This window comes from Bordetella pseudohinzii (genome assembly GCF_000657795.2).
Classification (GTDB): Bacteria; Pseudomonadota; Gammaproteobacteria; order Burkholderiales; family Burkholderiaceae_B; genus Bordetella; species Bordetella pseudohinzii.
In genome coordinates this window covers 57,672-112,873 of the sequence record NZ_JHEP02000013.1, presented here as the reverse complement: position 1 = coordinate 112,873, position 55,202 = coordinate 57,672, and the positions used below count along the sequence as shown (strand labels likewise).

General features: G+C 68.2%; 56 protein-coding genes, 1 tRNA gene and 1 other RNA gene (2 of these 58 cut by a window edge). 42 read left to right on the top strand and 16 right to left on the bottom strand.

All coding sequences use genetic code 11. From position 1 onward, the window contains the following. The 3 genes in view from mog to L540_RS16525 are tightly spaced (at most 53 nt apart) and all read left to right on the top strand, a layout consistent with a single transcriptional unit that may run on beyond the window. Positions 1–289, top strand: partial view of a molybdopterin adenylyltransferase gene (mog, locus tag L540_RS16535; RefSeq protein ID WP_372432923.1) — the end only. The gene continues 344 nt to the left of window position 1, outside the view; only the last 289 of its 633 coding nucleotides appear in the window; its start codon lies off the left edge, out of view; its stop codon occupies positions 287–289. A 53-nt stretch (positions 290–342) separates the two neighbouring features. After that, complete coding sequence (locus L540_RS16530; RefSeq protein WP_043210828.1) at positions 343–681, top strand: hypothetical protein; 339 nt, start codon at positions 343–345, stop codon at positions 679–681. Then, entirely contained in the window at positions 672–1,532 is an 861-nt protein-coding gene (locus tag L540_RS16525; RefSeq protein ID WP_372432924.1) for a peptidoglycan DD-metalloendopeptidase family protein, read from the top strand. The genes L540_RS16530 and L540_RS16525 overlap by 10 nt, the downstream gene beginning before the upstream one ends. Positions 1,533–1,578: 46 nt before the next feature. On the opposite strand, the gene L540_RS16520 is transcribed toward L540_RS16525, so the two are convergent. Together L540_RS16520 and infA are read right to left on the bottom strand one after the other, a co-directional pair. Next, the gene (locus L540_RS16520; protein ID WP_043210833.1) at positions 1,579–1,863 is read right to left on the bottom strand and encodes a hypothetical protein; all 285 of its coding nucleotides are present in this window, start codon (positions 1,861–1,863) and stop codon (positions 1,579–1,581) included. Positions 1,864–1,952: 89 nt separating this feature from the next. Next, complete coding sequence (infA, locus tag L540_RS16515; RefSeq protein WP_043210835.1) at positions 1,953–2,216, bottom strand: translation initiation factor IF-1; 264 nt, start codon at positions 2,214–2,216, stop codon at positions 1,953–1,955. Between the two features lie 499 nt (positions 2,217–2,715). On the opposite strand from infA, the gene phnC reads away from it, so the two are divergent. From phnC to phnE, 3 genes are read left to right on the top strand one after another with little or no spacing between them, the layout of a single operon-like run. Beyond that, positions 2,716–3,534, top strand: a complete 819-nt coding sequence (gene phnC / locus L540_RS16510) for a phosphonate ABC transporter ATP-binding protein (RefSeq protein WP_043210837.1) — start codon at positions 2,716–2,718, stop codon at positions 3,532–3,534. Positions 3,535–3,585: 51 nt separating this feature from the next. Beyond that, positions 3,586–4,563 carry a phosphonate ABC transporter substrate-binding protein gene (gene phnD / locus L540_RS16505; RefSeq protein ID WP_043210839.1) on the top strand — a complete coding sequence of 326 codons (978 nt, stop codon included), beginning with the start codon at positions 3,586–3,588 and terminating at the stop codon, positions 4,561–4,563. A 12-nt stretch (positions 4,564–4,575) separates the two neighbouring features. Then, a complete protein-coding gene (gene phnE, locus L540_RS16500; protein WP_043210841.1) occupies positions 4,576–5,370 on the top strand; it encodes a phosphonate ABC transporter, permease protein PhnE in 795 nt (264 codons plus the stop codon). A gap of 81 nt (positions 5,371–5,451) precedes the next feature. On the opposite strand, the gene phnN is transcribed toward phnE, so the two are convergent. The 4 genes from phnN to phnF form a co-directional block, all read right to left on the bottom strand. Then, positions 5,452–6,000, bottom strand: coding sequence for a phosphonate metabolism protein/1,5-bisphosphokinase (PRPP-forming) PhnN (gene phnN, locus L540_RS16495; RefSeq protein ID WP_043210844.1), 549 nt, complete (start codon positions 5,998–6,000; stop codon positions 5,452–5,454). Then, entirely contained in the window at positions 5,997–6,716 is a 720-nt protein-coding gene (locus L540_RS16490) for a DUF1045 domain-containing protein (protein ID WP_043210846.1), read from the bottom strand. The genes phnN and L540_RS16490 overlap by 4 nt, the downstream gene beginning before the upstream one ends. 5 nt (positions 6,717–6,721) lie before the next feature. Next, positions 6,722–7,903: an alpha-D-ribose 1-methylphosphonate 5-triphosphate diphosphatase gene (locus L540_RS16485; RefSeq protein WP_043211168.1), complete on the bottom strand. Its 1,182-nt coding sequence runs from the start codon at positions 7,901–7,903 to the stop codon at positions 6,722–6,724. A 67-nt stretch (positions 7,904–7,970) separates the two neighbouring features. Next, on the bottom strand, positions 7,971–8,708 hold the full coding sequence (gene phnF / locus L540_RS16480; protein ID WP_043210848.1) for a phosphonate metabolism transcriptional regulator PhnF: 738 nt from the start codon (positions 8,706–8,708) through the stop codon (positions 7,971–7,973). A 162-nt stretch (positions 8,709–8,870) separates the two neighbouring features. Here phnF and phnG point away from each other — a divergent pair, with 162 nt between their 5' ends. Genes phnG through L540_RS16430 form a run of 10 tightly spaced genes read left to right on the top strand, consistent with a single transcriptional unit; the run spans position 8,871 to position 16,610 of the window. After that, positions 8,871–9,335, top strand: coding sequence for a phosphonate C-P lyase system protein PhnG (phnG, locus tag L540_RS16475; RefSeq protein WP_043210851.1), 465 nt, complete (start codon positions 8,871–8,873; stop codon positions 9,333–9,335). A gap of 1 nt (position 9,336) precedes the next feature. Continuing rightward, on the top strand, positions 9,337–9,939 hold the full coding sequence (gene phnH / locus L540_RS16470; protein ID WP_043210853.1) for a phosphonate C-P lyase system protein PhnH: 603 nt from the start codon (positions 9,337–9,339) through the stop codon (positions 9,937–9,939). A 1-nt stretch (position 9,940) separates the two neighbouring features. Next, the gene (locus L540_RS16465; RefSeq protein WP_043210856.1) at positions 9,941–11,056 is read left to right on the top strand and encodes a carbon-phosphorus lyase complex subunit; all 1,116 of its coding nucleotides are present in this window, start codon (positions 9,941–9,943) and stop codon (positions 11,054–11,056) included. Continuing rightward, positions 11,053–11,928: an alpha-D-ribose 1-methylphosphonate 5-phosphate C-P-lyase PhnJ gene (locus tag L540_RS16460; RefSeq protein WP_048026535.1), complete on the top strand. Its 876-nt coding sequence runs from the start codon at positions 11,053–11,055 to the stop codon at positions 11,926–11,928. The genes L540_RS16465 and L540_RS16460 overlap by 4 nt, the downstream gene beginning before the upstream one ends. Further along, positions 11,925–12,701: a phosphonate C-P lyase system protein PhnK gene (gene phnK / locus L540_RS16455; RefSeq protein WP_043210858.1), complete on the top strand. Its 777-nt coding sequence runs from the start codon at positions 11,925–11,927 to the stop codon at positions 12,699–12,701. Before L540_RS16460 ends, phnK begins: the two co-directional genes overlap by 4 nt. A 2-nt stretch (positions 12,702–12,703) precedes the next feature. Next, positions 12,704–13,414, top strand: a complete 711-nt coding sequence (phnL, locus tag L540_RS16450; RefSeq protein WP_043210861.1) for a phosphonate C-P lyase system protein PhnL — start codon at positions 12,704–12,706, stop codon at positions 13,412–13,414. Between the two features lie 17 nt (positions 13,415–13,431). Further along, a complete protein-coding gene (locus L540_RS16445; protein ID WP_043210864.1) occupies positions 13,432–14,598 on the top strand; it encodes an alpha-D-ribose 1-methylphosphonate 5-triphosphate diphosphatase in 1,167 nt (388 codons plus the stop codon). Between the two features lie 42 nt (positions 14,599–14,640). Beyond that, positions 14,641–15,048, top strand: coding sequence for a hypothetical protein (locus L540_RS16440; RefSeq protein WP_043210866.1), 408 nt, complete (start codon positions 14,641–14,643; stop codon positions 15,046–15,048). Further along, a complete protein-coding gene (locus L540_RS22010; protein ID WP_231584845.1) occupies positions 15,048–15,677 on the top strand; it encodes a hypothetical protein in 630 nt (209 codons plus the stop codon). Before L540_RS16440 ends, L540_RS22010 begins: the two co-directional genes overlap by 1 nt. A gap of 45 nt (positions 15,678–15,722) precedes the next feature. After that, the gene (locus L540_RS16430; protein WP_043210869.1) at positions 15,723–16,610 is read left to right on the top strand and encodes a DMT family transporter; all 888 of its coding nucleotides are present in this window, start codon (positions 15,723–15,725) and stop codon (positions 16,608–16,610) included. A gap of 50 nt (positions 16,611–16,660) precedes the next feature. On the opposite strand, the gene L540_RS16425 is transcribed toward L540_RS16430, so the two are convergent. Beyond that, on the bottom strand, positions 16,661–18,169 hold the full coding sequence (locus tag L540_RS16425; protein WP_043210871.1) for a tripartite tricarboxylate transporter permease: 1,509 nt from the start codon (positions 18,167–18,169) through the stop codon (positions 16,661–16,663). Then, positions 18,166–18,594, bottom strand: a complete 429-nt coding sequence (locus tag L540_RS16420) for a tripartite tricarboxylate transporter TctB family protein (RefSeq protein WP_082149669.1) — start codon at positions 18,592–18,594, stop codon at positions 18,166–18,168. Before L540_RS16420 ends, L540_RS16425 begins: the two co-directional genes overlap by 4 nt. A 523-nt stretch (positions 18,595–19,117) precedes the next feature. Between L540_RS16420 and L540_RS16415 the strand changes: the two genes are divergently transcribed. Next, positions 19,118–19,570, top strand: a complete 453-nt coding sequence (locus tag L540_RS16415; RefSeq protein WP_048026533.1) for a GNAT family acetyltransferase — start codon at positions 19,118–19,120, stop codon at positions 19,568–19,570. Here the strand turns inward: L540_RS16415 and L540_RS16410 are convergent, their stop codons facing one another. Beyond that, entirely contained in the window at positions 19,571–20,839 is a 1,269-nt protein-coding gene (locus tag L540_RS16410) for a dicarboxylate/amino acid:cation symporter (protein WP_043210872.1), read from the bottom strand. Positions 20,840–21,112: 273 nt separating this feature from the next. Here L540_RS16410 and fba point away from each other — a divergent pair, with 273 nt between their 5' ends. The 10 genes from fba to L540_RS16360 all read left to right on the top strand — a co-directional run bounded on the left by fba (position 21,113) and on the right by L540_RS16360 (position 30,510). Beyond that, positions 21,113–22,177 carry a class II fructose-bisphosphate aldolase gene (fba, locus tag L540_RS16405; protein WP_043210874.1) on the top strand — a complete coding sequence of 355 codons (1,065 nt, stop codon included), beginning with the start codon at positions 21,113–21,115 and terminating at the stop codon, positions 22,175–22,177. A gap of 192 nt (positions 22,178–22,369) precedes the next feature. After that, the gene (locus tag L540_RS16400; protein ID WP_043210876.1) at positions 22,370–23,251 is read left to right on the top strand and encodes a phosphoribosylaminoimidazolesuccinocarboxamide synthase; all 882 of its coding nucleotides are present in this window, start codon (positions 22,370–22,372) and stop codon (positions 23,249–23,251) included. A 126-nt stretch (positions 23,252–23,377) separates the two neighbouring features. Next, a complete protein-coding gene (locus L540_RS21905) occupies positions 23,378–23,536 on the top strand; it encodes a hypothetical protein (protein ID WP_043210878.1) in 159 nt (52 codons plus the stop codon). 10 nt (positions 23,537–23,546) lie between these two features. Further along, entirely contained in the window at positions 23,547–24,065 is a 519-nt protein-coding gene (locus L540_RS16390) for a hypothetical protein (RefSeq protein WP_048026529.1), read from the top strand. 113 nt (positions 24,066–24,178) lie between these two features. After that, the gene (purE, locus tag L540_RS16385; protein WP_043210880.1) at positions 24,179–24,700 is read left to right on the top strand and encodes a 5-(carboxyamino)imidazole ribonucleotide mutase; all 522 of its coding nucleotides are present in this window, start codon (positions 24,179–24,181) and stop codon (positions 24,698–24,700) included. An 87-nt stretch (positions 24,701–24,787) separates the two neighbouring features. After that, a complete protein-coding gene (locus L540_RS16380) occupies positions 24,788–25,966 on the top strand; it encodes a 5-(carboxyamino)imidazole ribonucleotide synthase (protein WP_043211180.1) in 1,179 nt (392 codons plus the stop codon). Further along, on the top strand, positions 25,950–26,987 hold the full coding sequence (locus tag L540_RS16375; RefSeq protein ID WP_109842558.1) for an L-threonylcarbamoyladenylate synthase: 1,038 nt from the start codon (positions 25,950–25,952) through the stop codon (positions 26,985–26,987). The genes L540_RS16380 and L540_RS16375 overlap by 17 nt, the downstream gene beginning before the upstream one ends. A gap of 128 nt (positions 26,988–27,115) precedes the next feature. Further along, positions 27,116–28,138, top strand: a complete 1,023-nt coding sequence (locus L540_RS16370; protein WP_043210882.1) for an amino acid ABC transporter substrate-binding protein — start codon at positions 27,116–27,118, stop codon at positions 28,136–28,138. 281 nt (positions 28,139–28,419) lie between these two features. Next, the gene (locus L540_RS16365; protein WP_043210884.1) at positions 28,420–29,979 is read left to right on the top strand and encodes an acetolactate synthase large subunit; all 1,560 of its coding nucleotides are present in this window, start codon (positions 28,420–28,422) and stop codon (positions 29,977–29,979) included. An 87-nt stretch (positions 29,980–30,066) separates the two neighbouring features. After that, positions 30,067–30,510 carry a MaoC family dehydratase gene (locus L540_RS16360; RefSeq protein ID WP_043210885.1) on the top strand — a complete coding sequence of 148 codons (444 nt, stop codon included), beginning with the start codon at positions 30,067–30,069 and terminating at the stop codon, positions 30,508–30,510. An 18-nt stretch (positions 30,511–30,528) separates the two neighbouring features. Here L540_RS16360 and L540_RS16355 read toward each other — a convergent pair whose 3' ends face one another. The 4 genes from L540_RS16355 to L540_RS16340 form a co-directional block, all read right to left on the bottom strand. Beyond that, complete coding sequence (locus tag L540_RS16355; protein WP_048026527.1) at positions 30,529–31,305, bottom strand: class II aldolase/adducin family protein; 777 nt, start codon at positions 31,303–31,305, stop codon at positions 30,529–30,531. Beyond that, positions 31,302–32,297 (bottom strand): Bug family tripartite tricarboxylate transporter substrate binding protein, encoded by a 996-nt coding sequence (locus L540_RS16350; RefSeq protein ID WP_043210887.1) that lies wholly within the window; start codon positions 32,295–32,297, stop codon positions 31,302–31,304. The genes L540_RS16355 and L540_RS16350 overlap by 4 nt, the downstream gene beginning before the upstream one ends. Positions 32,298–32,474: 177 nt before the next feature. After that, entirely contained in the window at positions 32,475–33,668 is a 1,194-nt protein-coding gene (locus L540_RS16345; RefSeq protein WP_043210889.1) for an acyl-CoA dehydrogenase, read from the bottom strand. Positions 33,669–33,722: 54 nt separating this feature from the next. Beyond that, positions 33,723–35,432, bottom strand: a complete 1,710-nt coding sequence (locus L540_RS16340; RefSeq protein WP_109842559.1) for a thiamine pyrophosphate-binding protein — start codon at positions 35,430–35,432, stop codon at positions 33,723–33,725. 218 nt (positions 35,433–35,650) lie between these two features. On the opposite strand from L540_RS16340, the gene L540_RS16335 reads away from it, so the two are divergent. The 5 genes from L540_RS16335 (at position 35,651) to L540_RS16315 (ending at position 39,137) form a co-directional block, all read left to right on the top strand. Continuing rightward, positions 35,651–36,562: a LysR substrate-binding domain-containing protein gene (locus L540_RS16335; protein ID WP_043210893.1), complete on the top strand. Its 912-nt coding sequence runs from the start codon at positions 35,651–35,653 to the stop codon at positions 36,560–36,562. Positions 36,563–36,593: 31 nt separating this feature from the next. Then, the gene (gene xerD / locus L540_RS16330; RefSeq protein ID WP_043210896.1) at positions 36,594–37,520 is read left to right on the top strand and encodes a site-specific tyrosine recombinase XerD; all 927 of its coding nucleotides are present in this window, start codon (positions 36,594–36,596) and stop codon (positions 37,518–37,520) included. Between the two features lie 13 nt (positions 37,521–37,533). Next, complete coding sequence (gene ybaK / locus L540_RS16325; protein ID WP_043210898.1) at positions 37,534–38,022, top strand: Cys-tRNA(Pro) deacylase; 489 nt, start codon at positions 37,534–37,536, stop codon at positions 38,020–38,022. A 93-nt stretch (positions 38,023–38,115) separates the two neighbouring features. Further along, positions 38,116–38,694, top strand: a complete 579-nt coding sequence (locus L540_RS16320) for a DJ-1/PfpI family protein (RefSeq protein WP_043210899.1) — start codon at positions 38,116–38,118, stop codon at positions 38,692–38,694. Between the two features lie 71 nt (positions 38,695–38,765). Next, positions 38,766–39,137, top strand: a complete 372-nt coding sequence (locus L540_RS16315; RefSeq protein WP_043210901.1) for a ribbon-helix-helix domain-containing protein — start codon at positions 38,766–38,768, stop codon at positions 39,135–39,137. 60 nt (positions 39,138–39,197) lie between these two features. On the opposite strand, the gene pbpG is transcribed toward L540_RS16315, so the two are convergent. Both pbpG and L540_RS16305 read right to left on the bottom strand, forming a co-directional pair. Continuing rightward, entirely contained in the window at positions 39,198–40,304 is a 1,107-nt protein-coding gene (gene pbpG, locus L540_RS16310; protein ID WP_043210904.1) for a D-alanyl-D-alanine endopeptidase, read from the bottom strand. Positions 40,305–40,603: 299 nt separating this feature from the next. Continuing rightward, a tRNA-Arg gene (locus L540_RS16305) sits at positions 40,604–40,678 on the bottom strand. Between the two features lie 237 nt (positions 40,679–40,915). On the opposite strand from L540_RS16305, the gene L540_RS16300 reads away from it, so the two are divergent. The 4 genes from L540_RS16300 to L540_RS16290 are packed head-to-tail and all read left to right on the top strand — an operon-like array spanning position 40,916 to position 48,342. Then, positions 40,916–42,106, top strand: a complete 1,191-nt coding sequence (locus tag L540_RS16300) for an MFS transporter (protein WP_068945292.1) — start codon at positions 40,916–40,918, stop codon at positions 42,104–42,106. Next, positions 42,103–42,237: a hypothetical protein gene (locus L540_RS22090; RefSeq protein WP_257784698.1), complete on the top strand. Its 135-nt coding sequence runs from the start codon at positions 42,103–42,105 to the stop codon at positions 42,235–42,237. Before L540_RS16300 ends, L540_RS22090 begins: the two co-directional genes overlap by 4 nt. Positions 42,238–42,291: 54 nt before the next feature. Then, the gene (locus tag L540_RS16295; RefSeq protein WP_043210907.1) at positions 42,292–44,949 is read left to right on the top strand and encodes a PD-(D/E)XK nuclease family protein; all 2,658 of its coding nucleotides are present in this window, start codon (positions 42,292–42,294) and stop codon (positions 44,947–44,949) included. Positions 44,950–44,952: 3 nt separating this feature from the next. Beyond that, positions 44,953–48,342 (top strand): UvrD-helicase domain-containing protein, encoded by a 3,390-nt coding sequence (locus tag L540_RS16290; protein WP_043210909.1) that lies wholly within the window; start codon positions 44,953–44,955, stop codon positions 48,340–48,342. Positions 48,343–48,349: 7 nt separating this feature from the next. Here L540_RS16290 and L540_RS16285 read toward each other — a convergent pair whose 3' ends face one another. Next, positions 48,350–49,741 (bottom strand): D-glucuronyl C5-epimerase family protein, encoded by a 1,392-nt coding sequence (locus tag L540_RS16285; protein WP_165590428.1) that lies wholly within the window; start codon positions 49,739–49,741, stop codon positions 48,350–48,352. Positions 49,742–50,045: 304 nt separating this feature from the next. On the opposite strand from L540_RS16285, the gene ffs reads away from it, so the two are divergent. The 6 genes from ffs to L540_RS16260 all read left to right on the top strand — a co-directional run. Continuing rightward, an RNA gene (gene ffs / locus L540_RS21605) (signal recognition particle sRNA small type) lies at positions 50,046–50,143 on the top strand. Between the two features lie 142 nt (positions 50,144–50,285). Then, complete coding sequence (dnaX, locus tag L540_RS16280; RefSeq protein ID WP_043210913.1) at positions 50,286–52,256, top strand: DNA polymerase III subunit gamma/tau; 1,971 nt, start codon at positions 50,286–50,288, stop codon at positions 52,254–52,256. A gap of 37 nt (positions 52,257–52,293) precedes the next feature. Next, positions 52,294–52,620, top strand: a complete 327-nt coding sequence (locus L540_RS16275; RefSeq protein WP_029577483.1) for a YbaB/EbfC family nucleoid-associated protein — start codon at positions 52,294–52,296, stop codon at positions 52,618–52,620. A gap of 14 nt (positions 52,621–52,634) precedes the next feature. Then, complete coding sequence (gene recR / locus L540_RS16270) at positions 52,635–53,243, top strand: recombination mediator RecR (RefSeq protein WP_043210914.1); 609 nt, start codon at positions 52,635–52,637, stop codon at positions 53,241–53,243. A 94-nt stretch (positions 53,244–53,337) separates the two neighbouring features. Continuing rightward, positions 53,338–54,588 (top strand): CaiB/BaiF CoA transferase family protein, encoded by a 1,251-nt coding sequence (locus L540_RS16265; RefSeq protein ID WP_043210916.1) that lies wholly within the window; start codon positions 53,338–53,340, stop codon positions 54,586–54,588. 90 nt (positions 54,589–54,678) lie between these two features. Further along, positions 54,679–55,202 carry the 5' portion of an ABC transporter substrate-binding protein gene (locus tag L540_RS16260; RefSeq protein WP_043210919.1) on the top strand. Its footprint extends 517 nt past the window's final position, so 524 of the gene's 1,041 nt are visible here — the first part of the coding sequence; the start codon lies at positions 54,679–54,681; the stop codon falls past the right edge of the window.

Below are 55,202 nucleotides of genomic sequence, written 5' to 3'. Positions count from 1 at the left end.
CCAGATCAGCCTGCAGTTCGTGCCCACCGCCATCCTGTCGCGCCAGGTGGGCGTGCTGCGCGAGACGGCCAGCCATGCGGCCCTGATCCTGAACCTGCCGGGCCAGCCCAAGGCCATACGCGAGACGCTGGAAGGCCTGAAGGACGAGAACGGCGCGGTGCGCGTGCCCGGCATTTTCGCCGCCGTGCCGTATTGCATCGACCTCATCGGCGGGCCCTATATCGAGACGCGCGGCGAGATCGTCAAGGCCTTTAGGCCCAAGTCCGCGCAGCGCCCCGCTCAGGCCTGATCCTGGCCCCTGCGGTATAGTTGGGCGCAGTTTTTTGCTGTCTGGAATCTGTCATGAAAATCCGTCTTGCCCTCATCCTCGCGCTTGCCGCGCCCCTGGCCGCCTGCGTGACCGCCAAGGACATCCGTTCCCTGGATCCCTTGTTCTATGGCTCCACGCAACGCAGCGCCCAGGACTACGTCCAGTGCGTGAGCGCGGCCTGGAAGGGGCAGGGCGTGGCTTTCAAGCAGCAGCCGTTGCGTGACGGCCTGGAGCTGGTCGTCGAAGGCGCCGTGGGCGTGGAAAGCGTGCTCAGCGCCAGCACCTACCGCGGCAAGACCGATGTGCGGCTGGCCTCGCGCCTGCCGCAGCGCGCCCAGCCCCTGGCCGAGTCGGCCAATCTCTGCCTGTGAGGCGGCGGGTTTTCCTGGCCGCCGGCATGGCGGCGGCGCTGTCGGCCTGGCCGCAGGCGGCCGCGCTGGCGCAGGCGCGCGGCTACATCGCCCGCCGCCTGCACCAGCCCGTGCCCGGCGGCGTCGCCGTGATCGGCCTGGGCGCCGCGCCGCAAGCGCCTGGCGCCCGCTTCCAGGGCCGTCCGGTGCTGGTGGTGCGCGATAGCGACAATGCCTGGGTAGCCGTGGTCGGCATCGGCCTGAAAGTGCCTCCCGGCCCGCAGACGCTGTCGGTCAGCCAGGATGGGCGCGCGCGCGAGATGGCCTTCACCGTGCGGGGCAAGGAATATGCCGCCCAGCACATCACGCTGAAGAACCCGCGCCAGGTCAATCCCAATCCCGAGGACATGAAGCGCATCCAGCGCGAACTGGCCGCGCAGAACGCCGCCTACGCCGCCTTCCGCGCCGAGGTCACGCCCAGCAATGTGATCCTGGACCGCCCCGTGCAGGGCGGCCGGCTGTCCAGCCCCTTCGGGCTGCGGCGTTTCTTCAACGGCGAAGAGCGCAATCCGCATTCCGGCCTGGACTTCGCCGTGCCGGCCGGCACCCCGGTCAGGGCGCCGGCCGCCGGCAAAGTGGTGCTGGTCGGCGATTACTTCTTCAATGGCAAGACCCTCTTCATCGACCATGGACAGGGCCTGGTCAGCATGTTCGCCCACCTCTCGGCCATCGACGTCAAACTGGGCGACGACGTGGCCCGCGGCGCCATCGTCGCCAAGGTCGGCGCCACCGGCCGCGCCACCGGCCCCCATCTGCACTGGAACGTCAGCTTGAATGATGTGCGGGTGGATCCGGGGATCTTTATCAAATAGGTCAGTCGGTGTCGCACACACGTGCCGCGTTGCCGGCACGCCTAGGTCACGCCTTGCTGGTGTCTGACACACAAAGAGAATAACTACGCTGCGCATACTCCAGTTCCCGCGTGATGCGTTTTTGGAGGTCGCGTTGTTGTTCCAGGCAGATGTCGAATTTGGTTTTGGCCTGGGCGTAGTTCAGCCCGGTGTTACGCAGGCTGTTGATGAAGTTTTCGCGCGATTGCAGCAGCAGGGCCAGGCCGCGTTCGCCATGTTCGTGCGCGCGCCGGGCCCGGGCCAGGCGGTCGGCGGCCTGGCGTAGCGCGGGATCGGGACTTGGGGTGCTCATGCCGCGATTTTCCCATGCCGGCGGCCGCGGCGATCGCGCCAGGACAGGCCGTGAATCGGCCTAGTTCCCGTCCTAGCGCCCAGGGATCGTCAGCGGCGCACCATCGGACGCGAGGGGGCCGAGGAGGGGCGCTCGTCTTTGTGACGGAAGTTGATACGGCCCTTGGTCAGGTCGTAGGGGGACATTTCCAGGGTGACGCGGTCGCCGGCCAGGATGCGGATGCGGTGCTTGCGCATGCGGCCCGAGGCGTAGGCGCCCACTTCGACACCGTTGTCCAGGGTGACGCGATAACGGCTGTCGGGCAGCACTTCGTCGACGACGCCTTGCAGCTCGATGAGTTCTTCTTTCGCCATGTATAGACTCCTTTTTCAGTGCGCGCATGCCTGGGCATGCGCCAAACGCCCAGCGCAAGAGAGCAGTGCGGCGCGAAGGCGCCGCGACTGGCACGGGTACGGGCCGGCCCCGAGGGGCTGGATCAGGCGGGTACTCACGCCGCGAGGGCAATGTGCGCGGTCAAGCGCGGCTTGGTCGCGGCAAGCGGGCTTGCCGGAAGAAGCTGCGGGTAGCGGTAAGCCGCAGCCCGCGGGGCCTGGGGAGGGAGATCGCGAAGGCGGTCTATTGGTGAGCCCGGCCAGACCCTGTGGATAAGACTGTCCCGATTGTAGCGCGGATACCACGCTATGCCTAGCACAAACCCTTAAATCGCTGCGTCATATCGCCCCAAATATGACGGTTTGATGTCAAAAGGCCTCAATGGCCCTTTTTTCGCGGCATCTGCGCGCGCAGGACGTCATCAGGCGGTCATTGAGGCCGCCCAGAATCCCCGGCATGGATCACCAAGGGGATAGAACCATGACCCAGTACGCCATCGAGGTGGACCGCCTCTCCAAATCCTTCAAGTCCGGCACGCGCGCCCTGGACGCCGTGAGCCTGCGCGTGGCGCCGGGCGAAATGGTCGCCCTGCTGGGCGCTTCCGGTTCGGGCAAGTCGACCTTGCTGCGCCATGTCGCTGGTTTCGTGGCGGCCGACAGCGGCCGGGTGGCGGTCTATGGCGAGCCCATCCAGGCCGATGGCCGCATCAGCCGCCGCGTGCGCGGCGCCCGGGCCGGCATCGGCTTTGTCTTCCAACAGTTCAACCTGGTGGGCCGATTGCCCGTCATCGTCAATGTGCTGACCGGCATGTTGCCGCGCCTGCCCCTGTGGCGCAGCCTGCTGCGCCTTTTCCGCCGCGATGAGATCGGCATCGGCCTGCAGGCCCTGGCGCGTGTCGGCATCCATGAACATGCTTTCCAGCGCGCCTCCACGCTGTCCGGCGGCCAGCAGCAGCGCGCGGCCATCGCCCGCACGCTGGTGCAGAACGCCCGCGTCATCCTGGCCGACGAGCCCATCGCGTCGCTGGATCCCGAGTCTTCGCGCCGCGTCATGGACACCCTGGCCGGCATCAACCGCGAGCAAGGCGTGGCCGTGGTCGTGTCCTTGCACCAGGTCGATGTCGCCATGCGGTATTGCCCGCGCGTGGTGGCCCTGCGCCAGGGCCAGGTCGTGTACGACGGCCCGGCCCAGGCGCTGACGCCGGCCATGTTGCAGGCCCTTTACGGCACCGAGCTTGCCGATCTGCTGCCGCCCCGCGACGAGCCGCAGCGGGCGGCCGAACTGGCGCTCGCGGCCTGAAGCGCCGCCTTCCGTTTTTTCCTACCTGCTCATCTCTGGAGCGACACCATCATGCTGCGCAGAACCTTCTGCATCCTGTTGGCCTCGGCCGCCGTGGCCGGCGCCGCCCAGGCCCAAGACGTCAAGACGCTGAATTTCGGCATCATCTCGACCGAGTCGTCGAGCAATCTGAAGTCCGCCTGGCAACCCCTGATCGAGGATTTGTCCAAGGCCGTGGGCGTGCCGGTCAAGCCCTTCTTCGCCTCCGACTATGCCGGCATCATCGAAGGCATGCGCTTTAACAAGGTGCAGCTGGCCTGGTATGGCAACAAATCCGCCATGGAGGCCGTGGACCGCGCCCAGGGCGAGGTGTTCGCCTCGGTCATCGACAAAGACGGCAACCCGGGCTATTGGTCGGTGCTGCTGGTCAACAAGGCCAGCCCCTACAACAGCGTCGAAGACATCATCAAGAACGGCAAGAACCTGAGCTTCGGCACGGGAGACCCCAATTCGACCTCGGGCAACCTGGTGCCGGGCTACTACCTGTGGGCCGCCAACAAGGTCGATCCCAAGACGCTGTTCAAGAATGTGCGCGTGGCCAACCACGAAACCAATCTGCTGTCGGTCATCAACAAACAGGTCGATGTCGCCGTGGCCAATACCGAGGCCCTGGAGCGCTATCGCATCGCCACTGGCAAGGACGCCGCCGAAAGCGTGCGCGTGCTCTGGAAGTCGCCGCTGATTCCCGCCGATCCCATCGTGTGGCGCTCGGATCTGCCGGCCGACATGAAGACCAGGCTGCGCGACTTCTTCGTCAATTACGGCAAGGGCAAGGACGCCGCCCGCGAACAGGAAGTGCTCAAGGATCTGACCTATAAGGGCTTCCGCGCCTCGGACAACCAACAACTCATCCCCATCCGCCAGCTGGAGTACGCCAAGGAGAAGGCGCGCGTGCAGGCCGATGCCAATATGAGCGAGGCCGACCGCGGCAAGCGCGTGGCCGAACTGGACGGCAAGCTGGCGGCCCTGCAGAAGCAGGCCGCGCAGTAAGCGGGACGCCCCATGAGCACCGCCGTCACGCCTGCCATCCCCCATCCGGGGCCGCGCGCCTGCCTGCCCGCCATGCTGGCCTGGGCCGTCGCGCTGGCCATCCTGACTCTGTCCTGGAAGGGCGCCGACATGCGCCCGCTCGACCTCTTGCGCGACGCCGGCAATATGGCCAGCTTCGCCGCCGACTTCTTCCCGCCGGATTTCCGCGACTGGCGCCAGTATCTCGATGAGATGGTGGTGACGGTGCAGATCGCCGTCTGGGGGACTTTCCTGGCGGTCCTGGCGGCGGTGCCCCTGGGACTGCTGTGTTCGGCCAATATCGCGCCGGTCTGGGTCTACCAGCCGCTGCGCCGGCTCATGGATGCTTGCCGGGCGATCAACGAGATGGTGTTCGCCATGCTCTTCATCGTGGCGGTGGGCCTGGGGCCTTTCGCGGGAGTGCTGGCGCTGTGGGTCCACACCACGGGCGTGCTGGCCAAGCTGTTCTCCGAGGCGGTCGAGGCCATCGATCCGCGCCCGGTCGAGGGTGTGCGGGCCACGGGCGCCAATGCCGTCGAAGAGGTGGTCTACGGGGTCATCCCGCAAGTCCTGCCGCTGTGGATTTCCTTGTCGCTCTACCGTTTTGAGTCCAATGTGCGTTCGGCCTCGGTGGTCGGCATCGTGGGCGCCGGGGGCATCGGCACGCTGCTGTGGGAGATCATCCGCAGTTTCCGCTATGCCGAGACCTGCGCCATCATGATCATCATCATCGCCTTCGTGGCCGCGATCGACCTGGTGTCGGCGCGCATCCGCGCCATGCTGGTCTGATGTGACGCAAGCACTGCCGCGCCCTTGCGGCGCGGCCTTTGACGTGGCGCGGCCCTGGCGGGGCGCGCCACTTTTTTATGTTCAGGCGCTGGCGATCACGCGCGCCAGGGCCAGGGCGGCCAGGGCGGGGGCGGCATTGTTGGCGATGTCGACATGGCGGCAGCGCGCCGGCAGCGCGAAGGGCGCCTGGGCACGGGCCAGCCGGGCCTGGATCTCGGTCTCGCTCTCCCGGCCGCGCATGCGCAGCCGCCGGGCCAGCAGTTCGGCCTGCACCGTGATGCTCACGGCGGTCAGGCCGGGATAGCGGGCATGGGCCTCTCGCAGGTAGGCGCGCGAGCCATTGACGACGACCTTCTCGCCCATGGCCAGCCAATCGTCGATCTCGATGCCGATGCCGTAGGCCAGCCCATGGCTCTTCCAGTGCAGGGCGAACTCGCCGCGCGCGGCGCGATGGTCGAAGGCGTCGGCCGGCAGATAGCAGGAGGCTTCGTCGCGCGCCTGGCGCGTGATGCAGCGTTGCGCGATGCGCACGCGGGCCTGCGGCGGCAGCAAGCCGGGCAGCAGCCGCAGCAGGGTGTCCTTGCCGCTGCCCGATGGGCCCATGAGATAGATCAGGCCGCGGCCCTTCATGTCGAGGACAGCCAGGCCGCGCCCGCGCCATCGGCGCAGGCGCCGTCAAAGCCATAATGGCGCGCCACGAGGAAGTCCGCGCCCGGCTCGGGCTGCACATAGACGCTCAGGGCATGGACCGGCATGGCTTGCGAAGACCAGGCCCGGCTCTGCCGGGCCAGCTCGGCCCGCGCCTGATCCAGTTCCCGCGCGTCCAGCGAGCCGGTCAGCGTGATGTGGAAGGTAAAGGTGTCCAGTGCATAGGGATAGCCCCAGCGGGTCAGCATGGCTTTTTGCGCGCCGGACAGCGGCGCGGCCAGGCGACGAGCCAGTTCGGCCTCGTTCAGGGGCGCGCGCAGGCCGTCGGCGCCGCGCAGCGCGCTTGCGGCCAGGGCGTCGATGGATTGCCGGGCGGCCCGCGCCCAGGGCGGCACGCACCACGCCAGAAAGCCGCGCAGGCGCGTAAGCGCCAGCGGCAGCTCGAAGGGGCGGTGGCGGCGCGCGATCCGGCGCGCCATGTCGTCCAGGGTCTCGGGACGGGCGTGGGCGGCGAGGCGGAAAGGCGCTTTGAGCGTGGCGTGCAGGCCATAGTGGCGCGGCGCGCGCACCCAGGCGGCCGGGGCAGGGCTGGGCAAGTCCTGTCCCAGGTCCGGGCAGCGGCCCAGCCATTGCCGTCCCAACTCCCGCCAGGGGCCGGCGGGCGCCAGATAGAGGGCATAACGATAGGCGGCCGGCATGGCGCTCAGGCCGCCAGAAGCGAGGGCTGGGCTTGCAGGGCGTGGGTGGCGTAGCGCAGTTGGCCGTCGACCACGGCGGCCCGCAAGCGGGGCAGGCCCGGGATGCTGTCGTCCACGACGATGAGGTCGGCGCGCAGGCCGGGCCGCAGCTGACCCCGGTCGGCGAGGCCGGCCGCTCGGGCGGGATTGCGGGACACCAGGTCCCAGGCGCGGGCCAGGCCGTGGTCTTGCGCCAGCCGCAGCGCGGCGGCCAGCGGCGCCGGATAGTAGTAATCCGAGGTCAGCACATCGCACAGGCCCTGGCGCACCATCTCCGCGGCGTTGGGCGCGCCGGTATGGCTGCCGCCGCGCACGACATTGGGCGCGCCGAAAACCACCGAATTGCCGAGGTCGCGCGCCAGGCGGGCGGCGGCTTCGTCCAGCGGAAACTCGGCGACCGCGCAGCCCAGCTGATGGTAATAGCGGCGCGTGGCGCAGTCCGGATCATCGTGCGAGGCGACGGCCAGCCCGGCCTGCCGCGCGCTATGCACCAGCTGGCGCATGGCGCCGGCCACTTCGCCGCTGCGCGACATGGCGGCGCGAATACGGCCGCGGAAAGCATCGATGTCGCACTCGGCGCGGTCGGCATACTGCATCAGCTTGCGTTCGTCGCCCAGCCGCCTGGCCATGCCGGGCAGGTGATCGTTCAAGGCCAGGAACTGCACCTTGCCGTCCTGTATCCAGCGCTGGGCCAGTTCCAGGCCGTCAATATGATGCGTCTCGAAGCGCAGGTGCACGCAATGCCGCGAGCCCAGCTGTCCGCGCACGCGCGCCAGCGCATCGAACATGCGCTCGGCATAGGCGGCGCCCCGCAGGCCGCCCTCCCATGACAGCGTTACGCCGTGGAACTCCGTCGTGATGCCCTGGGCGAGCAGTTGGCGGTCGACGTCGTAGAGCGCGTTCTCGTAGGGAAAGGAGACGCGCGGACGCGGCATGATGGCGCGCTCGAAGGCGTCGCCATGCAGATCGACGATGCCGGGCAGGACCAGCAGGCCGCCGGCGTCCAGCCAGGCGCCGCCGCCTTCGTCGGACGACAGCAGGCCCTCGGCGTCAAACGACAGGGCGGTCTCGGCCAGCCCGGAAGGGGTGAGCACGCGGCGGCCGCGTATGCCGGCCAGCGGCGGGTGGGGGGCGGTGTGTGGGTCCATGCCCGCCAAGCTACGCCGCCATCATGACAAGCAGATGTCTAGACGAATCGCGGCGGCCTGGAGGCGGTCAGGCGGTTTCGTCGATCAGGATCTGCACCCAGTCGCCGGCAAAGCGGGTGAGGCCGTACTGCAAGGGCAGGCCCTCGGCGTCGGCGTTCAGGGCTTCGACCTGCAGAATGGGCCGGGTCTTGGGCTGGCCCAGCTGGCGCGCCGTCTCGGCCGTGGGCAGGACGGCCGTGACGCGCGACCACTGGCGCGTGTAGTCCTGTATGCCGAAATGCGCATAGACCTTGGAGATCGAGCGCTGGGCCTGCAAGGCTTCAGCAAAGCCGGGAAAGCGTCTGGCGTCCAGATAGTGCTCGGAGACGCTGACGGGCCGGTATTCGCGGCGGCCCAGTTCGGCGCGGCCGATCAGGGCCACCCGCAGCAGCGGCGCATTGCGCGCCAGGCCGAGGTGGCGGGCGATGTCGGGGGCGCGCAGCGTCTGGCTGTCGAGCATGTCGACATGGCCGTCCAGCCCCTGGCTGCGCAGGTTTTCGGAAAAGCGCGTGCGCCGGCCGATGGCGTAATCGATGGCGTGCTCCTGCACGAACGTGCCCCGGCCTTGCTCGATGCGCACCAGCCCCAGCTGTTCCAGTTCGGACATGGCGCGGCGGATGGTGTGGCGGTTGACGCCGAAGCGCGCCGCCAGCTCGGGTTCGGGCGGCATCTGCTCGCCGGCCGGATAGCGCTTGGCCCGGATGTCTTCGGCCAATTGTTCGCCTATCTGTCGCCAGACGGCAACGCCGGAGCCTCGCTCAACCATATGTCTTTTCCGTTTCAAGATGGGGCGTCGCCCATGGATTGCCGCATTTTGCCCCATGTCGGCGGCGAGGGCGATTGTCATCAAATCTTCATGCCGGTTTGTTGAAGTGGCGTCTGTCGCTGACGAAACTCGTCCTAAATCATCTAGACGTTTAGAGGAAATATGGAAATCCATCCCGCACCGCAAGACCGGGAGGGGCGCGCCGCCTGGATGCGCACGCTGGCCCTGGCGCCCCCCGATGAGCTGGACCGGCTGTTCGGCGGCCTGTCCGGCCTGCCCGAAGCGCGCATGCTGCGCGAGCCGCAGACCGGCATGACCATGCTGCGGGCCCGCGGCGGCGGCACCGGCGCGCAGTTCAACCTCGGCGAAATGACGATCACGCGCTGCGCGGTGGCCTTGCCGCAAGGGGTGATGGGCCTGGCCTATGTGCAGGGGCGCCATGCGCGCCATGCGCGCCAGGCGGCCATGCTGGATGCCTTGATGCAATTGCCCCAATGGCGGCAGCGTTTGCGCGAGGAGGTGCTCGATCCCCTGGAGCGGGCGGGCCGCGAGCGCCGCGCCCGGCGCGCCGCCGAGGCGGCCGCCACCAAGGTCGAATTCTTCACGCTGGCGCGAGGCGAGGACTGATATGAACGCAACCGCCGACACCCTTCTGCCGCTGGCGGGTTTCGCCGCCCCGGTGGACGAAGCCCAGGCGAGCTTTCGCCAGGCCCTGGACGCCCTGGCCCAACCGGGCCGCGTCACGGCGATGCCGGGCAGCCAGGCGCTGCCGCCAGGCATGGGGCGCGCCATGACGGCCTTGCTCCTGACGCTGGCCGATGCCGATACCCCGGTCTGGCTGCCGCCCGGCCTGCATCCCGCGGTAGCCGCCTATCTGCGCTTTCATTGCGGTTGTCCGCTGACCGAGGAGGCCGCGCTGGCCACCTTCGTGGCCGTGCCCGCCGGCCACGCGGCGCCGGCCCTGTCGCAGCTTGCGCAAGGCGATCCCGCCTATCCGGACCGCTCCGCCACGCTCATCCTGGAAGTCGACGGCCTGGCGCAGGACGCGGGCGCCCGCCTGGCCGGGCCCGGCATCGCCGGGCGCCGCCAGCTGGCGGTCCAGGGCCTGCCCGAGGGCTTCTGGGCGGAATGGGGGCGCAACCACCAGCGCTTCCCGCTGGGCGTCGATGTCTTCTTCACGCGGGCGGAACAGATGAGCGGACTGCCCCGCAGCACTGCCGTGGAGGCCTGATATGTATGTAGCCGTCAAAGGTGGCGAGAAGGCCATCCTCAATTCCTACCGCCTGCTGGACCACTACCGGCGCGGCGACGCCGGCGTGCCCGAGCTGTCCATCGCCCAGATCCGCGAGCAGATGCCGCTGGCCGTCTCGCGGGTCATGGCCGAGGGCTCGCTGTACGACCCGCAGCTGGCCGCGCTGGCGCTCAAGCAGGCCGCCGGCGACGCCATCGAGGCCGTATTCCTGTTGCGCGCCTATCGCACGACCCTGCCGCGCTTCGGCTATACGCGGCCGCTGGAAACCGCCGCGATGCGCCTGCGGCGCCGCATTTCCTCCACCTTCAAGGATCTGCCGGGCGGGCAGATGCTGGGTCCGACCTACGACTACACCCAGCGGCTATTGGATTTTTCCCTGTTGGACGAGGCGCGCGAGCCGCAGGCTCCGCCGCCCCTGGGGACGGCGGACGAGACGCCGGCGCCGCGCGTGACCGAGCTGCTGGCGCGCGACGCGCTCATCGATCCCGAGCTTCCGCCCGAGGGCGATCCCGCGCCTTATGACCTGACGCGCGAGCCGCTGCGCTTTCCGGCCGACCGCGCCGCCCGCCTGCAGAACCTGGCGCGGGCCGACGAGGGTTTTCTGCTGTCCATGGGCTATTCCACCCAGCGCGGCTACGGCAACACCCATCCCTTTGCCGCCGAGATCCGCCTGGGCGATGTCGAGGTGGAGATGGTGATCGAGGAACTGGGATACGCCGTCACCGTGGGCGAGATCGAGTTGACCGAATGCCAGATGGTCAGCCAGTTCGGCGGCGCCGCCCGCCAGGCGCCGCGCTTTACCCGCGGCTATGGCTTGGCCTTCGGCTACGGCGAGCGCCGCGCCATGTCCATGGCCCTGGTCGATCGCGCGCTGCGCGCGCGCGAGCTGGGCGAGGCGGCGCAGGCGCCCGCCAACGATCACGAGTTTGTGCTCTATCACAGCGACAACGTGGAGGCCTCGGGCTTCGTGCAGCACCTGAAGCTGCCCCACTACGTCGATTTTCAAGCCAATCTGGAACTGGTGCGCCGCCTGCGCGCCGAGTTCGAACAGGCCCAGGCCGGCGCGGCCCGGACCGACGAGGTGTTCGCATCATGACCGACAAGGCCTACAACTTCGGCTATCTGGATGAGTCGACCAAGCGCATGATCCGCCGCGCGCTGCTCAAGGCCGTGGCCATTCCCGGCTATCAAGTGCCCTTCGGCGGGCGCGAGATGCCGTTGCCCTACGGCTGGGGCACCGGCGGCATCCAGGTGACAGCCTCTGTCATCGGGCGCGGGGATGTGCTCAAGGTCATTGACCAGGGCTCCGACGACACCAGCAATGCCATCAATATCCGCCGCTTCTTCAGCCGGGTGACGGGCGTGAGGACGACTGAATCCACGCGCGCGGCCACCCTCATCCAGACCCGCCACCGCATTCCCGAGACGCCGCTGTCCGAAGGGCAGATCATGGTGTTCCAGGTGCCCATCCCCGAGCCGCTGCGCTGGCTGGAGCCCAGCGAGGCGGAGACGCGCGTCATGCACGCGCTGGCCGAGTACGGCGGCATGCATGTCAATCTCTACGAGGACATCGCGCGCCATGGGCATATCGCCACCACTTACGACTACCCGGTGGTGGTCGACGGGCGCTACCTGATGCGGCCTTCGCCCATTCCAAAGTTCGACAATCCCAAACTGGATGGCAGCCCCGCGCTCATGCTGTTCGGCGCCGGCCGCGAGAAGCGGGTCTACGCCGTGCCGCCCTATACGCGCGTCAAGAGCCTGGACTTCGACGACCATCCTTTCCGCGTCGAACAATGGAGCGACTGTTGCGCCCAGTGCGGCGCGCGCGACAGCTTTCTGGACGAAATCATCATGGACGACCAGGGCACGCGCCGCTTTGTGTGCTCGGATACCGAGTATTGCGCCGGCCGCCTGGCCGCCGGCCATCGCGGTCCCGACTTCAGCGCCGCGCGGGAGGCCGCATGACAGAGCAAGCCTTGCTGTCGGTACGCGAGCTGACCCATACCTGGGACGGCGTGCATGGCTGCCGCGACGTCAGCTTCGACCTTTATCCGGGCGAAGTGCTTTGCGTGGTGGGCGAGTCCGGTTCGGGCAAGAGCACGCTGCTGCAGGCCCTGTCCTGGCAGGTGATGCCGGAGTCGGGCAGCGTCTGGTTCGACACCCGCGACCAGGGACCGGTATCGCTGGCCAGTCTGACCGAGGCGCGGCTGCGTCTGCTGGCCCGCACCGACTGGGGTTTCGTGCGCCAGAACCCGCGCGATGGCCTGCGCATGCGCGTGAGCGCGGGCGCCAATGTGGCCGAGCGCCTCATGGCCATCGGCACGCGCCATTATGGCGAGCTGCGCGGCGAGGCCTCGGCCTGGCTGCGCAAGATGGAGATCGATGTGGCCCGCCTGGATGATGCGCCTTCGCGGTTCTCCGGCGGCATGCAGCAGCGCTTGCAGATCGCCCGCAATCTCGTGACCCGTCCGCGCCTGGTGTTCATGGATGAGCCCACGGCTTCGCTGGATGTCTCCGTGCAGGCCCGTCTTCTGGACTTGCTGCGGCAACTGGTGGCCGACCTGGGCCTGGCGGCCATCATCGTCACGCATGACCTGGCCGTGGCGCGCCTGCTGGCGCACCGCACACTGGTCATGCGCGGCGGCCGCGTGGTCGAAAGCGGCCTGACCGACCAGATCCTGGACGACCCACAACATCCCTACACCCAGTTGCTGGTTTCTTCCATCCTGCAGAGTTGACGATGACGCAAGCCCACACCCTGGTCGCGGTCAGCGGCCTGTCCAAGACTTTCACCCTGCACAACCAGGGCGGCGCCAGTCTGCCCGTGCTGCGGGACGTTTCTTTCGCGGCCGCGGCCGGCGAATGCCTGGTGCTGGACGGCCCGTCGGGCACCGGCAAGAGCACGCTGCTGCGCTGCCTCTACGGCAACTATCTGGCCAGCGCCGGCAGCATCGGCCTGCGCCATGAGGGGCAGTGGCTGGAGCTGTCCCGCGCCGCGCCGCGCGAGATCCTGCGCCTGCGCCGCGACACGCTGGGTTATGTCAGCCAGTTTCTGCGCGCCATCCCGCGCGTGTCCGCGCTGGATGTGGCGGCCGAACCGCTGCGCATGCGCGGCGTGGCCGCGGCGCGGGCGCGCGATGCCGCCGCCGCGCTGCTGGCCCGGCTCAATCTGCCCGAGCGCCTGTGGGACCTGCCGCCAGCGACATTCTCCGGCGGCGAGCAGCAGCGCGTGAATATCGCCCGCGGCCTGGTGGGCGGACATCCCATCCTGCTGCTGGACGAACCCACCGCCTCGCTGGATGCGGACAACCGCCGGGTCGTGGTGGACCTCATCCGCGAAGCCGCCGCCGCCGGCCGCTGCCTGATCGGCATTTTCCATGACGAAGCCGTGCGCCAGGCCGTGGCCACGCGCTTGCTGCCACTGCGTCCCGCCGAGCGCGCGCTGGCCTGATACCTGGAGTCTTTCGCATGCCTCAGACCTATTTGACCCATGCCCGCGTCGTGCTGGGCGACACCGTGCTCGATGACGCCAGCGTGCTCCTGGAAGACGATCGCATCCGGGCCATCAACCCTGCCGCGGCGCCGGGCGCCCGCGAACTGAATCTCCAGGGCCAGTACCTGATGCCCGGGCTGATCGACCTGCATTGCGATGCCATCGAGAAGGAGGCCGAACCGCGCGCCCAAGTGCTGTTTCCGCTGGATTTCGCCGTGGCCCAGGTGGATAGGCGCAATGCCGCGGCCGGCATCACGACGCCGTTTCATGCCATGTCCTTCGCCAGCCGCGACCTGGGCATGCGCAACAACGACACGGCCGCCGAGGTGGCGCGCCGGGTCCGCGCCTTCCGGCGGCACAGCCTGGTCGACAACCGCGTGCACTGCCGCTATGAAATCACCGACCATGGCGCCGAGCCAGTGCTGGCCGGGCTGATGGAGGAGGGCGCCGTCGACCTGCTGTCGGTGATGGATCATTCGCCGGGGCAGGGCCAGTTCAAGACGCTGGAAGCCTATCTGCAATACGTCATGGGCAACCATGCCTATTCGCGCGAAGAGGCCGAGGCGGCCGCGCAGCGCAAGGTGCAGGAGCGCGAAGGCGCGGTGGACCGGATCGAGCGCCTGCTCGGGCAGGCCCATGCCCTGGGCATTCCCACGGCCAGCCATGACGACGACTCGGTGCAGCGCGTGGCGACCATGCGCAACCTGGGCGTGCGCATGAGCGAGTTTCCCATCAATCTCGACACCGCCAAGGCGGCGGTGTCCTGCGGCCTGCCGACGATATTCGGCGCGCCCAATGTCGTGCGCGGGCAGAGCCAGAGCGGATCGATCCGGGCGATCGAGGCCATCCGCGCCGGGGTGGCGAGTTGTCTGTGTTCCGACTACCAGCCGTCCACCCTCATCACGGCGGCCTTTGCCGCGCACCAGCAAAGCGCGTTGAGCCTGCCGCAGGCCCTGGCCTTGGTGACGGCCAACCCGGCCGACGCCTGCGGCCTGACAGACCGGGGCCGGCTGCGCGAGGGCCTGCGCGCCGATCTCATCGCCGTGGCCACCGTGGCCGGCATGCCCATGGTCACGCGCAGCTGGTCGGCCGGCCGCCTGGTGTTCAGCGCCGACTACGCCCCGCTGGCGGCCGCCGCCTGACACCGCGGGGATTTGTCATCCGGGGTGGTTATAGTGGCGGGCATGGCTCGCAAACTGAATCGCTCACCGGTTTCCTGGCCGCTCGGGCTGGCCTGCGCGGTGGCGGTCTTCGCCCTGGTCTGGCTGGCGTCGCAGCCGGGCTTTCGGCTGTTCGACGGCCGCATGCTGGCGGTCGCCGGCGTCTGGGCGCTCTGCCTGGTCTTGACGGGCCTGGTCTATCGCTGGCGCCTGTTGGCCGGGCTGTGGGTGCACGGGGCGGTGGCCGTCTGCGCCTGGACCCGGCTGCTGGCCGAGCTGGACGACTACCGTGCCCAGGTGATCGCGCCGCTGGGCCTGGCCGGCCTGCTGGATTGGGCCGCCGACGTTCTGCCCTTGCTGGCGCTCGCCGTCCTGGCCAGCCTGTCGCTGGGCCTGATGACAGTGCTGCGCGGCCGCGGCGAGAGGTCTTGATGCTGGCCGCCTTCTCCTTCTATCACGTCTGGATGGTCGCGGCCTATGCCCTGCTGGCCGCCGGCGTGCATGTCCTGCTGCTGGGGTGGCTGGCCGGGCGGACAGCCGCGCCTTGGCCCGCCTGGGCGCGGCGTTTCGGCCTGGGCGTCTGTGCGCTGGCCCTGGCCGGCCTGGCGTTGGGCGGCTGGCGGCGCGATCAGCTGATGACCGGGCTCAGGCCCGATCTGCAGGCCAGTGTGCAGGCCGTGTGCCGCGAGGCCGCCGGCATCGTCGCCCGCATGGGCGGGGATGCCGCGCCGCAGGACGAGGCCTTGCGCGCCCGCATCGAACCGGCGGTGCGCGAGTATTTCAAGGCCGTTGTCCGCGAACGCTTCGCGCACACGCGCTATGCGCCGGTCAACATCGTGTCGGCCGGCAAGAAAAAGACCGGCGACTTCGTGCTCGGCCTGAGCGAGCAGGATGGCGATCCGGTGCATATCGGCTGCTACAACCAGTACCAGCGGGCCGCGCCCGGGGCCAATCCCTATTGGCGTTTCGAGCGCGGGCAGGTGCCCACGGGCAGCATGGTCTTCTTTGTCCAGGAGCGCCGCGGCGGGCAGCTCGTGGTGAGCTATCCCGCCGCCCAGTAGGCGCCGCGCGCGCAAGGCGGCCGCCTGTCTATACTGCGCAGCACCATGCGTACCTCCTCATCCCGTCTTCCTGAATTCGCCCTTGTCCTGATCACCATGGTCTGGGGCGGGACTTTTCTGCTGGTGCAGCTGGCGATGCAGTACAGCGGCGCGCTGTTCTTCGTCGGCTGCCGCTTCGCCGCCGCGGCCCTGGCCGTGGGACTGCTGTCCTGGCGCATCCTGCCTGGCATGACCCGGCGTGACCTGCTGGCCGGCATGGCCATCGGCGCCATGATCGCGCTGGGCTATGGTTTGCAGACCATGGGCCTGAGGCATATCCCGAGTTCCGAGTCTGGCATGCTGACCGGTCTTTATGTGCCGCTGGTGCCCTTGCTGCAATGGCTGTTCTGGCGCCGCCGCCCGCATATCATGTGCCTGGCCGGCGCGCTATGCGCCTTCGCCGGCCTGTCCTGCTTTGCCGGCGGCGGCTTCAGCCTGTCATTTTCGTATGGGCAGACCCTGACTTTGCTGGGCGCCTTCGCCATCGCGCTGGAAATCGTGCTGATCAGCCACTTCGCGCCGCGCGTCGACCTGCGGCGCGTGACCGTGGCGCAGCTGGGATTCGCTGCGCTGTTCGCCTTTCTGCTCATGCCGGCGGCCGGCGAGCTGGATATCCCGTCTTTCTCCTGGCCGCTCTTGGGCCTGGCGGCAGGGCTGGGCATGGCCAGCGCCGCCATCCAGGCGACCATGAACTGGGCGCAGAAAACCGTCGAGCCCTCGCGCGCGGCCATCATCTATGCGGGCGAGCCGATCTGGGCGGCCGTCTTTGGCCGCATGGCCGGCGAGCGCCTGCCCGCTCTGGCCCTGCTGGGCGGCGCGCTCATCGTGCTGGGCATCATCGTGAGCGAACTGCGCCCGCGCTGGCCGCGCGCCCGGCGCGCGGCGAGGCAATAGACAAGCCGGGCCGGGCCCCGCCCTCGGGCGGGGCTCGCGCGATGCCCGCCTCAGTCGGCCTGGCCTTGCAGCGCCGCCGTCTGTTTCCGCTTGCGGAAGAAACCGCGGAACTGGAACAGGATGATGAAGGCGATGAAGGCCAGCAGCGTGCCGCTGATGGGCCGGCTCACGAAGATGGAGAAGTCGCCGCGGCTCAAGAGCATGGCGCGCCGGAAGTTCTCCTCCAGCATCGGGCCCAGGATGAAGCCCAGCATCAGCGGCGCGGGTTCCATGCCCAGGCGCATGAAGATGTAGCCGATGGCCCCGAAGACGGCGGTGATGTAGATGTCGTCCAGGCTGTTGTTGATGCTGAAGGTGCCGATGCAGCAGAAGAACAGGATGGACGGGAAGAGCACCGTGTACGGGATCTTGAACACCGACAGCCAATAGCGCACCAGGGGCACGTTCAGGATCAGCAGGAAGCAGTTGCCCACCCACATGCTGGCCACCAGGCCCCAGAACAGGTCGGGATGGGTGCCGATCATGTTGGGGCCGGGCTGGACGCCCTTGACGATGAAGGCCGCCAGCATCAGGGCCATGACCGCATTTTCGGGGATGCCGATGGCCATGAGCGGGATGAAGCTGGTGCGCGCGGCCGACTCGTCGGCGGCGGCCTGGCCGGCCACGCCCTCGATGGCGCCCGTGCCGATTTCATGGCGGTATTTGCTGAAGCGCTTGTCGGCGGCATAGGCGGCGAACTGGGCGATGGTCGGGCCGCCGCCGGGCAGGATGCCCAGCACCGAACCGATGACGCTGCCGCGCAAGGCGCTGGGGATGATGCGCTTGAACTCGGCCCAGGTCGGCATGAGCTTGATCTTGCCATTGAAGGGCGTGAGCGTATTGCGGTTGTCGAGGTTCTTGACGATTTCCGCGATGCCGAAGCAGCCCAGCGCGATGCTGATCAGGCCGATGCCATCCTGCAGGAAGACCAGGTCCAGCGTGTAGCGCGGCATGCCGCTGTTGACATCGGTGCCGACCACGCCCAGCAGCACGCCTATCATGGCCATGGCCAGGCCGTTGAGCAGATTGCCGGCGCTCACGAAGCTCACGCAGAAAAAGCCCAGGAGCATCAGCGCGCAATAGTCGGCCGGGCCGAACAGCAGGCCCACTTCGCCCAGCGCGGGCGCCATGGTCGAAAGCACGATGATGGCCACCGTGCCGCCGATGAAGCTGGACACGCCCGCCGTGAACAGGGCCAGGCCGGTCTTGCCCTTGAGATTCATGGCGTAGCCGTCGATGCATGCCACGATGCTGCTGGCGTGCGGGATCTTCATGGTGATGGCGCTGACGCTGTCGCCATACTGGGCGCCATAGTAGATGCCGGCCAGCATGATGAGGGCGCCGCCCGTCGGGATGGAATAGGTCAGCGGCAGCAGCAGGCTGATGGTCGACAGCGGACCCAGGCCGGGCAATAGGCCGATCAGCGTGCCCACGACGCAGCCGAGCGCGCAGTACAGCAGATTCTGCAGCGTCAGCGCGTGCTCGAAGCCGAACGCGAGATTGTTGAAGATTTCAGTCATGGCAGGGGCAGGCTCAGGCCGAGTAAGTATTTGAAGCCGAAGGCCACGGCGATCAGGCCGGCCGAGATCTTCAGGTTGCGCGCCACGGAATAGGACGTGCCGGCCAGCGTGGCGACGAAGACCAGGAACACGATGCCCAGCAGCATGCTGATGTAGTGCGACACCAGCACGAAGCCGCAGAGGGCGGTCAGGATGATGACGATGTTCCTGAAGTTGTAGTCGAGCGGTTCGGGCTCGATGAAACGCGCGCGTATCACGGTCGACAGGCCGACGAGAAACAGCAGGCCGCTGATCATCAGCGGAAACAGGCCGGGGCCGAAGCGGCTGAGCGAGCCGATCGGATAGCGGCATGCCGCGCCGCCGAATACCGCGGCGATCAGCATGATGAACAGCCCCCGGACCACATTGCGATTGTTCAGGTTCATGATGCGCGTCCTCCCGCGAGGACGACGCTGCGCTTATGCTCTGCCATGATGAATGGTCTCCCTTTCTTGATTGTTTGACGCACCTCGTCTGGACAGGAAACGCAGGTGCTGGGCGCGATACTAGAGAGGGGGGCTGTCAGTCGGCTTTCAGGTTCTGGGCAAAGTGTTCAACTAGGAGTAAGTCCCTAGGGCGGCAAAACCACAGGGCCGTTTCCGCGTTCAGGACCATGTCAGATGAGCCCTTGAAACAAGGGGGCCCAGCGGTTTTCATTCAGCATGCGGTCAGGCGCGCGCCGCTTGCAGCCCGCCACGATCCCGGTTAGGCTTGCCAGATGACACATCACGCGCATCCGCTTTTCGCCGCCCTGCGACGATTCACTCAACGACGTTGAGTGGCTGCGCGCCGGCTCGGCCGGCGCCCGTGATGAAAAGGCCACGACATTCCTCGTGGCCTTTTTGTTTTGCCTGCCCCGGGGAGTCGCTGGCCTGTTGACCGGTTTTCCAACCCTGAAGGAGTGCAAGCATGAGTTTTCCGCCCTTGGACATCCGGCCCTTCGCCATGCGCGACGAGCAGGCCGTCATCGGCCTGTGGCGCGCCTGCGGCCTGACGCGCCCCTGGAACGATCCGCATAAGGACGTCCTGCGCAAGCTGACGGTGCAGCCGGAATGGTTTCTGGTGGGGGAGGCCGAGGGCCGCGTGGCGGCGTCGGTCATGGCCGGTTATGACGGCCATCGCGGCTGGGTCAACTACCTGGCCGTTGACCCGTCCTGCCGCAAGCGCGGCTATGGGCGGGCCCTGATGGAGGCGGTGCAGGCGCGGCTGCTGGCGGCCGGCTGCCCCAAGATCAATCTGCTGGTGCGCGGCGACAACGCCGCCGTGCAGCACTTCTATCGCGCGCTGGGTTTCACGCTGGACGATGTGGTCAGCATGGGCAAGCGCCTGATCCCCGATACCGGGGAGCAGGCGCTGGGCTGATCAGGCGTCGTCGGCGCTGGCCGAGGCGATTTCCTCGGCCGTGGCCTGGCCGCCCTCCAGCTTGGAGATGACGGCCGTGGCCAGGCTGTTGCCGACCACGTTGGTGGCCGTGCGGCCCATGTCGAAGAACTGGTCTATGCCCATGATGAGCAGCAGGCCGGCTTCGGGCAGGTTGAACATCGGCAGCGTCGCGGCCACCACGACCAGCGAGGCGCGGGCCACGCCGGCCATGCCCTTGCTCGTCACCATGAGGACCAGCAGCAGCATCAATTGCTGGGTGAAGGTCATGGGGATGTCGTAGGCCTGCGCGATGAACAGCACCGCGAAGGACTGGTACATCATCGAGCCGTCCAGGTTGAAGGAATACCCCAGCGGCAGCACGAAGCCCGAGATGCGCGGCGGCACGCCGAAGCGGGTGAGCGCTTCGATGGTCTTGGGATAGGCCGATTCGCTGCTGGCCGTCGAGAAGGCGATCAGGGTGGGCTCCTTGATCAGCCCGCCCAGGCGCAGGACGTCGCGGCGCAGGAAGAGATAGCCGATGCCGAACAGCAGGGCCCACAACAGCGCCAGGCCCAGGTAGAACTCGCCGATCAGCTTGCCGTAGCTCACCAGCACGCCCAGGCCTTCGGTGGTGATGGCCGCGGCCATGGCGGCGAACACGCCCACCGGCGCGAAGCGCATCACATAGTCGGTCACGCGGAACATCACGCGCGCCAGCTCGTCGATGGCGGTGATGATGGTGGTGTGGCCGCCGCGGCGCACAAAGGACAGCGCCGCGCCGAAGAACAGCGAGAACACGAGGATCTGCAGGATCTCATTGTTCGCCATGGCTTCCATGATGCTGCGCGGGAAGACATGGGTGATGAAGCCCTTGAGGGTGAAATCCCCGGTCTTGAGCGCCGTGGAGGCGCTGGCGTCGGGCAGGGCCAGGTTCAGGTGCGCGCCGGGCTGGAACACATTGACCAGCAGCAGGCCCAGGAGCAGCGAGGTGGCCGAGGCGGCCACGAACCACACCATGGCCCGGAAACCGATGCGGCCGACCGCCGAGCCGTCGCTCATGCTGGCCAGCCCCGAGACCAGGGTGGAGAAGACCAGCGGCGCGATGATCATCTTGATCAGGCGCAGGAAGATGTCGGTCACCATGCTGAAGTAGGAGGCCAGCACCTTGGCATGCTGCGCATCCTGCGCATAGCGGTTGCAGACGTAACCTGTCGCGATACCGAGCACCATGGCGATGCCGATATAGCGTGTCAGTTTTTTTGTATCCATGATCACTACAGAGGAAGGCCGGGCGCCAGCGGGCGTCGGCCGGGAAGGAAAGGGTGTCCGGCAGGTGGACGTAAAGCAGACGGAATAATAGTCCGGCCAAGCTGACAGGAAGTTGTCAGCTTGGGGTGGAGTAAGTGGGGACAGACTTATCCGGTGCCAACAAGTTACGGCTTGTCTGCCTCGGACAAGACCGGGGCTGAAACCCCGGCTAAAATCACACGATTCAGCCGGATTTCATCTATCCATTAATACGAGAATTCAGGAGTCCTTGTTATGGCCCTCGTTTCCATGCGCCAATTGCTCGACCACGCGGCCGAGCATGGTTATGGCATCCCCGCTTTCAATGTCAACAATCTGGAGCAGGTCCAGGCCATCATGGAAGCCGCCGCGGAAACCGACAGCCCGGTGATCATGCAAGCCTCGGCCGGCGCGCGCAAGTACGCGGGCGAAGGCTTCCTGAAGTACCTGATCCAGGCCGCCGTCGAATCCTATCCGCACATCCCGGTCGTCATGCACCAGGACCACGGCCAGTCGCCCGCCATCTGTCAGGGCGCCATCAACCTGGGCTTTTCCAGCGTCATGATGGACGGCTCGCTCAAGGAAGACGGCAAGACCATCGCCGACTACGACTACAACGTCGAAGTGACCCGCAAGGTCGTCGACATGGCCCACAAGCTGGGCGTGACGGTCGAGGGCGAACTGGGCTGCCTGGGCTCGCTGGAAACCATGCAGGGCGACAAGGAAGACGGTCACGGCGCCGACGGCAAGCTGACCATGGACCAGCTGCTGACCGACCCCGAGCAGGCCGCCGACTTCGTGCGCAAGACCCAGCTCGACGCCCTGGCCATCGCCATCGGCACCAGCCATGGCGCCTACAAGTTCACGCGCAAGCCCACCGGCGACATCCTGTCCATCCAGCGCATCAAGGAAATCCACGCCCGCCTGCCCAACACCCACCTGGTGATGCACGGCAGCTCCAGCGTGCCCCAGGAACTGCTGGCCGAGATCCGCGAATTCGGCGGCGACATGAAGGAAACCTACGGCGTGCCCGTCGAGGAAATCCAGGAAGCCATCAAGTACGGCGTGCGCAAGATCAATATCGACACCGATATCCGTCTCGCCATGACCGGCGCCATCCGCCGCTTCTTCGCCGAGAATCCCTCCAAGTTCGACCCGCGCGAATACCTCAAGCCGGCCCGCGCCGCCGCCAAGGCGATTTGCGTGGCCCGCTACACCGAGTTCGGCGCGGCCGGCAATGGCAGCAAGATCAAGCCCGTGCCCCTGAGCGAGATCGCCCAGCAGTACGCCTCGGGCAAGCTGGCCCAGGTCGTGCAATAAACGCCAGCCGCCGCCCTCCGGGGCGGCCCGGCGGCCACGGAAAGCCCCTCGCGGGGCTTTCTCGCTTTCCGGCACGGGAAGCGGGCAGGGGGGCTTTTGCAGTAATCTATAGCCCCCTGCCGGCCCGCGTTTTGCCCTGCCGGCCTCTCCCGTCCGCCGCCGACGGGATCTTTTCTGCCATAGGCCCATTCCGTGACTTCCGCTTTGCATGAATCCAGCATCAAGTCCTTGCCGCTCCTGGGGCGCGGCAAGGTGCGTGATATGTACGCGGTCGGCGACGACAAGTTGCTGATCGTGGCGACCGACCGCATTTCCGCCTTCGACGTCATCCTCGACGATCCGATTCCGGGCAAGGGCCAGGTGCTGACCGAGCTGACCGAGTTCTGGCTCAAGAAGCTCGCCCACATCCTGCCCAACCACTCCACCGGCGTGAAGCCCGAGGACGTGGTCGCGCCCGGCGAGGTCGAGCAGGTCAAGGGCCGAGCGGTCGTCGTCAAGCGCCTCAAGCCCATCCTGGTCGAGGCCGTGGCGCGCGGCTACCTGATCGGTTCTGGCTGGAAAGACTACCAGGCCACCGGCGCGGTCTGCGGCATCAAGCTGCCCGCCGGGCTGCAGCAGGCCAGCAAGCTGCCCGAGCCCATCTTCACGCCGGCGGCCAAGGCCGAGTTCGGCATGCACGACGAGAACGTCGATTTCGCCCATGTCGTCAAGGAAGTCGGCCAAGAAATGGCCGAACGCATCCGCGACGTCACGCTGCGCCTGTATGACGAGGCGGCCCGCTTCGCCGCCACCAAGGGCATCATCATCGCCGACACCAAGTTCGAGTTCGGCCTGGATGAGCAGGGCACCCTGCACCTGATGGACGAGGTCCTCACGCCGGATTCCTCGCGTTTCTGGCCGGCCGACGGCTATCGCGAAGGCATCAGCCCGCCCTCGTTCGACAAGCAGTTCGTGCGCGATTGGCTCGAGACCCAGACCTGGGACAAGACCCCGCCCGCCCCGCGCCTGCCGGCCGACGTGCTGCAAAAGACCGCGGCCAAGTATCGCGAGGCCCTGGACCGCCTGACGGCCTGATCCCGCATCCCCGGAAACCGGCGCCTTGGCGCCGGTTTTTTTTGTCCGCCGGCCAAAAAGATATCGAGATATATCAAATATTTCTATTTATGACGCTATACTCGACGGCAATAAAAAGGGGCGGACATGTTGACGCTATTGCCGTTTTTCAGTGGCCTGGCGGCCGTATGGTTTGGCATTCTGGGCCGGCGCCGGCCTTGCGTGGCCCTCTGGCTGCTGACGCTGGGGCTGTTCGTGGCGGGCGCGCAGGCCCTCATGACCGGGCCGCTGCCCTTGTCGCTATAGGGCGCCGGAGATGATTTTCCTGCATGACGTGGCGCGGGCTTCGCGCCGGCTCAATACCCTCGTGCTGGCGTTGGCCAGCGTGTGGCTGCTGGGCAGCCTGGTGCTGACCCATATGCTGGACCTGCCGGCCTCGCCCCTGCACGAGCTGCAGCAGGCCGCGCTGGTGATGGCCGGCGTGGGCCTGACGCTCAATATGCGGCTGGGGCCTTCTCCGCTGCATTACGCCATGGTGCTGACCGCCGCCCTGGGCATGCTGGCCGCCGGCGGCTGGGTGCTGCTGCAAGGCGGGCCGGGCACGGCCGTGCTTGCGGGCTGGCGCCCCGAAACCTGGTTCTGCGCCGCCGCGCTGGGCCTGCTGCTGTTTTCCGTGCCCATGCTGGCGGCCGATCGCAAGTGGGGCGATAACGCGCTCAAAAAGCCGGTAGCCTGGCCGGGCGTGCTGGTCATGGGCCTGTTTCTGGCGGCGGCGCTGGCGCTGGCCGCCAATGCCGGGATGGCCGGCGGCTGGAGCGGCCTGGCCGGGCTTTGAGGCCGGGCCGGCGGGCCCGGCGCGCGAGGCGGGTAAAATAGTGGGCTTCGCGGCCGGGTCATGCCCGGCCTGGCTTTCTTCCTCTGCGTCCCGGCGGCGCGCTGAACTCGGTCATGACCACACAAACCTCGGCTACGAACACCTCTTCCGCCTCGCCCCTGGTGGGCGTCATCATGGGCTCTTCCAGCGACTGGGAGGTCATGCAGAATGCGGTGGCGATGCTGGAATCCTTCGGCGTGCCCTTCGAGGCGCGCGTGATTTCCGCGCATCGCATGCCCCAGGACATGGCCGAGTATGGCGCCGTGGCCCATGCCCGCGGCTTGCGCGCCATCATCGCCGGCGCCGGCGGCGCGGCGCATTTGCCGGGCATGATGGCCGCCCTGACCGAAGTGCCGGTCTTCGGCGTGCCGGTGCCGTCCAAGTATCTGCGCGGCGAGGATTCGCTGCTGTCCATCGTGCAAATGCCCAAGGGCGTGCCGGTGGCCACATTCGCCATCGGCGAGGCGGGCGCGGCCAATGCCGCCTTGCACGCCATCGCCACCATCGCGACGACCGACGATGCGCTGCATGCCAAGCTGGTGGCCTTCCGGGCCGCCCAGACCGAGGCGGCGCGCAACATGAGCCTGCCTGTCTGAACACCGTGCCGGCGCCTTCGGGCGCCGGCTTTTCTCGACCGGGCGCCGCGGCGCCCAGCTTTTCCCGCCGCTTTGCGCGGTATGACCATGTCGCAATCTCGATCCAAACTCTTTGTCGCTCCCGGCGGTTGGCTGGGCCTGCTTGGCGGGGGCCAGCTCGGCCGCATGTTCTGCCATGCCGCCCAGAGCCTGGGCTATCGCGTGGCCGTGCTGGATCCGGCCGAGGAATGCCCGGCCGGCATGGTGGCCGACCTGCATATCCGCGCCGCCTATGACGACGCCCAGGGCTTGCAGGCCCTGGCCGAGCGCTGCACCGTGGTGACCACCGAGTTCGAGAACGTGCCGGCCGACAGCCTGCGCGCGCTGGCCGCGCGCTGCCGCGTCAGCCCGGCGGGCGATGCCGTGGCCGTGGTGCAGGACCGCATCGCCGAAAAAAGCTTCATCGCCTCGCAGGGCATCCCGGTGGCGCCGCATGCGGCCATCCGCGGCCCCGAGGACCTGGCCGGCGCGGGCGGCGAGCTCTTCCCCGGTATTCTCAAAGTGGCCCGCATGGGCTATGACGGCAAGGGCCAGGCGCGCGTGGCCAACCGCGAAGAAGCCCAGGCGGCCTTTGCCGAGTTCGGCGGCGTGCCCTGTGTGCTGGAGGCGCTGCTGCCGCTGGACCACGAGATTTCGGTGGTGATCGCGCGCGGTTTCGATGGCGCCAGCGTGGTGTTTCCCATCGCGCGCAACGAACACCGTGACGGCATCCTGGCGGTGTCCACCGTCGGCGGGAACGAGAGCGGCGCGGTGCAGGCCCAGGCGCGCGCGGCCGCGCAGGCCATCGCCCAGGGCCTGGGCTATCACGGCGTGCTCTGCGTGGAATTCTTCGTGCTCAAGAACGGCGATCTGGTGGTCAACGAGATCGCGCCGCGCCCGCACAACAGCGGCCACTACACCATCGATGCCTGCATCACCAGCCAGTTCGAGCAGCAGGCGCGCGTCATGGCCGGCCTGCCTTTGGGCAGCACGGCCCTGGTGACGCCGGCCGTCATGCTCAATCTGCTGGGCGACATCTGGTATGACGGCCAGACCCAGCGCGAACCCGCCTGGGACGCGGCGCTGGCCGTGGATACCGCCAAGCTGCATCTCTATGGCAAGCGCGAGGCGCGCCGCGGCCGCAAGATGGGCCATGTGACCATCGTTGGCCGCACGCTGGACGACGCCCGCCGCGACGCGGCCAAGGTGGCGCAGGCCCTGGGCCTGGGGGATGTCGGCCATGGATGAGGCCGGCATCGCGGCGGCCGCGCGGCGGCTGGCCGACGGCGGCCTGGTCGCGTTTCCGACCGAGACGGTCTATGGCCTGGGCGCCGATGCCGAGAACGCCGAGGCCGTGGCGCGCATTTATGCCGCCAAGGGCCGGCCGGCCAATCATCCCGTCATCGTGCATGTGGCGCCGGGCGCCGACCTGGGCCATTGGGCCAGCGAAGTGCCGCCGCAGGCCCTGCGCCTGATCGAGGCTTTCTGGCCGGGCCCGCTCACCCTCATCCTCAAGCGCCGTCCCGGCGTGGGCGAGGCCGTCAGCGGCGGCCAGGACAGCATCGGCCTGCGTTGCCCCTCGCATCCGGTGGCGCAGGCGCTGCTGCGCGCCTTCGCCGCGCTCAAGCCCGGCGGGCAGGGCGGCGTGGCCGCGCCATCGGCCAATACCTTCGGCCATGTGTCGCCCACCCGGGCCGATCATGTGCGCGCCGAGTTCCCCCGGGAAGTCGCCGCCGGCATGCCGGTGCTCGACGGCGGCGCATCCGAAGTGGGCATCGAATCCACCATCGTCGATCTCTCGCGCCTGGACCAGGGAATAGGCCCGGTGCTGCTGCGCCCCGGCCATGTCAGCGCCGCGCAGATCGCCCGCGTCCTGGGCGTGCCGGTCGCCCGCCCGGATGCCGCCGCGCCGCGCGCCTCGGGCACCCTCAAGGCGCACTATGCGCCGCGCACGCCGCTCGAACTCATCGACCAGGCCAATTGGGCGCGCCTGCGCGCCGGCGACCGGCCCGCCGGCCGCATCGCCATGGTGGCCCATGGCTGGCGCGGCGAAGACGGCGACGGCCTGGAGTGGCATCCCGTGCCGGCCGACCCGGCTCGCTACGCCCAGGCCCTCTATGCCACCCTGCGCGAACTCGATGCGCAGGGTTACGCCCGTATCTGGGTGCAGGCGCCGCCGACCGATCCGGCCTGGGATGCCGTCAACGACCGCATCGGCCGCGCCGCCGCGGCCTTCAGCCTGGACACCTCGGGGCTGCCCGGCACTTGAGCGGCCCGCGCCGGGATTGTGCAGACCGCCCGGCGCGGCGTAATCTGGCTCTCGCTGGTCCGCTGCCGCGGACAGCCCGCCACGCATCCTGATCCCGCGGGCGGCTTGCACATGAGGAGAGCTTGGCCATGAAAAAGACGATTGCCTTGGCATTGGGCGCGGCCGCGCTGGCCGGCGCCATGTCGGCCGCGCACGCCGGACCGACCCTGGATGCCGTCAAGAAGAAAGGCTTTGTGCAATGCGGCCTCACGGATGGGGTGTCCGGTTTTTCCGCCACCAATAGCAAGGGCGAATGGGAAGGCATGGACGTCGATATCTGCCGCGCGGTGGCCGCGGCGGTGTTCGGCGATGCCAGCAAATTCAAAGGCACGCCGCTGTCGACCCAGCAGCGCTTCACGGCCCTGCAGTCCGGCGAGGTCGATGTCCTGCTGCGCACGGTGACGCTCACCCAGACGCGCGACACCTCGCTGGGCCTGGCCGCGGTCGCCGCCAGCTTTTATGACGGGCAGGGCGTGCTGGTGCGCAAGTCGCTGGGCGTGAAGTCCGCCAAGGAACTCAACGAGGCCACGGTCTGCGTGCAGCCGGGCACCACCACCGAGCTGAACCTGGCCGACTGGTTCCGCGCCAACGGCATCAAGTTCACCCCCGTGGTGATCGACAAGGTGACCGAGGTCGTGCGCGCCTTCGAGTCCGGCCGCTGCGATGCCTTCACCGACGATGCCTCGCAACTGGCCGCCGTGCGCGCCACCCAGGTCTCCAATCCGGCCGACTTTGAAATCCTGCCCGAACGTTTCTCCAAGGAGCCGCTGGGCCCCATGGTGCGCCAGGGCGATGAAAACTGGCTGGGCATCGTGCGCTGGACGCTGTTCGCGCTGATGGAGGCCGAGGAGTACGGCATCACGCAGAAAAACGTCGACGAGATGCTGCAAAGCAAGAACCCCAATATCTCGCGCATCCTGGGCGTGACGCCCGGGGCGGGCAAGAATATGGGCCTGGACGAAAAATGGGCCTATCACGCGATCAAGGCCGTGGGCAATTACGGCGAGATCTTCGAGCGCAATGTCGGCAAGGACAGCAAGCTGGGCCTGGCGCGCGGCGTCAATGCGCTCTGGAACCAGGGCGGGGCGATGTATCCCTGGCCGGTGCGCTAAGGTCTTCATGGAGGGCGGCGGGCGCGTGGTCGAGCGCGCCGCCGCGGCGCTTCTTCTCGGCCCCGCAAAGCGCGCGCGGGCTTTCCTGGGCCAGATCCCGAGCCCGGCCTGAGTCTTCTGAGGGTCAACCCTAGGTTTTGAGCGCCTGGGGAGAGTGGTTCCATGCCGCGGCTGCGAAATGGACCTAGGCGCACCCTCTCGCTATCCCTATCATGTCCAGCGACAGGGCGGGCCGCCCAGGCCCGCCCGCCCCTTTTTTCTTCCTTTCTGATACTGACACCATGAACGGCGCCGACAGTCTTTGCGATACCCTGCTTGTCAACGACATTGATGTCTGTTTTGCCAATCCCGGCACATCGGAAATGCACTTCGTGGCCGCGCTGGACCGCAAGCCGCGCATGCGTTGCGTGCTGGGCCTGTTCGAAGGCGTGGTGACCGGCGCGGCCGATGGCTATGCCCGGATGGCCGACAAGCCGGCGGCCACGCTTCTGCACCTGGGCCCGGGCCTGGGCAATGGCCTGGCCAATCTGCATAACGCCCGCCGCGCCCGCACGCCCATGGTCAATGTGGTGGGCGACCACGCCACCTATCATGTGCAATACGACGCGCCGCTGACCAGCGACGGCGAAGGCGTGGCCCGCCCGATGTCGCACTGGGTCGGCCGCATCGAAGACGCGGCCTCGGTGGCCGCCCGCACCGGAGAAGCCATCCGCGTGGCGCGCCAGGCGCCGGGCAATGTCGCCACGCTCTTTCTGCCCGCCAACGCGGCCTGGACCGATCTGCCCGCGAATACGCCGGCGCCCATGCCGGTCGCCGTCGAGGCGCCGTCGCGTCCCGATGGCGACGCCATCCGCGCCGCCGCGGCGGCCATCCGGTCCGGCGAGAAGACCATGCTGCTGCTGGGCGGCACCGCCCTGCGCGGCCGCGCGCTGGCCGCCGCCGGCCGCATCGCGCAGGCCACGGGCGTGCGCCTGGCCAGCGAGACTTCCAACCGCCGCGTCGAGCGCGGCCAGGGACGCACGCCGGTTGACCGCCTGCCCTATCCCGTGGACCAGGCGCTGGCCTTCCTGGCCGACGTGCGCAAGCTGGTGCTGGTCGGCGCGCGTTCGCCGGTCGCTTTCTTTGCCTATCCCGGCAAGCCCAGCCTGCTGGCGCCCGAAAGCTGCGAGCCGGTCACCTTGGCCACGCAGGAGCAGGATCTGGCGCATGCGCTGGAGTGGCTGGCCGAAGAGCTGGGCATCAAGTCGGACGCCCCCCGGCTGGCCGCGGCCGGCTGGCGCGAGCCGCTGCCCACTTCCGGCAAGCTGACCAGCGCGGCGCTCAACCAGATCACCATGCGCCACCTGCCGGAGAACGCCATTCTGGTGGACGAGTCCATCACGCAGGGCCGCGAGATCGGCCTGCACAACGTCAACTCGGCGCCGCACGACTGGCTGCAGCTGACCGGCGGCGCCATCGGCATCGGCATGCCCATGGCGACCGGCGCCGCCGTGGCCTGCCCCGACCGCAAGGTGGTCACCATGCAGGCCGACGGCAGCGGCATGTACACCCTCCAGGCGCTCTGGACGCAGGCGCGCGAACGCCTGGATTGCCTGACCATCATCTACGCCAACAACAGCTACCAGACCCTGCATGGCGAAATGCGCAATGTCGGCGTGCAGGAGCCGGGTCGCAATGCCCAGCGCATGCTGGACCTGGTCGACCCCAGCCTGGACTGGGTCAGCCTGGCCCGCGGCATGGGTGTCGAAGCGGTGCGCGTGGACAGCGTCGAGGGCTTTACGCAGGCCTTGCAGGCGGGTCTGAAGCACAAGGGGCCCTTCCTCATCGAAGCCGCCATCTGATCGACACCGCGGATTCGCGCCAGGCGCCCCTGGCGCGATATGCTTGAAGGCGGGCCCAGCCAGGGCCTGTTTGCCACAGGACTAGCCATGAAGTTTGCCGAACTGCACCAGGGGATGGTGATCAAGGGGGGACCGGTCAAGGTCTCGCGCGAAGAAGTCCTCGAATTTGCCAGCAAATACGATCCCCAGTGGTTCCACGTCGACGAAAAGCGCGCCCAGGAAGGGCGCTGGGGCGGCTTGATCGCCAGCGGCTGGCATACGTGCGCGCTGGCCATGCGCATGGCCGTGGACGCGGTCCTGCATGATTCCGAGTCTTTCGGTTCGCCCGGCCTGGGCGAAGTGCGCTGGCGGGTGCCGGTGCGCCCGGGCGATGAGCTGACCCTGCATGCGCGTGTGCAAGGGGCGCGCACCTCGTCCTCGCGCCAGGACCTGGGCATCATCACCTGGACCTGGTTCATCTACAACCAGCACGACGAAGTCGTGCTGGAGCTGGATGCCACCAGCCTGTTCGACCTGAGCGGGCAGGCCTGATCCTGCCCCTGTCCCGCCTTAGCCGCGGAAGCCCGGATCGCGCCGGTCCAGCAGCCGCAGCATGGCCGGCCATTCCATTTCGCCGAAGGGGCGGCGCGTGGTCGGTTTGTAGAGATGGCAGGTGCGGTCGATGACCGCCTGCGCAGGCGTGTGCAGCGCCACGCCGCTGTGCATGGCGTCGACCTGCGCCTTGCAGGCCATCTCCAGCCAATACATGCTGTTGAAGGCCTGGGCCACCGTCGCGCAGGCCACCAGCAGGCCGTGGTTGCGCAGGATCATGGCTTCCTTGTCGCCCAGGTCGGCCACCAGCCGGGCGCGTTCGTCCAGGTCGATCGCCACGCTTTCGTAGTCGTGATAGGCGATGTCGGCAAAGCGCATCGAGGTCTGCGTGAGCGGCAGCAGCCCGCATTGCATGGCCGAGACGGCCATGCCGGCGCGCGTGTGGGTGTGGATCACGCAGCCCACGTCATGGCGGGCGCCGTGCACGGCGCTGTGGATCACATAGCCGGCCGGGTTGATGCCCAGTTCCGGGTCGGGGTTGTGCAGCACATTGCCTTCGATGTCGATGCGCACCAGGCTGGACGCCGTGATCTCCTCGTACATCAGGCCATAGGGGTTGATCAGCAATTCATCGTCGGTGCCGGGAATGCGGGCCGTGATGTGGTTGTAGATCAGGTCGCTCATGCCGAACAGCGCGATCAGCCGGTAGCAGGCGGCCAGATCGACGCGGGTTTTCCATTCGGCGTCGGATATTCCGGGCGCGCGCCCGGGCGAGGATGGACGGGTCGGGTTCATTGCGATTTTGCTCCTGTTTCGTGTACGACCTTGCCCCACATGGCGTAGTCATCCCGCATCATGGCGGCAAAGGCTTCCGGACTCTTGCTCAGGCGGACCTCGGACCCCAGGGCGATGAGCTTTTGCCGCACGGCCGGATCGGCCATCACCTGCTGGGTGGTGTCGAAGACCTTGCGCACCACGGCATCCGGCGTGCCGGCCGGGGCAAACAGGCCCAGCCAGGCGCCGACCTCGAAATTCGGGAAGCCCTGTTCGGCCACGGTGGGCACCTCGGGCGCGAGGTCGGTGCGCTGCCCCTTGCTCACGGCCAGCGGCAGCAGGCGCTTGCTCTGGATCATCGCCAGTTCGGAGGCCAGGGTGTCGAAGGTCATGTCCACATTGCCGCCCAGCACGTCGGCCTGGCTTTGCGAGCTGCCCTTATAGGGCACGTGGGTGAGCTGCATGCCGGTCTTGGCCTGCAGGATCGCCATGATCAGATGGCTGTTGGTGCCCACGCCCGTGCTGGCATAGGTGAGCTTGCCGGGCTGGCTGCGCGCCAGCGCGATGAGTTCCTGCAGGTTCTTGGCCTTGAAGTCCGGACGCACCACCAGCGCATAGGGCAGCCAGGTGGTCTGGGTGATGGGCGCGAAGCTGGTCGCGCTGTCGTAGCCCACGTTTTTGTAGACGTGCGGATTGATGCTCATGGGCCCGGAGGCGCTCAACAGCAGGGTGTAGCCGTCGGGCGGCATGCGCGCCGCCGTCGCCGCGCCCAGGCTGCCCCCCACGCCGGGCTTGTTCTCGACGATGACCGGCTGGCCCCAGCGCTTGCTGAACTGTTCGCCCAGCAGGCGCGCCACCATATCGGTGGAGGTGCCGGGCGGGAAACCGAGGTAGAGCGTGACCGGGCGCTGGGGCCAATCGGTATCGGCGGCGTGGGCGGCGGGGCTGGCCAGCGCGAGGCCGGCGGCCAGCGCGCAGGCCGCGTGCGCGGCCAGGCGGCGTAAGGTCTGCATTGATGTCTCCGATGTTCTAGGTATGCGATCCTCTTGCGGGACCAGGTTCTACCGTAAACGCGCTGGCGGCTCGTGGCTATTCGTCATGCGGAAACACCGGCTTCGCGGCAGCGGAAGCGCCGCAAAAAAAACAAAACCCCAGGCCGCCAGGCCTGGGGCTGCTGCGGCGATCGCGGCTTAGAAGAAAGCCTGGATGCCGGTCTGGGCGCGGCCCAGGATGAGGGCGTGCACATCGTGCGTGCCTTCGTAGGTGTTGACCACTTCGAGGTTGACGAGGTGGCGGGCCACGCCGAATTCATCGGAGATGCCGTTGCCGCCCAGCATGTCGCGCGCCAGGCGCGCGATGTCCAGGGCCTTGCCGCAGGAGTTGCGCTTCATGATGGAGGTGATTTCGACGGCGGCGGTGCCTTCGTCCTTCATGCGGCCCAGGCGCAGGCAGCCTTGCAGCGCCAGCGTGATTTCCGTCTGCATGTCGGCCAGCTTCTTCTGGATGAGCTGGTTGGCGGCCAGGGGGCGGCCGAACTGCTTGCGGTCCAGGGTGTACTGGCGGGCGGTGTGCCAGCAGGCTTCCGCCGCGCCCAGCGCGCCCCAGGCGATGCCGAAGCGGGCCGAGTTCAGGCAGGTGAAGGGGCCGCGCAGGCCGGACACGCCGGGCATCATCTGGGCGTCGCTGATCTCGACGTCGTCCATGACGATTTCGCCGGTGATCGAGGCGCGCAGGCCGACCTTGCCGTGGATGGCCGGAGCCGACAGGCCCTTCATGCCCTTCTCGAGGATGAAGCCGCGGATCTTGCCGTCGAACTCGCCGCCCACGCACTTGGCCCAGACCACGAAGACATCGGCGATGGGCGAATTGGTGATCCACATCTTGGCGCCGCTGACCTTGTAGCCGCCGTCGACCTTCACGGCGCGGGTTTCCATGCCGGCGGGATCGGAGCCGTGGTTGGGCTCGGTCAGGCCGAAGCAGCCGATCCATTCGCCGGCGGCCAGCTTGGGCAGGTATTTGCGCTTTTGCTCTTCGCTGCCGAACTCATTGATCGGCACCATGACCAGCGAGGACTGCACGCTCATCATGGAGCGGTAGCCCGAGTCCACGCGCTCGACTTCGCGCGCGATCAGGCCGTAGCTGACGTAGTTCAGGCCGGCGCCGCCGTATTCGGCGGGGATGGTCGCGCCCAACAGGCCCAGCTCGCCCATTTCGGCGAAGATGGCCGGGTCGGTCTTTTCGTGACGGAAGGCTTCCAGCACGCGCGTGGCGAGCTTGTCCTGGGCGTAGGCATGCGCGGCGTCGCGCACCATGCGCTCTTCTTCGGTCAGTTGCTGATCCAGCAACAGCGGATCTTCCCAGTTAAACGAGGGCGTCGAGGACATTCGGTACTCCAGTGTATGGATGCTTGAAGTTTAAATTTAAATTTTCGCGCGCGCTCAAGCCTGGGCCTTCAGGGCCGCGGCGCGAATTTTTTCCAGGGTGGTCGACGGAGAGATCGTCTCGGGGTCGATCAGGCAATGCAGGATGGCGGGCTTGCCGCTGGCCAGCGCCCGCTCGAAGGCGGGGCCGAACTCGGCGCTCGTCTCCACACGTTCGCCATGTCCGCCAAAGGCGCGGGCATAGTCGGCGAAATCGGGATTCTTCAATTGGGTGGCCGAAATACGGCCGGGGTAGTGCTTCTCCTGGTGCATGCGGATGGTGCCGTACATGCCGTTGTCGACCAGCACCACGATAATGGGCAGATCGTACTGCACGGCCGTGGCGAACTCCTGGCCGTGCATCAGGAAGCAGCCGTCGCCGGCGAAGCAGACGACCGTCTTGTCGGGCCAGACGCGCTTGGCGCCCACGGCGGCCGGCAGGCCATAGCCCATGGAGCCCGAGGTGGGCGCCAGCTGGGTGCCGTAGCGGGTGTAGCGGTGAAAGCGGTGCAGCCAGGTGGCGTAATTGCCCGCGCCATTGGTCATGATGGCGTCGGCCGGCAGTCTGTCTTCGAGATAGGCCATGACTTCGCCCATCTGCAGCTTGCCGGGGGTGCGGATCTTGCCGGGATCGCTCCAGGCCAGGTAGTTCTGGCGCATGGCTTCGGTGTCGGCGGCCCAGGCCGGCGCGGCCTTGGGCGCGGGCAGCCCGGCCAGGGCGGCGCTGAAGGCCGCGGGCGAGACATTGACGGCGAGATGGGGGCGGTAGACGCGCGCCAGTTCGGCGCTGTCCGGATGCACGTGCACCAGTTTCTGGCGCGGCACCGGGATGTCCAGCAGCGTATAGGCCTGGCTGGGGCTTTCCGACATGCGGCCGCCCACCAGGAGGATCAGGTCGGCCTCGCTCACGCGGGCCAGCAGCGCGGGGTTGATGCCCAGGCCCACGTCGCCGATATAGCAGGGGTGGTCGGCCGGGAACAGCATCTGGCGCCGGAAGGACACGGCCACCGGCAGCGCATGGGCGCGGGCGAAATCGGCAAAGCGCGCCACCGCTTCGGCGTCCCAGCGGGTGCCGCCCAGGATGGCGACCGGCTTGCGGGCCTCGGCCAGCATCTGCGCGAGCGTCTCCATCTGGCCGGCGGCCGGCGCGGCGTCGATGACTTCGTAATGCGGCGCGTCGGGCACGGCGGCCGTCTCGACCAGCATGTCCTCGGGCAGGGCGATGACCACCGGGCCCGGGCGGCCCGAGGTGGCGATATGGAAGGCGCGCGAAATCAGCTCGGGAATGCGCTCGACCTGGTCGATCTCCGTGACCCATTTGGCCTGGGTGCCGAAGACGGCGCGGTAATCCATCTCCTGGAAGGCCTCGCGCTCGCGCATGCCGCGTTCGATCTGGCCGACAAAGAGGATCAGCGGGGTGGAATCCTGCTTGGCGATGTGCACGCCGGCCAGCGCATTGGACGCGCCCGGGCCGCGGGTGACCATGCAGATGCCCGGCTCGCCCGTCAGCTTGCCATGGGCATCGGCCATCATGGCCGCGCCGCCTTCCTGGCGGCAGACCGTGACTTCGATGCTGGCGTCGTGCAGGCCGTCCAGCACGGCCAGATAGCTCTCGCCCGGCACGCAGAAGACGTGCTTGACGCCATGGGCGGCCAATTGGTCGACCAGGATGTGGCCGCCCATGCGGGGGCTGGCGGGAGAGGGCGTCGCGGAGGATTGGGTATTCATATGTCGGATTACGGGAAATATCGCGCCAGAATAATGTTCCAGACTTGCACAAGGCAATTGATAAAATTGCACATGATAGTGAGCTGCCGGCACGTATCCGGATGCTGCATCGCAGCATCGACCGGGACGGGCGGCGGCAAGGGGGTAAGCCTATCGGCGGGCGCGCGCCGCGCCTAGCCGGGGCTGCCCGAAGTGACACGCAGTATGGACGAACAGCAATGAGAAACGGCATCCCCAACCTCAGCGCCTTGCAGGCCTTCGAGGCGTCGGCGCGCCTGGGCAGCTTCTCGCGCGCGGCCGAGGAGCTCTCCTTGACCCATAGCGCGGTCTACCGGCAGGTCGCCAGCCTGGAGGCGCGCCTGGGCGTGCAGCTGTTTACCCGCGTCAGGCGGCGCATCGTGCTGACCGACCATGGCGCCGAATACGCCGGGCGCATCCGACATCATCTCGAACAGATCGAAAAAGACACCTTCGGCCTGGTCAGCCGCACGGGCATGGGGCGCAGCATCCATATCGCCGTCGTGCCCACGCTGGCCACCACCTGGCTGATCCCGCGCCTGGCCGATTTCCAGCAGGCGCAGCCCGACATCACCGTCAGCCTCTCGGTGCGCACGCTGCCTTTCCAGTTCAAGGACCAGCCTTTCGACGGCGCGCTCTATCACAGTGATGGCGTCTGGCCCGGCAGCAAGGGCGTGCTGCTGTTTCCCGAGCGCGAGCTGGTGCCAGTCTGCGCGCCGGCCTTGGCCGAGCGGGCGCGCGAGCAGGGCAGCTCGGCGCTGTCCGGCATGACGCATTTGCACCTGGCCTCGCGGCCCGATGCCTGGCGCCAGTGGTATGGCGCCAACGGCCATCTCTATGGGCCGCAGGCCGCCGGCGGGCCGCGCTACGAGCTCTTCACCATGGTGATGGCCGCCGTCCAGGCCGGCCTGGGCGTGGGCCTGATGCCGCGTTTCCTGGCCCAGCCGGCGCTGGATGCCGGCAGCCTGGTCATGCCCGTGCCTCAGTCCCTGCAGGTCAGCCAGGGCTATTACTTCGGCTATCCGCAGCACAGCGAGCGCTCCGGCGCCCTGAAGGCCTTCGAGGTCTGGCTCAAGACCATGGCCTCGCGCGAGGCCGCCCGCGCCCCGTAGAATTGGGACGCTCCGGTTTCCGCTGCCCTCCATGTCCGACGACCGACCCCTGACCTCGCAGGCTGATATCGATGCCTTCATCGACGCCATCTGGCTCGAAGACGGCCTGGCCGCCAATACCCTGGCGGCCTATCGGCGCGACCTGAGCGCCTTCGCCCTATGGCTGCAGGCGCCGCCGCCCGGCGTAACCGCGGGCGGGCAGCTGTGCGCGGCCACCAGCGCCGACATCGAAGCCTGGTTTGCCGCGCGGCACGAAGAAAGCCGGCCGGCCACCGCCAACCGCAGGCTGGCGGCGCTGCGCCGTTTCTATGCCTGGGCGCTGCGCGAAAAGCGCGCCGCCGCCGATCCCTGTCTCGCGCTGGAGGCCGCCAAGCAGCCGCTGCGCGTGCCCAAGACGCTGTCCGAAGCCCAGGTCGAAGCCTTGCTGGGCGCGCCTGATCTGGACACGGCGCGCGGCCTGCGCGACCGCGCCATGCTGGAGACGCTTTACGCCACGGGCCTGCGGGTATCCGAGCTGGTCAGCCTCAAGACGCTGGACGTCAGCATGACCGACGGCGTGGTGCGCGTGATCCAGGGCAAGGGCGGCAAGGACAGGCTGGTTCCGCTGGGCGCGGAGGCCGCGCACTGGCTGCAGCGCTATCTGGCGCAAGCGCGCCCCGAACTGGTCGGCGCGCGCGTCTCGGACGCCTTGTTCGTCACCGGGCGCGCCCAGGCCATGTCGCGCCAGGCTTTCTGGCAGCTCGTCAAGAAATACGCCCAGCGCGCCGGCGTGCTCGCGCCGCTGTCGCCCCATGTGCTGCGCCATGCTTTCGCCACCCACCTGCTCAACCACGGCGCCGACCTGCGCGTGGTGCAGCTGCTGCTGGGGCACGCCGATATTTCGACCACCCAGATCTACACCCATGTGGCCCGCGAGCGCCTGAAATCGCTGCACGCGGCCCATCATCCCCGCGCCTAGGCGCCCGCATCCCATGAGCAAATCCCGTCACGTCTCCGAAACGCCCGCCACCCAGTTCCTCAGGCAGCATAAAGTGGCCTTTACGGAACACACTTACGATTACATCGACCATGGCGGCGCCGGCGAGGCGGCCCGCCAGCTGGGCCTGGACCCGCATGCGGTGGTCAAGACCCTGATCATGGAAGACGAGGCGGCCCGGCCGCTGGTGGTCATCATGCATGGCGACCGCGAGGTCTCGACCAAGAATCTGGCGCGGCAGGCCGGCTGCAAGAAAGTCGCGCCCTGCCAACCCGAGGTGGCCCAGCGCCACTCCGGCTACCAGGTGGGCGGCACCTCGCCCTTCGGCACGCGCAAGCGCATGCCGGTCTATGTCGAAGCAAGCATCCTGTCGCACCCCGAGGTCTATATCAATGGCGGGCGGCGCGGCTATCTCGTGGGCATCGCGCCGGCCGTGCTCGTCGAGCTGCTGGGCGCCAAGACGGTCAGCGTGGGGCTGGAGTAGGGCGGACGCGGTAATCCTGTACCACCCCGGGCCTGTCCGGCGGCTCCACAATAGACCGCACCCGCCACTATGGAGCCGGGACAGGAGACGACAATGAGCAAAACGCTCTTGATGCTGGTCGGCGACTATGCCGAAGACTACGAGACCATGGTGCCCTTCCAGACCCTGCTGGCGGTCGGCCACGTGGTCCATGCCGTATGCCCCGACAAAAAGGCCGGCGACACCGTCGCCACGGCCATCCACGATTTCGAGGGCGCGCAGACCTATAGCGAAAAACGGGGCCATAACTTCGCGCTCAACTACGACTTCGCCAAGGTCGAGCCGGAGAACTACGACGGCCTGGTCATCCCCGGCGGGCGCGCGCCCGAGTACCTGCGCCTGAACGCCAGGGTGCTGGAAATCGTGCGCCATTTCGATGCGGCGCGCAAACCGATCGCCGCCGTCTGCCATGGCGCCCAGCTGCTGGCCGCCGCCGATATTCTCAAGGGGCGCACCTGCTCGGCCTATCCGGCTTGCGCGCCCGAGGTCCGCCTGGCCGGCGGCACCTATGCCGAAATCGCCATCGACCAGGCTCATACCGATGGCAATCTGGTCACCGCGCCGGCCTGGCCGGCCCATCCCGCCTGGCTGGCCCAGTTCCTGGCGGTGCTGGGCACGCGGATTTCGCACTGAGGCGCCGCCCCGGCGGCGCTTGCCACCGGGGCGGGCTAGACCGTACAGTGCGGCCATCACCGGAGGGTCCCATGTGCGAGATCTTCATACGCGCCAATGCACAATCCTATGCCCCTGAAAGCCGCTCGCTGCGGCTGCACGGCGTGGCCACCAGCGTCAGGCTGGAGAAACTGTTCTGGGACGTCCTGCAGGAGATCGCCGAGCGTGACGGCCTGCGCGTCACCCAGCTGATCGAACGCCTCTACGATGAGCTGATGGCGTATCGCGGCGAGGCGGCCAATTTCACGTCCTTTTTGCGGGTGTGCTGCCTGCGCTACCAGATGCTGCAGGTCGAAGGCCGCATCCCGCGCGATGCGCGCGTGCCCATCCGTTCGCTGGATGCCGCCGCCGTGTTCGACGGCTTGCCGCCGCATCTTTACGATCCCTTGCCCGTGCATGCCTGAGGGCGGCGGGCGCGAAAAAAAAAGGCCGCGCAAGCGGCCTTTGTCTTGTCCGGGCGAGGCTCAGAGCATCGCCACGTCGCTTTGCACGATGCGGCGGATGCGGACCGCATCGCCGATACGCGAGAGCTTGCCCTGGGAGTCCAGCAGCACGATGGCCATGTCGCGGCCATTGATGCGGGCCAGCATGACCAGGCACTCGCCCGCTTCGTTGATGAAGCCGGTCTTGGAAACCTTGATGTCCCAATCGGGCTTGCGCACCAGCAGATTGGTGTTGCGGAAGGTCTGCGTGCGCTTGTTGATCTCGACATCGTATTCGGTGTCGGTCGAATAGCGATGGATGAGCGGGCGCTGCGCGGCCGCGCGCAGCAGGCGGGCCAGGTCATGCGGGGAGGATACGTTTTCGCTCGACAGGCCCGTGGGCTCGATGAAATGCGTATTGAGCATGCCCAGCGAGCGGGCCTTGGCGTTCATGGCCTCGACGAAGGCGGGCAGGCCGCCGGGATAGTTGCGGCCCAGGGCGTGGGCGGCGCGGTTCTCGGAGGACATCAGCGCCAGATGCAGCATGTCGCCGCGCGACAGGCGCGTGCCCACGCGCAGGCGCGAGGTCGTGTGCTTGAGCGTATCGACGTCTTCGTCGGTGATCTCGATGATCTCGTTCATCGGCTGGTTGGCGTCCACCACCACCAGCGCGGTCATGAGCTTGGAGATGGAGGCGATGGGGCGCACGACGTTCTCGTTCTTGGCGAAGAGCACGGTCGAGGTTTCGAGATCCTGGACATAGGCCGTGGACGAGCGCAGGGCGCGCGCCTCGGCGGCCGGGGAGGCGGCCGCCGGCGCCAGCGCGGCGCTCGTGGTGGCCGCCGCGGCGGCGGCGCGGCTACGGGTCTTGGCAGTGATTTTCTTGCTGGACGCGCTCTTGGCGCGGGTGGACTTTTTGGCGGTCTTGCCGGCCGGCTTCTTGGCGGCGCTGGCCTTGCTGTCTGTCTTGCCGGCGGATTTGGCGCCGGCCGATTTTTTCTTGGCCGCCTTGCATTCGGCGGACTTCGCGTTGGTCTTGCAGGGATCCGCCGGCTTGGCCGCCAGGGCGCTTGCCGAGTGCAGGGTCGCCAGGGCCAGCGCCATGGGCGCTATTGCCGATGCGACCGCGCGTATCCAGGGAAATGCCATGATTACAGGCCTTATCTGTCTGTATGAAAGTACAACCCGGTCACGTCTAGGGTAAAGCTAGAAAAAAACCAAGTGAATTATGGGCTTACGGGCCAAATTTAAACAGCAATTTGAACTGGCGCGCAAGGGGGCATTGCGGTTTTATGCAATAAAAAACTAGGGACGGGTTAATGTCCGCCCATCGACGCGCGAGCGTATACCAATTTGCCCTGCAGGAGGCTGAATGGCGGCGGGGGCTAGGGAAAATCCGGTCGGGCTGATGGCCGGCGGACAAGACGGGGGGATAAACAGGCTGGAGCTGGCCTCGCCGGGTGGAATCGAACCACCAATTGACCCTTAGGAGGGGCCGGTTATATCCATTTAACTACGGCGAGCGCGGCCGCGCCTTGCGCACTGGGCAGCTTAAGTGCTTGAAACGCATCGATATTCAAGCACGGGCGCGGTAGGAAGACCGGCATTCTAGCACTGACGCCGCGGCTTTTCGCTTGATGGGGCCGGGTCTATCATTGGTCTTACGCGCCAGGAGGGGCGCGACCGCGATGCCCGGCATGGCGGATTTCCATAACATGGCGCAGCGACGCCAGACGACGACTCGAGACAAGCCGACTGTCATGTCGAATACAGCAGAAGCGGTATCCGTGCGCACGATTGTCGTGGGCACGGTGGTGGTTCTCCTGGCCATGGGCGTACGCGCCACCTTCGGCCTCTTCATGCAGCCCATGGGTTTGGCGCACGGTTGGGGGCGGGAGCTGTTTTCCTTCGCTTTCGCCCTGCAGAACCTGGTGTGGGGCGTTTCCTGTATTTTCATGGGCATCATGGCCGACCGCTATGGGTCGGGCCGCACGATCGCCCTGGGCGCATTGCTGTATTTCCTGGGCATGCTGGGCACGCGCTATGCGGCCGACGCCTTCACGCTCTGTTTCATGAGCGGAGTGGTGGTCGGCCTGGGGCAGGCCGGCACGACCTTCCCCGTCATCCTGCCCGTCATCGCGCGCGCCGTGCCGCCGGCCTACCGCAGCACGGCCATGGGCATTGCCAGCGCCGGCGGCTCGCTGGGCCAGTTCCTGGTGGTGCCCAGCGGCCAGCTGGCGATCACCCATATGGATTGGACCGGCGCGCTGTGGCTGCTGTCGCTGATGATGGCCGCGGCGCTGCCCCTGGCCTGGTTTCTGCGCGGCAAGCCCCAGGGCCATGGCGGCCCGCAGACCCTGGGCTTCGCGGTGCGCCAGGCCTTGATGCACCCGTCCTTTCATTTCCTGTCCTGGAGCTATTTCGTCTGCGGCTTCCATACGGCCTTCATCACGCTGCACCTGCCGGCTTTCGTGACCGACGCGGGATTGAATGCCAGCCATGGCGCGACCGCCATCGCGCTCATCGGCCTGTTCAATGTGCTTGGCTCTTTCTATGCCGGCAAGCTGGGCGGGCGCTTCAGCAAGAAATGGCTGCTGGCCGGGCTCTACGGCCTGCGCGCCTTTGGCATCATCCTGGTGCTGGCCGTGCCGCTCACGCCCGTCGTGCTCTATCTCTTCGCGGCCTGGATGGGTCTGTTCTGGCTGGGGACGGTGCCCCTGACCCAAGGCCTCATCGGCGAGATCTATGGTCTGCGCTTCGCGGCCACGCTTTCCGGCATTGCCTTCCTCTGCCATCAGGTGGGCAGCTTCATCGGCGTGTGGCTGGGCGGCTATGTCTATGCCCATACCGGCAGCTATAACGGTGTGTGGTGGGTGGGGCTGGCGCTGGCCCTGGTGGCGATGCTGCTGTGCCTGCCGGTGCGCGAGCGCGTCGTCGGGGCGGCGGCATGAAGCCCCGCCGCTGGCCGCGCTGGCTGGCCGGGCTGCTGCTGGCGGCCGTGCTGGTCCTGGGCTTTGCCGGTTATCTGTCGCCGCAGATGCGCCTGAGCTGGGAGAACGTGGCCGCGCTCTGCGGTTTCTGATGCGCGCGCAGGCAGGCTATCCTTCGGTCTATCGAATCCGCCCGTCCGCCGCGCATGCCTTCTCTTTCCGATTTGCCCGCCTGCGATGCCACGCAACTGGCCGAGCTGCCCTGCGCCGGCACGCTGGTGCTTTCCGTCAACAACCGCCTGTCGCGCCGTCTGACGCTGGAGCTGGCCGCGCGCCTGCGCGCCGACCGGCAGGTCAGCGAATTGCCGCGCATCCTGCCGCTGTCGGCCTGGCTGGCCAGCGCGGCCGATGAGCTGTCCTTCGCCGCCCATGCGGAGCTGCCCGCTTTCCGGCTGGGCGGATTCGCGGCCCAATTGGTGTGGCGCGAGGCCATCCTGCGCGAAGAGGCCGAGCGCGAGCTGCTCGACATCGACCAGGCCGCGCGCCTGGCCATGGACGCGGACATGCTGTGCGACGAATGGCGCCTGCAGATTCCCGAGGCCGCCCAGACCGATGAGTACCTGGGCTTTGCGCGCTGGCGGGCCCGCTATCGCGGCCTGCTGGCCGAACTCGATGCGGATGATGCCAACCAAGGCTATGAGCGCGTGCTGCGCGCCTTGCGCGCCGGCGAATTGACGCCGCCGGCGCGGGTGGTGCTGGCTGGTTTCGGCGAGGTGTCGCCGCGCTTTGCGCGTCTGCTCGCGGCTTTCGAGGAAGGGGGCGCGCAATTGCTTGTCTGGCGTGAAGGCCTGCGCGCGCTGGCCGAGCCGGCCCGCGTGCTGGCGCCCGATCACGGCGCCGAATGGCGCGCCGCCGCGGCCTGGGCCGCCCAGCGCCTGCGGGCGCATCCCGCCGGCCGCTATGCCATCGTGTCCTCGCAGCTGGAAAGCGAGGCGCCGTTCGCGCGGCGCGTGCTGATGCAGGCCTTGCAGGGCGAGGCCGGCCAGCCCGACCTGCCTTTCAACGTGGCCGTCGGCCGGCCCCTGATCGAATGGCCCGCCTTGCGGGCGGCCCTGGCCTGGCTGCAGGCCTTGGCCGAGATGGGCGGCACGGGCAAGGTGGCCGCGCCCGTGCTGGGCGCGGCGCTGCTGGCCGGGCATTGCGCCGGCGACCGCAGCGAGCGCCACGCCGCGCTGGATGCGCGCTGGCGCCGCCTGGGGCGCGTCAGCGTGAGCGAAGCCGCCTGGCGCAGCGACCTGCAATACAGCCCGCGGCTGGCCCAGGCCTGGGAAGCCGCCATGAAGATCTGGCGCGACGGTCCCACGCGCGCGCCTTGCGACGTCTGGACGCCGCGCATCCGCGAGGCGCTCAAAGCCCTGGGTTTTCCGGGCGAGCAGGCGCTCGACAGCGTCGGCTATCAGGTCATGGGCGCGCTGGGCGAATTGCTCGGCGACTTCGCGGCGCTGGCGCCCGCGGCCGGCCTCTTGAACGGACGCGCCGCCGTGCGCCTGCTGGCCAGCGCCGCGCGCGCGGGCAGTTTCCAGCCGCAGCGCGACCCGCAGGCGCGGCTGGATGTGCTGGGCCTGCTGGAAGCCGAGGGCGGCAGCTGGGACGGCGTGTGGATGCTGGGCCTGAGCGACGAAGTCCTGCCGGCCTCGCCCAAGCCCAATCCTCTGCTGCCCTTGAGCGTGCTGCGCCAGGCCGGCGCGCCGCGCGCCACGCCGGAGCGCGAGCGCGAATGGGCGGAGAACATCTACGAAGCGCTGCGCGCCTGCGCGCCCGAGCTCATCGTCAGCTGCGCCGAACATGATGGCGAGCGCGAATTGCGGCCCTCGCCGCTGATCGCCGATGCCCGCTTGCTGGACGCCGCCGCGGGCCGCGGCGAGGCCGGTGCGCCCTGGCCGCTGCAAAGCCTGGTCGACGAGTCCGGTCCGCCGCTGGAGCCGGGGAGCGACAGCGCGGGCGGTCTGGACGTGCTCGATACCCAGGCGCGCAATCCGCAATGGGCCTTTGTGCGTCACCGCCTGGGCGCGCGCGAACTGGCGCCCTACGCGCAGGCGGCGGCGCAGAATGTGCGCGGCCAGTTCCTGCACCGCGCGCTGGAGCTTGCCTGGCGCATGCTGCCCGACCAGGAGGCCCTGCATCTGGCCATGAGCGAAGGGCGTCTTGCCGCCTTGCTGGGCGAGGCGGTGCAGCAGGCGGCCGATGAAGAGCTGTCGGCCTATGCCCCGGCCTTGCGCGGGCTGGAGTGCGTGCGCGCCGAAGCCGTGCTGGCGCGCTGGATGGCGCTGGAGGCGCGGCGCCTGCCGTTTAGCGTGGACCAGGTCGAGGCCGACCATCGCTGGCGGCGCGGCGCCCTGTCGCTCAAGCTGCGCCTGGACCGCATGGACCGGCTGGGCGATGGCCGCGCCGTCATCCTCGACTACAAGACCGGGTCGGCGCAGGCGCGGCCCGAGGCGGACTGGTCGCGTGCCCGGCCCATCAATCTGCAACTGCCCTTCTACGCGGCCGTGCTGGCCGGCGACACGCCGGATGCGCGCGTGGCCGGGCTGCTGCTGGGGCAGATCCATGCGCGCAATGTGGGCGCGCAGGGCCTGGCCGAAGAAGACCTGGGCATAGAGGGGGTGCGCGTGGCCGCCGACAGCGAGGCCTTCGCCGGACGCAGCTGGGAGCAGATCCTGGCCGACTGGCGCCGCGCCATCGAGATGCTGGCCGATGAATACGCGCGTGGCCATGCGCCCAACGTGGCCTGGGGCCGCGACGACCTGAAATACTGCGATGCCATGCCGTTTCTGCGCCTGCATCTGGATGACGACGAGGCCTGAACCATGAGCGACCGCCAACCCCGCGACCACGCCGCGCGCCTGCGCGCCCTGGATCCGCAAGCCTCTTTCATCGTGCAGGCTCCCGCCGGCTCGGGCAAGACCGAACTGCTGACCGACCGCATCCTCGCGCTGCTGGCCACGGTGAACAAACCCGAGGAAATCGTCGCCATCACTTTCACGCGCAAGGCGGCCTCGGAAATGCATGCGCGCGTGCTCGAGAAACTGGCGCGGGCCCGCGGCCCCGAGCCCGAGGCCGAGCATGAGCGGCGCAGCTGGCGGCTGGCGCGCGCGGCCCTGGCCCGCGACGCCGAGCGCGACTGGCATGTCCTGCGGCATCCGGCGCGCCTGGCCATCCGCACCATCGATTCTTTCTGCGCCGGCCTGGTGCGCGGCATGCCCTGGCTGTCCGGCCTGGGCGGCATGCCCGAGATCGCCGACGACGCGCGCGCCCATTACGAAGCGGCGGCGCGCGCCACCCTGGCGCTGGCCGACGAGCACGAATCCATCGTCAACCTGCTGGCCCACCTGGATGTGGACGTGCAGGCCGCCGAGCAGGCGATCGCCGATATGCTGGGGCAGCGGGATCAATGGCTGCCGCTGCTGGCGCGCGGCCTGGACCGCGACGGCCTGGAAGCGGACCTGGCCGAGACGCTTGCCGGCGAGCTGCGGGCCCTGGGCCGCGCCATGCCGCGAGGCTTCGACGCCGCCCTGTGCGGCCCGGCCAGGATGGCGGCGGCCGAACTGTCGGCCGGCGAGGACGCGCGCCTGGCCCCGCTGCTGGACTGGTCGCAGCCCTTGCTGCCCGATGCCAGCGACTTGCCGCGCTGGCGCGCCCTGGCGCATCTGCTCCTGACGAGCGCGGGCAGCTTGCGCAGCCCCAAGGGCGTGACCAAGGCCCTGGGCTTTCCGGCCAAGTGCGCTCACAAGGAAGCCTTCGTGCAGTGGCTCTCGGGCTATGAGGGCGGCGAGCCCTGGGTCGCCCGGCTGGCCGCCTTGCGCGATATGCCGGATGCGCGCTTTACCGACGCCCAATGGGATATGCTCAGCGCCCAGCTGGTGACGCTGGCGCTGTCGGTCGGGCAGTTGCAGAAGGTCTTCGCCGAAGCGGGCGAGGTGGATTTCATCGAGATCGCCCAGCGGGCCCAGCGCGCCCTGGGCGATGCCGACGACCCGGGCGAGCTGCTGCTCAAGCTTGACGCCTCCATCCGCCATCTGCTGGTCGATGAGTTCCAGGACACCAGCCAGACCCAGATCGACCTCCTGACCACGCTCACCGCGGGCTGGCAGCCCGGCGACGGCCGCACGCTGTTCCTGGTGGGCGATCCCATGCAATCCATCTACCGTTTCCGCAAGGCGGAAGTCGGGCTCTTTCTTGGCGCGACCGAAAACGGCATCGGCGCGCTGCAGCTGGAGTTCCTGCAGCTGACCGACAACTTCCGCTCGCAGGGCGGCGTGGTCGATTGGGTCAACCGCAGCTTTGCCGATCTGCTGCCTCCCGACAACGACGCGGTGGCCGGCGCCATCCGCTACAGCCCCTCGGCCGCCTTCCATCCTGCCCTGGACGGCGAGGCCGTGCGCTTTCATCCGGCCTGGGCGGCCGACGGCCTGGCCTCGGGCGACGAAGCCGCCGAGGATATCGCCGTGGCGTTGGCGCGGCAGGCCTTGGCCGAGCATGCGGGCAGCGCCCATCCGGTCGCCATCCTGGTGCGCGCGCGCGCCCATCTGGGCAGCCTGTCGCGCCGGCTGGCGCAAGAAGGCATCCCCAGCCGCGCCGTCGAACTCGTGCCCTTGCGCCTGCGTCCCGTGGTGGCCGATCTTGTGCAGCTGCTGCGCGCCCTGACGCATCCGGCCGACCGCATGGCCTGGCTGTCCGTGCTGCGCGCGCCGTGGTGCGGCCTGACGCTGGACAGCCTGCAGCGTCTGTTCGGCCACGATCACCGCGCGCCGATTCCGGATCTGCTGCGCCAGGCCTTGGCCGAACCGGCCGCCGCGCCGCCGCAAGCCAGCCTCTTCGATGCGCCGCCCGAGGCCGGCAGCGGCGCTGCGCGCCTGTGGCTGGCGCCCGAGGAGCATGCCCGCCTGTCGCGGGTGGCCGCCATCCTGCTCGACCGCGGCAATGACTCCGGCGCCTGGCCCTTGGCCGCCTGGCTGCAAAGCGTCTGGCAGGCTCTGGGCGGAGCCGGTCTGTACGCCGGCGTGGGCGCGGCCGCCGATGCCGAAAGCCTGTTCCAGCTGGTCGAGCGGCTGGCCCCGCATGGCGGCCTGGACATCGCCGCGCTGGACACGGCCGTGGGCCGGCTGTTCGCCGCGCCCGATGTTCAGGGCGAACAGGGCGCCGTCGAAATCATGACCATGCACAAGTCCAAGGGTCTGCAGTTCGACAGCGTCATCCTCTATGGCCTGCACCGGGTGCCGCGCGGCGACCAAGCGCCGCTGGTGCGCTTCGAGCATCACGACGGGCGCGTGTTGATGGGGCCGATCAAGGCGCGCGCCGATACCGAGGCCGATCCGGTCTCGCGCTATCTCGGCGCGCGCGAGGCGCGCCGCGCCGCCTATGAAACCGACCGCCTGCTCTACGTGGCCGCCACGCGCGCGCGCAAACGCCTGCACCTGATCGGCAATGTGGCGCTCGATGAAGAAAACGGCCCGCGCGCCCCGGCCGCCTCCAGCCTCCTGGGCCGTCTCTGGCCGCATATCCGCGCCGGACAGGCGCCGGAGCCGGCGCGCGAGACGGCGCCCGATCTGGCCGCGGCGCCGGCCTGGCAGGCGGAGCCGCTCAAACGCCTGGACGACGCCAGCGTCGCCGCCCTGGCCGCCCTGCCGCGGCGCGGCGGCCAGCCAGGCGGCCTGGCGGCGGACGCCGAACACCCCGCCTGGCAATTGGAGGCCGGCCATGAAGCCGCCGTGGGCACGCTCGCCCATGCCTGGCTGGCTCGCATGGGCGAGGAGGGCGGCGATCATTGGGACGCCGAACGCCTGCGCGAGCACCGCCCGGCCATGCGGCGCCAGCTCACGCGCGCCGGCATCCCGGACAGCCAGGCCGACAGCGCCGCCGACGCCGTGCTGCAGACCCTGCAGGCCACGCTGGCGCATGACCGGGGCCTGTGGCTGCTGCGCCAATCGCGCGCGCGGCGCGAATGGCCGCTCATCGACGCCGCCGGCCGTGTCTCCGTCATCGACCTGGCATTGAGCACGGAGGATGGCTGGCTCATCGTCGACTACAAGACCGGCCAGGCCCAGCCCGGCGAAACCCCGGCCCACTTCGCCCAACGCATGCGCCTGCGCCATGCCGACCAGCTCAAACGCTATTGCGCCCAGGTCACCGCCCTCGACGGCCGCCCCGCCCGCGCCGCCCTCTACTTCCCCCGCGCCCAGGCCTGGATAGAACTCTGAAGCTGCGCTAGGAAGCCTGCTCGTCCTTGGGGATGTCCGGTGTGTCGCGCAGGAACGGAGCGGGGGCCTTGCCGGCCTTTTGGTCGGCATCGAGCCGGGCATCGTATTCCATCCAGCGGCTGGCCGTCTGGTGAAACCAACGCTGCCCGGTGAACTCGCCCAGGCGCGTCATCAGCCGGGCGTGCCAGCGTTGATAAGTGCGTGACAGGGTGGAATCGGAGAGGTATTGGATTGGGATGGCGGCTTCCAGCGTGGTGGCCGTATTCTCGCGCCGGCCGATCCGGGTTGGGAGTCGGTAGTATTCGGAGACGTCGGGGCGCATGCCGGCCACGCCGATGCCATCGAGCTCACCCGTATACGTCAGCCGGATCGTGTAGCCCGAGTGGCCAACGAGGGTGTTGAAGAAAATCGGCCCGGGCAGGTTGGCGTTGAAGTAGCTGTCATTGCCCGACACTGCGGCCAGGGTCAAGGGCATGCTCTCGCCAGTGGGAGCGATCAACGTGCCGGTCTTGACGGTGACGGGGGCCTGCGCGCCACGAAGCAGGAAGCTGATATTCGAAACCCGGGGGATCAGGTCATACTTGGTCCAGTATCCCGAATCATAGTAGTGAGCCAGTTTCCTCGCCGTCGCCGCACCTTGTTCGGCCAGGGCGGCGATCCCGGCATCGCCGCTCTCGCGGGCCAGGTCGTAGAGCACCACGGTTGAATAAAGATGGCCATTGAGAATGTGCGGGCTGTGCTTATCCGGCACGGGCACCTCCTCATAGAAAGGCAGGCTGTCAACCGTATCCTGCAGGCCTCCATCTTCCACGGTGGTGGCATAGGCCTTGGCGGCGGCCAGGGCCAGTTGCAGATAGTCGGCGTTGCGCGTGGTGTGGGCCGCATACGTCAGCGCGTGGATGATCCGTGCCTGAGAGAAAGCCGACGCCCATCCCGCGGACATGGTGAAGGTAGAGTAATAAAGCGGCAGCGGATAACTCCAGGTCACCGCGCCATTGGGCAATACGACCTTGTTGTCCGTGAGCCACTTCAAGGCGGCCAACTGGGCCGGAGAGGGCTGCGGATGCTTGTCGATCATGGCCTGCAGGTACAGGCCCGCCGTTCCTTCCACGCCGTTGTCGGCCAGCGCCTGGGTGGCGACGCTGAAGGGGTGATAGTGCCGTTCTCCGTTCTCCGTGACCAGCGATACGACCCCATTGGTGTCCGGTTCGGACTTGGCCGCCTTGTAGACACTGGCCTGTGCCTGCACAAGCTGCCCTTCCTTGGTCCGTTCGACCAATTGGTATCGAGGGTCCTGCCCCAACAGTTTCGCGATGTCCGCGGACGCCAGATACACGCCGCCGGCAAGCAGGGCCAACGCGCAGGCCAGCAGGGCCCTTACTGTCTTGCTTTTGCTCAACTCCACCTCCCTCTTTTTTATGGCGGAATGATAAATCAGGCCGGCCCCCTTCCAAACGCCCGGCCGTCCCTCCCTCGAGATAGGAGAGTGTAGCCCTTGCTCCCAAGAGGAGAAGGGCATTCGTGCTCGCCCCCCCCCTCTCGGAAGGAGGGTGGGGGCGAACAACATCGTGCCCCGGCGCATAGGGCGGCGTGGCCGCCCTATGCGCGCTAGCCCCAAAGCGGCCCAAGGGCCGCAAGGGCTCGCGGGGCCCGCCAGCCGTCTATCAGAGCGGGCTTTCGCCCGCTCTGATAGAATTACGGCTGGCGGGCCCCTTCGCATGGTTCGACGGTGAACCTGGTCAGGTCGGGAACGAAGCAGCCATAGTCGTTTAGGGCCAGTGCCGGAGTAAGGCTCGCCTCCCGGTTTTCCCAAAAGGGGCGCCGCGATACGGAATATCGGTGTTGACACCCATTCCCTCGCGGCGCCCCTTTTGTTTCGTTGCCATGACCGTTTATCGTCGCGTTCTGGCGCCGGCAAGCTCATCAGGCTCTACAATCCCCGCATGACTTATCTGGTTCTGGCCCGCAAGTGGCGTCCGCGATCCTTTGATACCCTGGTTGGCCAGGATCATGTCGTGCGCGCATTGACGCACGCCCTGGATACCCAGCGCCTGCACCACGCCTGGCTGTTCACCGGCACGCGCGGGGTGGGCAAGACCACGCTGTCGCGCATCCTCGCCAAATCCCTGAATTGCGAAACCGGCATCACCTCCAAGCCTTGCGGCGTCTGCCGCGCCTGCACGGAGATCGATGCCGGCCGCTTTGTCGATTACCTCGAGCTTGACGCGGCCTCCAACCGCGGCGTCGAGGAAATGACCCAGTTGCTGGAGCAGGCGGTCTATGCGCCGGGCGCCGGCCGCTTCAAGGTCTATATGATCGACGAAGTCCACATGCTCACCGGCCACGCTTTCAACGCCATGCTGAAGACGCTGGAAGAGCCGCCGCCCCACGTCAAGTTCATCCTGGCGACGACCGATCCGCAGAAAATTCCCGTCACCGTGCTGTCGCGCTGCCTGCAGTTCAACCTCAAGCAGATGCCGCCCGAGTCCATCGTCGGCCATCTGCAGGCGGTGCTGGGCGAGGAAGCCATCGGCTTCGAGGTGCCGGCCCTGCGCCTGATCGGCCAGGCCGCCTCGGGTTCGATGCGCGATGCGCTGTCCCTGACGGACCAGGCCATTGCCTACAGCGCCGGCAACCTGACCGAAGACGCCGTGCGCGGCATGTTGGGCACCATCGACCAGCGCCACCTGGTGCGGCTGCTGGATGCGCTGGCCGCCGGCGACGCGCGCGGCGTGCTGGCGGTGGCCGACGAGCTCGCCACCCGTGGCCTGTCGTATGCCGGCGCGCTGGCCGACTTCGCTGTCCTGCTCTCGCGCATCGCGATCGAGCAACGGGTCGCCGGCGTCACGCCCGCGGACGACCCGCTGGCCCAGGACATCGCGCGCCTGGCGGCCAGCCTGCATCCGGACGCCGTGCAGCTGTTCTATTCCGTTGCCGTGCACAGCCGCGGCGAACTCACCCTGGCCCCGGACGAATACGCCGGCTTTGTCATGGCCTGCCTGCGCATGCTGGCGCTCAATGGCGAAGCGGGCCCGGCGACCCAGGCCGAAGCGCCGCGCGTCGCGGCGGCCCAGGCCGCGCCCGCCGCGGCGCCCGCCGCCGCCAAGCCGCCTGTGGCGCCCGAGCCTGCGGCCGAGCCCGCGCCCGAGCCCCGCCCGCCGGCGGCCGCCCTGGCGCGCACGGTCCCGGCCACCGCGACGCCCGTGCCGCCCTGGGAAGACAGCCCCGAACAAACCGCCCAGGCCGCCATCGCCAAGGCCAGCGCCTTGGCCGAGCCGGTCCGGCCGGCGGCGGACGAGCCGCCGCCGGCGCCCAGCGCCAAGCCGGCGGCCGCCCCGCAAGACGACGGGCCGCCCGCCTGGGTCGACGAAGCCATTCCCGACGATGCCGAAGAGGCGGGCGCCCAAGCCTATATGCAGGATCCGGACGACGAGTTCGAGACCTTGGCCGCCGAGCCCGCGCCCGTGGCGCGCGCCATGCCCGAGCCTCGCGCGCCGCGCCAGCCGCGCGCGCGCCTGACCGATATGTCGGCCCAGAACTGGCCGGAGCTGGCCGCGCGCCTGCCCGTCACCGGGCTGGCCGCCGAACTGGCCCGCCAGAGCGAATGGGCCGGCGTCCAGGGCGATGCCGTGACGCTGCGCGTTGCCGTGCGCACGCTGGCCGAGAGCGAAAGCCGCGTGCGCCTGCAGACGGTGCTGTGCGAGCATTTCGCCCAGAGCCTGCGCCTGGAGATCGAAGTGGGCGTGACGGGCGACGCCACCGCCCACGCGGTGGCGCGCATCGAGCGCGCCGCGCGCCAGCAGGCGGCCGAGGAGGCCGTCGCCGTCGATCCCTTCGTGCAGGCGCTGATCAATGATTTTGGCGGGCATGTCGTGCCGAACTCGGTGCGCGCCGTCGAGCCGCCAGCCGCCTGAGGCCGGCGTTTCCCCCATTCCCCAAGGAAGACACATCATGATGAAAGGACAACTGGCCGGCCTGATGCGCCAAGCCCAGCAAATGCAGGAAAACATGAAAAAGGCCCAGGAAGCCCTGGCCGACATCCTGGTCGAGGGCGCCGCCGGCGGCGGCCTGGTCAAGGTGACCATGTCCTGCCGCAACGACGTCAAGCGCGTGGCCATCGACCCCAGCCTGCTGGCCGACGACAAAGACATGCTCGAAGACCTCGTGGCCGCCGCGTTCAATGACGCGCTGCGCAAGGCCGAGGCGACCTCCCAGGAAAAAATGTCCGCCCTGACCGCCGGTCTGCCGCTGCCCCCGGGCATGAAACTGCCGTTCTGAGACCGCCCGTCCTGATGGACAACCCGCTTCCCGAACCCGAACCCCTGGTCGCCCTGATCGAGGCGCTGCGCCGCCTGCCCGGCGTGGGCGCGCGCTCGGCCCGGCGCATGGCCTACCACCTCCTGCAGCACGATCTGCAGGGGGCGGACCTGCTTGGCCGCGCATTGGCCGGCGCGGTGCAGAATCTGCGCCACTGCGCGCGCTGCAATAGCTTCACCGAAGAGGACATCTGCGTCATCTGCGCCAATCCCAAGCGGGATGCCACGCAGCTGTGCATCGTCGAAACCCCAGCCGACCAGAACGTCATCGAATCCAGCCACGGCTATCGCGGCCTCTACTATGTGCTGATGGGACGCCTGGCGCCGCTGGAGGGGGTGGGCCCGCGCGAACTGGACTTCCAGCGCGTGCTGGACCGCGCCTGTGACGGCGTGGTCCAGGAGGTCATCCTGGCGACCAACTTCACGGCCGAAGGCGAGACCACCGCGCATTTCCTGGGCGAGGCCCTGGCCGAGCGCGGCCTGCGGGTCACGCGGCTGGCGCGCGGGGTTCCGGCCGGCAGCGAACTTGAATACGTGGACGCCGGCACCATCGCCTGGGCGCTGATGGAACGCCGCTCGACCTAGGGCCCGGGCCCTGGGTCTGTCTTTGCCCGACCATGACCGCCGACCCGCTGGGCGGCCGTGGCCACAACCATGAACAGCCGGGGGGAAGAGACAAATGTCAGCCTTGCAAGGCCTGAAGGTGCTCGAATTGGGCACGCTCATTGCCGGCCCTTTCGCCGCGCGCATGTTCGGCGAGTTCGGCGCCGACGTCATCAAGGTCGAGACGCCGCCTGGCCCGGACGGGAAGGGCGGCGGCGACCCCATACGCAGCTGGCGCCATCTGCATGAGGGCAATTCCCTCTGGTGGACGGTGCAGGCGCGCAACAAGCAGTCCATCGGCCTGAACCTCAAGGATGCGCGCGGCCGCGAGATCGCGCGCCAGCTTGCGCTGCAGGCCGATGTCATCATCGAGAACTACCGGCCCGGCGTGCTCGAAAAATGGGGCTTGGGCTACGAGGATCTGCGCGCCATCAATCCCGCCACCATCATGGTCCGCCTGTCGGGTTACGGGCAGAGCGGCCCCATGCGCGATCAGCCCGGCTTCGGCGCGATCGGCGAATCCATGGGCGGCCTGCGCTATGTGTCGGGGCATCCGGACCGCCCGCCCGTGCGCGTGGGGATATCCATCGGCGATTCGCTGGCGGCCCTGCATGCCGTGATCGGCGCGCTGATGGCGCTGCGGCACCGCGACGCCACCGGAGGACGCTGGAACGGCAAGACGGGCGCGGACTGCCAGGCCGGGCAGGGCCAGATGGTGGACGTGGCCCTGTACGAATCGGTGTTCAATGTGATGGAAAGCCTGGTGCCGGAGTTCGACGTGGCTGGCGTGGTGCGCGAGCGCACCGGCGGGGCCCTGCCGGGCATCGTGCCGTCCAATACCTACACCACCTCCGACGGGCAGAACATCGTCATCGCCGGCAATGGCGACGCCATCTTCCATCGCCTCATGCTGGCCATGGGCCGCGAAGACCTGGCCCATGATCCGGACCTGGCGCGCAATGACGGCCGGGCGCGCCGCGCGGCCGAGATCGACGGCGCCATCCAGGCCTGGTGCGACGGGCAGACCATCGAAAGCGCCTTGGACGCGCTGCGCCAGGCCGATGTGCCGGTGGGCAAGATCTATAGCGTGGCCGATATGTTCGCCGATCCGCAGTTCCTGGCGCGCGGCATGATAGAGCAGCATCATTTCCCCGATGGCAGTCCCGTCAAGCTGCCGGCCGTGGTGCCCAAATTGTCGGCCACGCCGGGCGGCACGCGCTGGCTGGGCCCGCGTTTAGGGGAACATACCGAGGCTGTCCTGAAGTCGCTGGGTTATGATGCAGCGGCGATTGAACAGCTGGCGCAGACCGGCGCAATCAGCACCTGAGGCGCTGGGAAGCGGACCGGCCCCGTAGTAGGCAGCCATGCTGGCTGCCCGTCCTTTCGCCGCTTGCGGGCGGCACACAGGAGACAACCGATGTCAGTCACTCGTCGTGATCTGCTCAAGCTCGCCGGCGCGGCCGGCGCGATGAGCATGGCTCCGGCCATCGTTCGTGCGCAGAAACTCGAAAAAACCAAAGTCCAGATCGCCGTGGGCGGCAAGCCCCTGATCTACTACCTCCCGCTGACCATCGCCGAAATCAAGGGCTACTTCAAGGATGAAGGCCTGGATGTCAGCATCGCCGACTTCGCGGGCGGCTCCAAGGCCCTGCAGGCCGTGGTGGGCGGCAGCGCCGACGTGGTCTCCGGCGCCTTCGAGCACACCATCGCCATGCAGGCCAAGGGCCAGGCTTATCGCGCCTTCGTGCTGCAGGGGCGCGCGCCCATGATAGGCGTGGGGGTGTCCAAAAAAGCCCTGCCCAACTACAAGAGCGCGGCCGACCTCAAGGGCAAGAAGATCGGCGTGACCGCGCCGGGCTCCTCGACCAATATGGTCGTGAGCTTCTTCCTGGCCAAGCATGGCCTGAAGGCCAGCGATGTGTCCTTCATCGGCGTGGGCGC

Coding starts and splice junctions, on each gene's coding strand:
- L540_RS16530 (WP_043210828.1), top strand. CDS start 343: ATGAAAATCCGTCTTGCCCTCATCCTCGCGCTTGCCGCGCCCCTGGCC.
- L540_RS16520 (WP_043210833.1), bottom strand. CDS start 1,863: ATGAGCACCCCAAGTCCCGATCCCGCGCTACGCCAGGCCGCCGACCGC.
- infA (WP_043210835.1), bottom strand. CDS start 2,216: ATGGCGAAAGAAGAACTCATCGAGCTGCAAGGCGTCGTCGACGAAGTG.
- phnC (WP_043210837.1), top strand. CDS start 2,716: ATGACCCAGTACGCCATCGAGGTGGACCGCCTCTCCAAATCCTTCAAG.
- phnD (WP_043210839.1), top strand. CDS start 3,586: ATGCTGCGCAGAACCTTCTGCATCCTGTTGGCCTCGGCCGCCGTGGCC.
- phnE (WP_043210841.1), top strand. CDS start 4,576: ATGAGCACCGCCGTCACGCCTGCCATCCCCCATCCGGGGCCGCGCGCC.
- phnN (WP_043210844.1), bottom strand. CDS start 6,000: ATGAAGGGCCGCGGCCTGATCTATCTCATGGGCCCATCGGGCAGCGGC.
- L540_RS16490 (WP_043210846.1), bottom strand. CDS start 6,716: ATGCCGGCCGCCTATCGTTATGCCCTCTATCTGGCGCCCGCCGGCCCC.
- L540_RS16485 (WP_043211168.1), bottom strand. CDS start 7,903: ATGGACCCACACACCGCCCCCCACCCGCCGCTGGCCGGCATACGCGGC.
- phnF (WP_043210848.1), bottom strand. CDS start 8,708: ATGGTTGAGCGAGGCTCCGGCGTTGCCGTCTGGCGACAGATAGGCGAA.
- phnG (WP_043210851.1), top strand. CDS start 8,871: ATGGAAATCCATCCCGCACCGCAAGACCGGGAGGGGCGCGCCGCCTGG.
- phnH (WP_043210853.1), top strand. CDS start 9,337: ATGAACGCAACCGCCGACACCCTTCTGCCGCTGGCGGGTTTCGCCGCC.
- L540_RS16465 (WP_043210856.1), top strand. CDS start 9,941: ATGTATGTAGCCGTCAAAGGTGGCGAGAAGGCCATCCTCAATTCCTAC.
- L540_RS16460 (WP_048026535.1), top strand. CDS start 11,053: ATGACCGACAAGGCCTACAACTTCGGCTATCTGGATGAGTCGACCAAG.
- phnK (WP_043210858.1), top strand. CDS start 11,925: ATGACAGAGCAAGCCTTGCTGTCGGTACGCGAGCTGACCCATACCTGG.
- phnL (WP_043210861.1), top strand. CDS start 12,704: ATGACGCAAGCCCACACCCTGGTCGCGGTCAGCGGCCTGTCCAAGACT.
- L540_RS16445 (WP_043210864.1), top strand. CDS start 13,432: ATGCCTCAGACCTATTTGACCCATGCCCGCGTCGTGCTGGGCGACACC.
- L540_RS16440 (WP_043210866.1), top strand. CDS start 14,641: ATGGCTCGCAAACTGAATCGCTCACCGGTTTCCTGGCCGCTCGGGCTG.
- L540_RS22010 (WP_231584845.1), top strand. CDS start 15,048: ATGCTGGCCGCCTTCTCCTTCTATCACGTCTGGATGGTCGCGGCCTAT.
- L540_RS16430 (WP_043210869.1), top strand. CDS start 15,723: ATGCGTACCTCCTCATCCCGTCTTCCTGAATTCGCCCTTGTCCTGATC.
- L540_RS16425 (WP_043210871.1), bottom strand. CDS start 18,169: ATGACTGAAATCTTCAACAATCTCGCGTTCGGCTTCGAGCACGCGCTG.
- L540_RS16420 (WP_082149669.1), bottom strand. CDS start 18,594: ATGAACCTGAACAATCGCAATGTGGTCCGGGGGCTGTTCATCATGCTG.
- L540_RS16415 (WP_048026533.1), top strand. CDS start 19,118: ATGAGTTTTCCGCCCTTGGACATCCGGCCCTTCGCCATGCGCGACGAG.
- L540_RS16410 (WP_043210872.1), bottom strand. CDS start 20,839: ATGGATACAAAAAAACTGACACGCTATATCGGCATCGCCATGGTGCTC.
- fba (WP_043210874.1), top strand. CDS start 21,113: ATGGCCCTCGTTTCCATGCGCCAATTGCTCGACCACGCGGCCGAGCAT.
- L540_RS21905 (WP_043210878.1), top strand. CDS start 23,378: ATGTTGACGCTATTGCCGTTTTTCAGTGGCCTGGCGGCCGTATGGTTT.
- L540_RS16390 (WP_048026529.1), top strand. CDS start 23,547: ATGATTTTCCTGCATGACGTGGCGCGGGCTTCGCGCCGGCTCAATACC.
- purE (WP_043210880.1), top strand. CDS start 24,179: ATGACCACACAAACCTCGGCTACGAACACCTCTTCCGCCTCGCCCCTG.
- L540_RS16380 (WP_043211180.1), top strand. CDS start 24,788: ATGTCGCAATCTCGATCCAAACTCTTTGTCGCTCCCGGCGGTTGGCTG.
- L540_RS16375 (WP_109842558.1), top strand. CDS start 25,950: ATGTCGGCCATGGATGAGGCCGGCATCGCGGCGGCCGCGCGGCGGCTG.
- L540_RS16370 (WP_043210882.1), top strand. CDS start 27,116: ATGAAAAAGACGATTGCCTTGGCATTGGGCGCGGCCGCGCTGGCCGGC.
- L540_RS16365 (WP_043210884.1), top strand. CDS start 28,420: ATGAACGGCGCCGACAGTCTTTGCGATACCCTGCTTGTCAACGACATT.
- L540_RS16360 (WP_043210885.1), top strand. CDS start 30,067: ATGAAGTTTGCCGAACTGCACCAGGGGATGGTGATCAAGGGGGGACCG.
- L540_RS16355 (WP_048026527.1), bottom strand. CDS start 31,305: ATGAACCCGACCCGTCCATCCTCGCCCGGGCGCGCGCCCGGAATATCC.
- L540_RS16350 (WP_043210887.1), bottom strand. CDS start 32,297: ATGCAGACCTTACGCCGCCTGGCCGCGCACGCGGCCTGCGCGCTGGCC.
- L540_RS16345 (WP_043210889.1), bottom strand. CDS start 33,668: ATGTCCTCGACGCCCTCGTTTAACTGGGAAGATCCGCTGTTGCTGGAT.
- L540_RS16340 (WP_109842559.1), bottom strand. CDS start 35,432: ATGAATACCCAATCCTCCGCGACGCCCTCTCCCGCCAGCCCCCGCATG.
- L540_RS16335 (WP_043210893.1), top strand. CDS start 35,651: ATGAGAAACGGCATCCCCAACCTCAGCGCCTTGCAGGCCTTCGAGGCG.
- xerD (WP_043210896.1), top strand. CDS start 36,594: ATGTCCGACGACCGACCCCTGACCTCGCAGGCTGATATCGATGCCTTC.
- ybaK (WP_043210898.1), top strand. CDS start 37,534: ATGAGCAAATCCCGTCACGTCTCCGAAACGCCCGCCACCCAGTTCCTC.
- L540_RS16320 (WP_043210899.1), top strand. CDS start 38,116: ATGAGCAAAACGCTCTTGATGCTGGTCGGCGACTATGCCGAAGACTAC.
- L540_RS16315 (WP_043210901.1), top strand. CDS start 38,766: ATGTGCGAGATCTTCATACGCGCCAATGCACAATCCTATGCCCCTGAA.
- pbpG (WP_043210904.1), bottom strand. CDS start 40,304: ATGGCATTTCCCTGGATACGCGCGGTCGCATCGGCAATAGCGCCCATG.
- L540_RS16300 (WP_068945292.1), top strand. CDS start 40,916: ATGTCGAATACAGCAGAAGCGGTATCCGTGCGCACGATTGTCGTGGGC.
- L540_RS22090 (WP_257784698.1), top strand. CDS start 42,103: ATGAAGCCCCGCCGCTGGCCGCGCTGGCTGGCCGGGCTGCTGCTGGCG.
- L540_RS16295 (WP_043210907.1), top strand. CDS start 42,292: ATGCCTTCTCTTTCCGATTTGCCCGCCTGCGATGCCACGCAACTGGCC.
- L540_RS16290 (WP_043210909.1), top strand. CDS start 44,953: ATGAGCGACCGCCAACCCCGCGACCACGCCGCGCGCCTGCGCGCCCTG.
- dnaX (WP_043210913.1), top strand. CDS start 50,286: ATGACTTATCTGGTTCTGGCCCGCAAGTGGCGTCCGCGATCCTTTGAT.
- L540_RS16275 (WP_029577483.1), top strand. CDS start 52,294: ATGATGAAAGGACAACTGGCCGGCCTGATGCGCCAAGCCCAGCAAATG.
- recR (WP_043210914.1), top strand. CDS start 52,635: ATGGACAACCCGCTTCCCGAACCCGAACCCCTGGTCGCCCTGATCGAG.
- L540_RS16265 (WP_043210916.1), top strand. CDS start 53,338: ATGTCAGCCTTGCAAGGCCTGAAGGTGCTCGAATTGGGCACGCTCATT.